General features: G+C 66.0%; 55 protein-coding genes (2 of these 55 only partly in view). 31 read left to right on the top strand and 24 right to left on the bottom strand.

Annotated features, from left to right (window positions below; translation table 11 throughout):
- Together ACODTA_RS06480 and ACODTA_RS06485 are read right to left on the bottom strand one after the other, a co-directional pair.
- Positions 1 to 1,181, bottom strand: the 5' portion of a protein-coding gene (locus ACODTA_RS06480; protein ID WP_489064988.1) for a M14 family zinc carboxypeptidase. 229 nt of this gene lie to the left of the window's left edge; the window shows 1,181 of its 1,410 coding nt (coding positions 1-1,181); it begins with the start codon at positions 1,179 to 1,181; its stop codon lies beyond the left edge, outside the window.
- A gap of 13 nt (positions 1,182 to 1,194) precedes the next feature.
- Complete coding sequence (locus tag ACODTA_RS06485; RefSeq protein ID WP_489064990.1) at positions 1,195 to 3,504, bottom strand: TonB-dependent receptor; 2,310 nt, start codon at positions 3,502 to 3,504, stop codon at positions 1,195 to 1,197.
- A gap of 247 nt (positions 3,505 to 3,751) precedes the next feature.
- On the opposite strand from ACODTA_RS06485, the gene ACODTA_RS06490 reads away from it, so the two are divergent.
- Together ACODTA_RS06490 and ACODTA_RS06495 are read left to right on the top strand one after the other, a co-directional pair.
- Positions 3,752 to 4,057, top strand: coding sequence for an ArsR/SmtB family transcription factor (locus ACODTA_RS06490; protein WP_489064991.1), 306 nt, complete (start codon positions 3,752 to 3,754; stop codon positions 4,055 to 4,057).
- On the top strand, positions 4,054 to 4,446 hold the full coding sequence (locus ACODTA_RS06495) for a VOC family protein (protein ID WP_489064992.1): 393 nt from the start codon (positions 4,054 to 4,056) through the stop codon (positions 4,444 to 4,446). Before ACODTA_RS06490 ends, ACODTA_RS06495 begins: the two co-directional genes overlap by 4 nt.
- Before the next feature lie 9 nt (positions 4,447 to 4,455).
- Here the strand turns inward: ACODTA_RS06495 and ACODTA_RS06500 are convergent, their stop codons facing one another.
- Positions 4,456 to 5,526: a hypothetical protein gene (locus ACODTA_RS06500; RefSeq protein WP_489064993.1), complete on the bottom strand. Its 1,071-nt coding sequence runs from the start codon at positions 5,524 to 5,526 to the stop codon at positions 4,456 to 4,458.
- Positions 5,527 to 5,548: 22 nt separating this feature from the next.
- Positions 5,549 to 6,115, bottom strand: coding sequence for a hypothetical protein (locus ACODTA_RS06505; RefSeq protein ID WP_489064994.1), 567 nt, complete (start codon positions 6,113 to 6,115; stop codon positions 5,549 to 5,551).
- 188 nt (positions 6,116 to 6,303) lie between these two features.
- Here ACODTA_RS06505 and ACODTA_RS06510 point away from each other — a divergent pair, with 188 nt between their 5' ends.
- On the top strand, positions 6,304 to 6,687 hold the full coding sequence (locus ACODTA_RS06510) for a VOC family protein (protein ID WP_489064995.1): 384 nt from the start codon (positions 6,304 to 6,306) through the stop codon (positions 6,685 to 6,687).
- A gap of 20 nt (positions 6,688 to 6,707) precedes the next feature.
- On the opposite strand, the gene ACODTA_RS06515 is transcribed toward ACODTA_RS06510, so the two are convergent.
- The 3 genes from ACODTA_RS06515 to ACODTA_RS06525 are packed head-to-tail and all read right to left on the bottom strand — an operon-like array spanning position 6,708 to position 8,045.
- Complete coding sequence (locus ACODTA_RS06515; RefSeq protein WP_489064996.1) at positions 6,708 to 7,319, bottom strand: ATP-dependent Clp protease proteolytic subunit; 612 nt, start codon at positions 7,317 to 7,319, stop codon at positions 6,708 to 6,710.
- 46 nt (positions 7,320 to 7,365) lie between these two features.
- Positions 7,366 to 7,734, bottom strand: a complete 369-nt coding sequence (locus ACODTA_RS06520) for an SRPBCC family protein (protein WP_489064997.1) — start codon at positions 7,732 to 7,734, stop codon at positions 7,366 to 7,368.
- Positions 7,734 to 8,045 carry an ArsR/SmtB family transcription factor gene (locus ACODTA_RS06525; protein WP_489064998.1) on the bottom strand — a complete coding sequence of 104 codons (312 nt, stop codon included), beginning with the start codon at positions 8,043 to 8,045 and terminating at the stop codon, positions 7,734 to 7,736. The genes ACODTA_RS06520 and ACODTA_RS06525 overlap by 1 nt, the downstream gene beginning before the upstream one ends.
- A 105-nt stretch (positions 8,046 to 8,150) precedes the next feature.
- Here ACODTA_RS06525 and ACODTA_RS06530 point away from each other — a divergent pair, with 105 nt between their 5' ends.
- Both ACODTA_RS06530 and ACODTA_RS06535 read left to right on the top strand, forming a co-directional pair.
- A complete protein-coding gene (locus ACODTA_RS06530) occupies positions 8,151 to 8,363 on the top strand; it encodes a DUF4287 domain-containing protein (RefSeq protein WP_489064999.1) in 213 nt (70 codons plus the stop codon).
- Positions 8,364 to 8,659: 296 nt separating this feature from the next.
- Positions 8,660 to 9,388, top strand: coding sequence for a hypothetical protein (locus ACODTA_RS06535; protein WP_489065000.1), 729 nt, complete (start codon positions 8,660 to 8,662; stop codon positions 9,386 to 9,388).
- On the opposite strand, the gene ACODTA_RS06540 is transcribed toward ACODTA_RS06535, so the two are convergent.
- Together ACODTA_RS06540 and ACODTA_RS06545 are read right to left on the bottom strand one after the other, a co-directional pair.
- Positions 9,354 to 10,004, bottom strand: coding sequence for a GNAT family N-acetyltransferase (locus ACODTA_RS06540; RefSeq protein ID WP_489065001.1), 651 nt, complete (start codon positions 10,002 to 10,004; stop codon positions 9,354 to 9,356). The two genes, ACODTA_RS06535 and ACODTA_RS06540, sit on opposite strands and share 35 nt — an antisense overlap.
- Before the next feature lie 79 nt (positions 10,005 to 10,083).
- The gene (locus ACODTA_RS06545) at positions 10,084 to 10,668 is read right to left on the bottom strand and encodes a TetR family transcriptional regulator (protein WP_489065002.1); all 585 of its coding nucleotides are present in this window, start codon (positions 10,666 to 10,668) and stop codon (positions 10,084 to 10,086) included.
- Between the two features lie 54 nt (positions 10,669 to 10,722).
- On the opposite strand from ACODTA_RS06545, the gene ACODTA_RS06550 reads away from it, so the two are divergent.
- Complete coding sequence (locus ACODTA_RS06550; RefSeq protein WP_489065003.1) at positions 10,723 to 11,994, top strand: MFS transporter; 1,272 nt, start codon at positions 10,723 to 10,725, stop codon at positions 11,992 to 11,994.
- Positions 11,995 to 12,209: 215 nt separating this feature from the next.
- Positions 12,210 to 12,752 carry a putative immunity protein gene (locus tag ACODTA_RS06555; RefSeq protein WP_489065004.1) on the top strand — a complete coding sequence of 181 codons (543 nt, stop codon included), beginning with the start codon at positions 12,210 to 12,212 and terminating at the stop codon, positions 12,750 to 12,752.
- A 105-nt stretch (positions 12,753 to 12,857) separates the two neighbouring features.
- On the opposite strand, the gene ACODTA_RS06560 is transcribed toward ACODTA_RS06555, so the two are convergent.
- The gene (locus tag ACODTA_RS06560; protein ID WP_489065005.1) at positions 12,858 to 13,325 is read right to left on the bottom strand and encodes a GNAT family N-acetyltransferase; all 468 of its coding nucleotides are present in this window, start codon (positions 13,323 to 13,325) and stop codon (positions 12,858 to 12,860) included.
- Positions 13,326 to 13,633: 308 nt separating this feature from the next.
- On the opposite strand from ACODTA_RS06560, the gene ACODTA_RS06565 reads away from it, so the two are divergent.
- From ACODTA_RS06565 to ACODTA_RS06575, 3 genes are read left to right on the top strand one after another with little or no spacing between them, the layout of a single operon-like run.
- Positions 13,634 to 15,925, top strand: coding sequence for a TonB-dependent receptor (locus ACODTA_RS06565; RefSeq protein ID WP_489065007.1), 2,292 nt, complete (start codon positions 13,634 to 13,636; stop codon positions 15,923 to 15,925).
- Between the two features lie 6 nt (positions 15,926 to 15,931).
- Positions 15,932 to 17,401: an amidohydrolase gene (locus ACODTA_RS06570; RefSeq protein ID WP_489065008.1), complete on the top strand. Its 1,470-nt coding sequence runs from the start codon at positions 15,932 to 15,934 to the stop codon at positions 17,399 to 17,401.
- Positions 17,402 to 17,412: 11 nt separating this feature from the next.
- Positions 17,413 to 18,150 (top strand): VOC family protein, encoded by a 738-nt coding sequence (locus ACODTA_RS06575; RefSeq protein ID WP_489065009.1) that lies wholly within the window; start codon positions 17,413 to 17,415, stop codon positions 18,148 to 18,150.
- Positions 18,151 to 18,196: 46 nt separating this feature from the next.
- Here ACODTA_RS06575 and ACODTA_RS06580 read toward each other — a convergent pair whose 3' ends face one another.
- The 3 genes from ACODTA_RS06580 to ACODTA_RS06590 all read right to left on the bottom strand — a co-directional run bounded on the left by ACODTA_RS06580 (position 18,197) and on the right by ACODTA_RS06590 (position 19,663).
- Entirely contained in the window at positions 18,197 to 18,694 is a 498-nt protein-coding gene (locus ACODTA_RS06580; protein ID WP_489065010.1) for an FKBP-type peptidyl-prolyl cis-trans isomerase, read from the bottom strand.
- 135 nt (positions 18,695 to 18,829) lie between these two features.
- The gene (locus ACODTA_RS06585) at positions 18,830 to 19,210 is read right to left on the bottom strand and encodes a hypothetical protein (RefSeq protein WP_489065011.1); all 381 of its coding nucleotides are present in this window, start codon (positions 19,208 to 19,210) and stop codon (positions 18,830 to 18,832) included.
- 138 nt (positions 19,211 to 19,348) lie between these two features.
- On the bottom strand, positions 19,349 to 19,663 hold the full coding sequence (locus ACODTA_RS06590; RefSeq protein WP_489065012.1) for a hypothetical protein: 315 nt from the start codon (positions 19,661 to 19,663) through the stop codon (positions 19,349 to 19,351).
- On the opposite strand from ACODTA_RS06590, the gene ACODTA_RS06595 reads away from it, so the two are divergent.
- Positions 19,662 to 20,009 carry a hypothetical protein gene (locus ACODTA_RS06595; RefSeq protein ID WP_489065013.1) on the top strand — a complete coding sequence of 116 codons (348 nt, stop codon included), beginning with the start codon at positions 19,662 to 19,664 and terminating at the stop codon, positions 20,007 to 20,009. The two genes, ACODTA_RS06590 and ACODTA_RS06595, sit on opposite strands and share 2 nt — an antisense overlap.
- Before the next feature lie 122 nt (positions 20,010 to 20,131).
- On the opposite strand, the gene ACODTA_RS06600 is transcribed toward ACODTA_RS06595, so the two are convergent.
- Positions 20,132 to 22,087: a serine hydrolase domain-containing protein gene (locus ACODTA_RS06600; protein WP_489065014.1), complete on the bottom strand. Its 1,956-nt coding sequence runs from the start codon at positions 22,085 to 22,087 to the stop codon at positions 20,132 to 20,134.
- Positions 22,088 to 22,300: 213 nt separating this feature from the next.
- On the bottom strand, positions 22,301 to 25,081 hold the full coding sequence (locus tag ACODTA_RS06605; protein ID WP_489065015.1) for a TonB-dependent receptor domain-containing protein: 2,781 nt from the start codon (positions 25,079 to 25,081) through the stop codon (positions 22,301 to 22,303).
- 247 nt (positions 25,082 to 25,328) lie between these two features.
- On the opposite strand from ACODTA_RS06605, the gene ACODTA_RS06610 reads away from it, so the two are divergent.
- Positions 25,329 to 27,344 carry a M13-type metalloendopeptidase gene (locus tag ACODTA_RS06610; protein ID WP_489065016.1) on the top strand — a complete coding sequence of 672 codons (2,016 nt, stop codon included), beginning with the start codon at positions 25,329 to 25,331 and terminating at the stop codon, positions 27,342 to 27,344.
- An 18-nt stretch (positions 27,345 to 27,362) separates the two neighbouring features.
- Here ACODTA_RS06610 and ACODTA_RS06615 read toward each other — a convergent pair whose 3' ends face one another.
- Positions 27,363 to 28,055 (bottom strand): GntR family transcriptional regulator, encoded by a 693-nt coding sequence (locus ACODTA_RS06615; RefSeq protein WP_489065017.1) that lies wholly within the window; start codon positions 28,053 to 28,055, stop codon positions 27,363 to 27,365.
- Positions 28,056 to 28,225: 170 nt separating this feature from the next.
- On the opposite strand from ACODTA_RS06615, the gene ACODTA_RS06620 reads away from it, so the two are divergent.
- From ACODTA_RS06620 to ACODTA_RS06635, 4 genes are all read left to right on the top strand, one after another.
- Positions 28,226 to 28,690 carry an MliC family protein gene (locus ACODTA_RS06620; RefSeq protein WP_489065018.1) on the top strand — a complete coding sequence of 155 codons (465 nt, stop codon included), beginning with the start codon at positions 28,226 to 28,228 and terminating at the stop codon, positions 28,688 to 28,690.
- Between the two features lie 102 nt (positions 28,691 to 28,792).
- Positions 28,793 to 29,494, top strand: a complete 702-nt coding sequence (locus ACODTA_RS06625) for a helix-turn-helix domain-containing protein (protein WP_489065019.1) — start codon at positions 28,793 to 28,795, stop codon at positions 29,492 to 29,494.
- Between the two features lie 252 nt (positions 29,495 to 29,746).
- Entirely contained in the window at positions 29,747 to 31,750 is a 2,004-nt protein-coding gene (locus tag ACODTA_RS06630; RefSeq protein WP_489065020.1) for a serine hydrolase domain-containing protein, read from the top strand.
- Positions 31,751 to 32,132: 382 nt separating this feature from the next.
- On the top strand, positions 32,133 to 33,386 hold the full coding sequence (locus ACODTA_RS06635) for an SLC13 family permease (RefSeq protein WP_489065021.1): 1,254 nt from the start codon (positions 32,133 to 32,135) through the stop codon (positions 33,384 to 33,386).
- A 143-nt stretch (positions 33,387 to 33,529) separates the two neighbouring features.
- Here the strand turns inward: ACODTA_RS06635 and ACODTA_RS06640 are convergent, their stop codons facing one another.
- A complete protein-coding gene (locus tag ACODTA_RS06640) occupies positions 33,530 to 34,390 on the bottom strand; it encodes a DMT family transporter (protein WP_489065022.1) in 861 nt (286 codons plus the stop codon).
- 157 nt (positions 34,391 to 34,547) lie between these two features.
- On the opposite strand from ACODTA_RS06640, the gene ACODTA_RS06645 reads away from it, so the two are divergent.
- Positions 34,548 to 35,906: an aminotransferase-like domain-containing protein gene (locus ACODTA_RS06645; RefSeq protein WP_489065023.1), complete on the top strand. Its 1,359-nt coding sequence runs from the start codon at positions 34,548 to 34,550 to the stop codon at positions 35,904 to 35,906.
- Between the two features lie 125 nt (positions 35,907 to 36,031).
- On the opposite strand, the gene ACODTA_RS06650 is transcribed toward ACODTA_RS06645, so the two are convergent.
- Together ACODTA_RS06650 and ACODTA_RS06655 are read right to left on the bottom strand one after the other, a co-directional pair.
- Positions 36,032 to 37,711 (bottom strand): serine hydrolase domain-containing protein, encoded by a 1,680-nt coding sequence (locus ACODTA_RS06650; RefSeq protein ID WP_489065024.1) that lies wholly within the window; start codon positions 37,709 to 37,711, stop codon positions 36,032 to 36,034.
- Between the two features lie 177 nt (positions 37,712 to 37,888).
- Positions 37,889 to 39,343: a serine hydrolase gene (locus ACODTA_RS06655; RefSeq protein WP_489065025.1), complete on the bottom strand. Its 1,455-nt coding sequence runs from the start codon at positions 39,341 to 39,343 to the stop codon at positions 37,889 to 37,891.
- Here ACODTA_RS06655 and ACODTA_RS06660 point away from each other — a divergent pair.
- Both ACODTA_RS06660 and ACODTA_RS06665 read left to right on the top strand, forming a co-directional pair.
- The gene (locus ACODTA_RS06660) at positions 39,318 to 39,650 is read left to right on the top strand and encodes a hypothetical protein (RefSeq protein WP_489065026.1); all 333 of its coding nucleotides are present in this window, start codon (positions 39,318 to 39,320) and stop codon (positions 39,648 to 39,650) included. The two genes, ACODTA_RS06655 and ACODTA_RS06660, sit on opposite strands and share 26 nt — an antisense overlap.
- Positions 39,647 to 40,708 carry a DUF1176 domain-containing protein gene (locus ACODTA_RS06665; RefSeq protein WP_489065027.1) on the top strand — a complete coding sequence of 354 codons (1,062 nt, stop codon included), beginning with the start codon at positions 39,647 to 39,649 and terminating at the stop codon, positions 40,706 to 40,708. Before ACODTA_RS06660 ends, ACODTA_RS06665 begins: the two co-directional genes overlap by 4 nt.
- 7 nt (positions 40,709 to 40,715) lie before the next feature.
- Here the strand turns inward: ACODTA_RS06665 and ACODTA_RS06670 are convergent, their stop codons facing one another.
- Both ACODTA_RS06670 and ACODTA_RS06675 read right to left on the bottom strand, forming a co-directional pair.
- A complete protein-coding gene (locus tag ACODTA_RS06670) occupies positions 40,716 to 41,036 on the bottom strand; it encodes a hypothetical protein (protein ID WP_489065028.1) in 321 nt (106 codons plus the stop codon).
- Between the two features lie 21 nt (positions 41,037 to 41,057).
- Complete coding sequence (locus ACODTA_RS06675) at positions 41,058 to 41,858, bottom strand: cupin domain-containing protein (RefSeq protein ID WP_489065029.1); 801 nt, start codon at positions 41,856 to 41,858, stop codon at positions 41,058 to 41,060.
- Positions 41,859 to 42,029: 171 nt separating this feature from the next.
- Between ACODTA_RS06675 and ACODTA_RS06680 the strand changes: the two genes are divergently transcribed.
- The 4 genes from ACODTA_RS06680 (at position 42,030) to ACODTA_RS06695 (ending at position 43,979) form a co-directional block, all read left to right on the top strand.
- Positions 42,030 to 42,212 carry a hypothetical protein gene (locus ACODTA_RS06680; RefSeq protein WP_489065030.1) on the top strand — a complete coding sequence of 61 codons (183 nt, stop codon included), beginning with the start codon at positions 42,030 to 42,032 and terminating at the stop codon, positions 42,210 to 42,212.
- A gap of 75 nt (positions 42,213 to 42,287) precedes the next feature.
- Positions 42,288 to 43,163: a VWA domain-containing protein gene (locus ACODTA_RS06685; protein WP_489065031.1), complete on the top strand. Its 876-nt coding sequence runs from the start codon at positions 42,288 to 42,290 to the stop codon at positions 43,161 to 43,163.
- Positions 43,118 to 43,417: a hypothetical protein gene (locus ACODTA_RS06690; RefSeq protein WP_489065032.1), complete on the top strand. Its 300-nt coding sequence runs from the start codon at positions 43,118 to 43,120 to the stop codon at positions 43,415 to 43,417. Before ACODTA_RS06685 ends, ACODTA_RS06690 begins: the two co-directional genes overlap by 46 nt.
- Positions 43,418 to 43,466: 49 nt before the next feature.
- Entirely contained in the window at positions 43,467 to 43,979 is a 513-nt protein-coding gene (locus tag ACODTA_RS06695; RefSeq protein ID WP_489065033.1) for a GNAT family N-acetyltransferase, read from the top strand.
- Positions 43,980 to 44,009: 30 nt separating this feature from the next.
- Here the strand turns inward: ACODTA_RS06695 and ACODTA_RS06700 are convergent, their stop codons facing one another.
- Together ACODTA_RS06700 and ACODTA_RS06705 are read right to left on the bottom strand one after the other, a co-directional pair.
- Positions 44,010 to 46,121, bottom strand: a complete 2,112-nt coding sequence (locus tag ACODTA_RS06700; RefSeq protein ID WP_489065034.1) for a hypothetical protein — start codon at positions 46,119 to 46,121, stop codon at positions 44,010 to 44,012.
- Positions 46,114 to 46,509, bottom strand: a complete 396-nt coding sequence (locus ACODTA_RS06705; RefSeq protein ID WP_489065035.1) for a PAN/Apple domain-containing protein — start codon at positions 46,507 to 46,509, stop codon at positions 46,114 to 46,116. The genes ACODTA_RS06700 and ACODTA_RS06705 overlap by 8 nt, the downstream gene beginning before the upstream one ends.
- 193 nt (positions 46,510 to 46,702) lie before the next feature.
- Here ACODTA_RS06705 and ACODTA_RS06710 point away from each other — a divergent pair, with 193 nt between their 5' ends.
- The 3 genes from ACODTA_RS06710 to ACODTA_RS06720 all read left to right on the top strand — a co-directional run bounded on the left by ACODTA_RS06710 (position 46,703) and on the right by ACODTA_RS06720 (position 48,251).
- On the top strand, positions 46,703 to 47,158 hold the full coding sequence (locus ACODTA_RS06710; RefSeq protein ID WP_489065037.1) for a hypothetical protein: 456 nt from the start codon (positions 46,703 to 46,705) through the stop codon (positions 47,156 to 47,158).
- Positions 47,159 to 47,193: 35 nt separating this feature from the next.
- Positions 47,194 to 47,640, top strand: coding sequence for a hypothetical protein (locus ACODTA_RS06715; RefSeq protein ID WP_489065038.1), 447 nt, complete (start codon positions 47,194 to 47,196; stop codon positions 47,638 to 47,640).
- Between the two features lie 89 nt (positions 47,641 to 47,729).
- Positions 47,730 to 48,251, top strand: a complete 522-nt coding sequence (locus tag ACODTA_RS06720; protein ID WP_489065039.1) for an ECF-type sigma factor — start codon at positions 47,730 to 47,732, stop codon at positions 48,249 to 48,251.
- Positions 48,252 to 48,282: 31 nt separating this feature from the next.
- Here ACODTA_RS06720 and ACODTA_RS06725 read toward each other — a convergent pair whose 3' ends face one another.
- Entirely contained in the window at positions 48,283 to 50,685 is a 2,403-nt protein-coding gene (locus tag ACODTA_RS06725) for a serine/threonine-protein kinase (RefSeq protein WP_489065040.1), read from the bottom strand.
- Between the two features lie 327 nt (positions 50,686 to 51,012).
- Here ACODTA_RS06725 and ACODTA_RS06730 point away from each other — a divergent pair, with 327 nt between their 5' ends.
- The 5 genes from ACODTA_RS06730 to ACODTA_RS06750 form a co-directional block, all read left to right on the top strand.
- Positions 51,013 to 52,059 carry an aspartate-semialdehyde dehydrogenase gene (locus ACODTA_RS06730; RefSeq protein WP_489065041.1) on the top strand — a complete coding sequence of 349 codons (1,047 nt, stop codon included), beginning with the start codon at positions 51,013 to 51,015 and terminating at the stop codon, positions 52,057 to 52,059.
- Positions 52,060 to 52,168: 109 nt separating this feature from the next.
- Positions 52,169 to 52,798, top strand: coding sequence for a glutathione S-transferase family protein (locus ACODTA_RS06735; RefSeq protein WP_489065042.1), 630 nt, complete (start codon positions 52,169 to 52,171; stop codon positions 52,796 to 52,798).
- Positions 52,799 to 52,841: 43 nt separating this feature from the next.
- Positions 52,842 to 53,993, top strand: coding sequence for an AAA family ATPase (locus ACODTA_RS06740; protein ID WP_489065043.1), 1,152 nt, complete (start codon positions 52,842 to 52,844; stop codon positions 53,991 to 53,993).
- 142 nt (positions 53,994 to 54,135) lie between these two features.
- Positions 54,136 to 54,948, top strand: a complete 813-nt coding sequence (locus ACODTA_RS06745) for a hypothetical protein (protein ID WP_489065044.1) — start codon at positions 54,136 to 54,138, stop codon at positions 54,946 to 54,948.
- Positions 54,949 to 55,062: 114 nt separating this feature from the next.
- Positions 55,063 to 55,169: the 5' end (the start) of a hypothetical protein gene (locus ACODTA_RS06750; RefSeq protein ID WP_489065045.1), read on the top strand. Its footprint extends 388 nt past the window's final position; the window shows 107 of its 495 coding nt (coding positions 1-107); the start codon lies at positions 55,063 to 55,065; its stop codon lies off the right edge, out of view.

Here is a 55,169-nt window from a genome sequence, read left to right on the forward strand (position 1 = left end):
AGGCTTACCGGCGCGTGCTCCCCCGCCCCCGTGCGCAATTGCGCGGCCAGCGTGATGCGCTGCTCGGCGGTGAGCACGGCCGCTTCGGCAAGTGATTCAGCGAGCGCGCGGCTTTCGGCGTCTGCGTGGGGCCGCGCGATCAGCGGCGCGGCCGTGTCGAGCAAGCGACCATTCTCCTCGAGCTGGGCAAGCTGCATGCGATGGACATCGGCCATCATATGGCCCGACGGTCGCGTGCTGCGCTGGCGGGGATCCTCCCACAATGGCACTTCGCAGGTCGTGCTGAACGTGCCGTAGCGTTCCGCCGCGAATTCAGCGCTCGACCGCCCCGCATTCCACAGCCGCGCAACCATCCCGCCCTCCCGCAAGATGCGCGCGATATAGGGTTCGACCTCAAAATAGGAGAAGACGCCGGGCGCGAAGCGGGTCAGATCGGCATCGGGCTCGCCCAGGTCGTTGAGCATGATGCCCCGGGTTTCGGGCTGGCGAGACAGGCGCGCGGCCAGCGTCGGACGATCCTTGCTGAGCAGATAGAAGGCGCCGCCGCTGTCGTTGCCGTGCAATGAGGATTGCAGATCGGGCCGCGCGATCTCCATCGCGCGCTGCCAGCATGACGCTTCCGGCGTGACCGCGTCGAAGCGATAGCTCGGCATGGCGAGGGGAAAGCCATATTCGGGCTGGCGAGCGAAAGCCGGGCGATAGAAATGCCCGATATAGCGCTCCAGCGTGCGTTCCCCCGAAAACCAGCCGCGGTTGAGCGCCAGCCCGTCGACATCGATCGCGGGGATGAAATGCCAGCGCCAACGTGATCCATCACGGGAACGGCGCTCGCGAAAGGAGCGGTCGTGCGCCAGCCGCCGGATCAGCGCGACCACCGTCAGGCAGCCGATCGGCTCGTTGGGATGCGGCGCGCCGACGATCAGCGCGGAGCGTTCTCCGCTGCCGATGCTGATCAGGTCGATCGGGCGGCCCTGGCCGCTGTGTCCGAGCCGCTGGACCTGCGCAGCCTTGCCCAGTGCCGCGAGATCGGGGCGAATGAGCGTGGCCAGCCCTTCGCCATCGAAGAAATGCGGCCCCGCGCCTTGTCTTGCCCGTGCCCATAGGGACGGCGGCACCAGCCATGCCGCCCCCGCCGAAGCGGCGGTGGCGAGCATAGTCCGGCGGCCGATCATGATCGTCATGGCCCTGCCGACGTCAGAAGCTGGACCGCAGGCGGAGGCCCAGCGTGCGCGGCGTGCCGATCGACCAAGTCCGCCCGTCCGATCCGAAATAGCGCGTCTGGTTGGTGCCGTAGATCGGCAGGACATTCGCGATGTTGTCGGCGAAGACGACGACTTCCCAGCCCCTGTTCGCGATGCCGATCTGCGCGTTGATCAGCGTATAGTCCCTGAGCGACGTGATCCGATCCGGCCCCGCGCCCGGCAGGCCGAACTGCGTCTGCCGGCGATCGGTGAAGGAGAGATCGCTACGGACGACCAGATCCCAGTCGCCCGCGAGCGGCGTGCGATAATCCTGCTGCACCGCGAAGGTCCAGGCGGGCACGAACTGGAGTTGTTCGCCGACATCGCCGCCGCTGAACGGATCGCCCTTGTCCAGCCGGGCATCGGTATAGCCGACGCTCATCGAGACGCTCAGGCCGCGCGTCGGCGCCAGCCGCGCTTCGAGTTCGAAGCCCTTGCTGGTCGCGCGGCCGGCATTGACGTCGAAGATGCTCGCGCAGGTCGGCAACACCAGGCTTTGCTGGATGTCGCGATATTTGATGACGAAGCCGGTCAGGCTGGCGGAGAAGCGGCCGTCGCGGCTCGACTGGCGGATGCCCGCTTCGTAGCTGTCGAGCTTTTCGGGCTTGGTGAAGGGCGGGATCGTCGCGGGATCGATGCCCAGCGCGTCGAAATCGGGCCCGCAGATCGGCCCCGGCAGCACGCGGCCGACGCCGGGCCGGAAGCCACCGGCATAACGGGCATAAGCGAAGGTCGTCGGCGCGATCTTGTACGATGCGCTGGCGGAAAAGAGCGCGCCGCTGTCCTTCGCGATGGCATCCACGCCGACGGGGAACAGCGAGCCCGGCGTATCGACGATGTGGCGCGGATTCCTGCGATCATAATAGCGCACGCCCGCCTTCACCTCCGCGCGTTCGTCGGTCGACCGCCAGCGGAGATTGGCGAAGCCCGCCAGCTCCTCCACCTTTTCGCGGCCGGTGAAGCCCGCATCGACCAGCGCATCGGGATCGCCGCCCATCGCCTCGCTATATTCGGGGATCGGCGCGTCGAAGCCCAGCCGCTGGTAGCTGCGGGTGCTGCTGCGGAGATAGAATGCGCCGACGAGCAGTTGCACCGGGAAATCCCAGTCCGATGCGAAGCGGACTTCCTGGGTGAACTGACGAAGCGTGTTGCCCGTCAGGTTCGGCGACAACAACGCGGTGTTGGGATTGTCGAGGAACGATCCGTTCACCTCCGGATCGAAACCGGGATAGGCGAAGCCGGTGATCGCGGGATCGAGATTGTAGATGTCGCGTACGTCGAGCCGGCGGCGAATCTGCTGGTGGACATAGCCGGTGGCCGAGGTGAGCGTGCCGATGCCGACATCCAGATTGGCGGTGAGGTTGGCGATCCAGGCCTTGTCCGATCCGGATTCGGGGAAGAAGCGGCTGGTGAGCCGCGCGCGCGGCGTGCCTTGGGTCAGCCGGTCGTTGAGATCGGATTCCGCGAGCCCGCCGTTCTCGCGCTGGTTGTACAGTACGGATGCACGGATCTCGAGCGCGTCGGACGGGGTCCAGAGCGCCGCGACGCGGCCGGTGAAACGCTCGGTATCGTTGACGTTGCGGCGGATCGTGCCGTCATGGGGATCGACATTGTCGATGAAGCCGCCGCGGCGGTCGTAAGCCGCGCTGGCGCGGATCGCGGCGTCGCTGCCCAGCGGCAGGTTGATCACGCCGGTCGCGCCGTAATTGCGCGCGCCGCCGGAAATGGTTGAGCCGCTCAGTTCGCCCCGCCCACTGACGCCCGACGGATCAGGGCGCGCCTCGACATAGCGGATCAGCCCACCCGCCGCCGATGCGCCGTAGAGATCGCCCTGCGGCCCCTTGAGCACCTCCACCCGCTCCAGATCGTAAAGCTGGGGATCGACCGAATTGGGGATCAGGATATCGTCGAGATAGGTGACGACGGTGGGCTGGGTGCCGCCCGAAGGCGCGACGCCGCGCAGCACGATGTTGCGATCGCCGATCCCGGTTTCGGGCGCGATCGACAGCGACGGCACCAGTCGGACGATATCCTGGAGCGACCGCAGCGACCGCGATTCCAGCGCGTCACCGCCGATCGCCTGAACGCTGGCGGCGATGGTCCGCAGCGGCTCGGCGCGCTTCTGCGCGGTGACGACGATCTCGCCGGGGATTTCGTCGTTCGCACTGTCCTGCGCGGTTTCCTGTCCCGCCCATGCCGGCGCCACCGCCAACACAGAAAGCGCCGCGCCCGCGCACAAGAGATGCATTTTCCGAATCGCCATGGCTCCACCCTTTCGATGTTATCGATTTATAGAGACTGACTAGTCGGTTTTCTAATATAGCGCAAGCGGGTGCGATATGAGAGCCCCCACGCCCCCACCCGTTTGCTTCGAGCGAAGATGAGAAACCGCGGCAACCCTTCTCGACTAGGGTTCTCGACAAGCTCGAACCTGCGCTCGAAGCCAACGGAGAGTGGTGTCGATCTGCCCTGTCATTGACATGCAATAATCTTATTGCATATTTATCCACGTGACCGAGGACGAACTCGATCGCGTCTTCAAGGCGCTCGGCGATCCGACGCGGCGGCGGATCGTCGATCGGCTGCGCGACCGGCCGGACCAGTCATTGTTCGAGATCTGCGCGCTTTCGTTCGCGGAGGATGGAACCGCCCTTTCCCGCCAGGCGATCACCCAACATCTCGACATGCTGGAAAGGGCGGGGCTTGTCCGGGTGCGATGGTCGGGGCGGACCAAGCTCCATTCGCTCGACCCCGGCCCGCTGCGCGAGGCCGCCGAACTGTGGCTTCGCAAACATCTTGATGGAGAGGAACGATGAGAATCTACGTGACGAGCGTGCTGGTCGACGATCAGGCCAAGGCGCTGGATTTTTATACGAACAAGCTGGGCTTCCAGGTGAAGCACGATATCCCGATGGGCGCGCATCGCTGGCTGACGCTGGTTTCGCCCGAGAATCCGGACGGCACCGAACTGCTTCTGGAACCGAGCGAACATCCCGCCGCGAAACCCTGGAAAGCCGCGCTGCTGGAAGACGGTATCCCGGCGACATCGTTCATGGTCGACGACCTGAATGCCGAATATGCGCGGCTCGTCTCGCTTGGCGTCTCGTTCACGCGCGAGCCGATCGATGCCGGCACCGTCTGGATGGCGGTGCTGGACGACACCTGCGGCAACCTGATCCAGATCATCCAGATGAAAACGAGTTGAGCGGATCGGTCAACGCGTTCCGGTCTGGCCAATCCGCCACTTGAGCAACCGCACGAACGGTTCGGGATCGTCGAGCCGGAAGGCGACGGAGCTCACCGGCCCGCGCCGCACCGGCATCGGGCGGTTAAGCCGGATGAGGATATTGGGCCAGGCGAACAGCGCCGCATTGAGCGTTGCGGGCGCATTCACGTCGCTGCCCGCAAAGCCGGTTTCGATCGTCGCGATCGCATCGAGCGGGATCACCTGGTCGACCGCAAGGCCGGTCCGCACCCGCACGCCCTCCCCCGTCATCAATAGCGGCCTGAAACGGAACGATTTGATGAGTGCGATCAGGTAGACCAGTCCGGCAGCGCTGAGCACCGAGACGATCAGCGCCGCCCTGGGGCTCCAGAGCCCCAGCAACAGATGGCAGACGCCCAGTTCGATCAGCGACAGGACGAGCAACGTCGCGCACATCGGCTCGAGATGCTTGTGATATGCGAAGGCGCGGCTGCCGGCGGGAATATCCGCAGGCCCGCCCCAGCGGAACAGCGCGATATGGATGATCGACAATGTGGCAACGGCGGCATGCACGACCGGGCCCGGCAGGAACGCCGAAGCCGCGCCTGCCCATTTCCGCTGCACCGCATCGCCAGCCGATCGCCATTCGCGCCGCGCACGCATCGCGGCCCATGCGATATGGATCGACAAAACCGCCACCATGCCTGCGGCAACAATTGGCATCGCCGTCAATGCCTGCCGGATCGTGGCGGGGGCGCCAAGCCACACGATGACGCTGGCAGCCGCAAGAACGGCGGGCACCGCGTGCCACCCGGGATTGCGGCCCGGCGCGCGCGCGATGACCGCCAGCATCAGCGTATCGGACACGATCCAGAGGAACAGCAGCAACGCGATCCTGGGATAGGCGGCCGCAAGCGAAGTCCGCGCGGCCAGGGTCGCCAGCGCGACGATCACGAACGGCGCGGCCCGCATGGCGAACCCGCCGAACGCTGAGTTATCGAATGCCCGGACGTTCATCTCGAGATTCCACCGATGGCGAAGGATGTGCCGGACATAGCCGGGCAGCGCGGGAGGCGCCATCGCGAGATCGCGTCTTTTCAGCTTAGTCGGCGATTCCCCGGACCAATTGGACTGCCAGCGCCTTCGCCTTGTCGGCCGGCGCTGTGCCGATCGTGAGGACGACGAAGCGCTTCTCGTCGAGGAAGACGTTCATCTGGTTGATCCCCGGCACGAAGAACGCCGCCTTGCCCAGGTCCGGCACGTCCTCGACGGGTTTGCTGCTGAAGGCGCGCATCGCGGACACCGTCGCCTGCCTCGCCTGCGCTATCGCCTCGGGCGTATTGTCGTCGATCGGTGAACGCCGGGTCATCAGCCGCGCCTCTCCGCCCCCTTTGAGCACATAAGTGCATTCGGATGTGGCCGCGTCCATCGCGCTCGGCTGGTGGACGAGGCCGAGCCGCATCTCGCTCACATCGTCCCCGAGCGCGGCGCCCAGCTTCGCCTTGTCGAGCAGCGCGCAGGCGTTCGTCGCATCCCAGCCCGACGACAACGTCGTAGCTCCGCCCACATCCTTTGCGTCATTGCCGCCCGCATCCTTGTCCGCCGGCTGCTCACCGCCGCATCCCGCAAGCACCGCCGTCGCGGCCAGGCAGATGATCGTCTTCCTCATGGCAATCTCCCATTGCGTGGCGAAACCCGCGCTCGCGCCGCACGCGGGGACGGGCTTCCCAATGAGAAACGGCAAAGGCATGGAATTGCGGACACGGCCTGCGGGATTATTTTCTCGCCCGCATTTTGTTCTTGATATGTTCCAGATCACACCATAGCTTTCGCCGTCCCCCTTGATGGAGAGAAACGATGGGTGCCTATGCCACGGTCGGCGCGATCAATGCCGATGTCTCGAACGGCTTCTACGATGCGGCGCTGGCGGAGATCGGATGGAGCAGCCATGTAGCATTCCCCGGCTGGCGTGCCTATTCGGAAGGTGGAACCGGTGAGGGCTTCGTCCTGTGGGTCTGCCAGCCTTTCGACGGAGAGGCGGCAACGCCGGGTAACGGCGCCATGATCGGCTTCATGGCGGCATCCACGACGGAGGTCGACGCTTTCTACAATGTGGCGATCGCCAATGGCGGCAGCGATGACGGCGCGCCAGGCTCGCGTCCGCATTATGGGCCGAACTGGTATGCGGCCTATTTGCGCGATCCCGGCGGCAACAAGATCGCGGTGGTCCATAACGGGTAAGCCAGGATCGTGCGCCCGGATCAATTTTCCGCCGGAAGCTCGCGGTCGGTCATGATCCGGTCGATAAGCCCCCAGTCCAGCGCCTCCTCCGCGGTCATGAAACGGTCGCGCTCCATGGCACGCTCGAATTCGTCATAGCTGCGGCCGCAATGTTCGGCATAAAGCCTGGTCATCCGGTGCCTGGTCCGTCTGATCTCCTCGGCATGGATCAGCATGTCCGACGCCTGCCCTTGGAAACCGCCCGACGGCTGGTGGATGAGGATGCTGGCATTGGGCAGCGCCACGCGTTCGCCAGGCTGGCCTGCCATCAGCAGGAACGACCCCATCGATCGCGCCGTGCCCATGCAGAGCGTGTGCACCGGCGCACGCACGTAACGCATGGTATCGTACATGGCGAGACCACTGGTGATCACGCCGCCGGGTGAGTTGATGTAGAGCTGGATCGGTTTCTTGGGGTTTTCTGCTTCCAGAAACAGCAATTGCGCGCAAACGAGCGCGGACATGGTGTCGTTCACCTCTCCGTTCAGGAAGATGATCCGCTCGCGCAGCAGCCGTGAATAAATGTCGAAGGATCGTTCGCCTCGGCTGGACTGCTCGACGACCATGGGAACAAGCTGCATCGCTTCGCGCATGCGCGAATTCCTTTCCTTCAAACGGGATGATGTCTGGGCCGAAGTGTCAGGCGGCGAGCATCATGCGGACGCCGTCATTGTTCGCCCTTGGCGGATCGCGATGAAGCCGCCTGTCCGTCACGCCATGGACGATACTGAGCCTCGTGCCACCAATCGCATTCGGCATGATCCGGAACGTCACCTCGCTTTCGAGGAAAGGCGGCTCATGCTCACGCATGCGATAGCGTACTTCCTCGCCAGGCGAGGATGAGAGGGGCTCGGCTTCGGCGAGATCGCCCCTGGGCAGCCATTTGTCGCGAAAGGCCGGCAGGCTGATCGCACGCCAGACCTTTTCGGGCGGCGCATCAAGATCATAGTCGAACACCAGCGGGTCCGCCCGTTCCCCGCGCTTCCGGTCCCCGTCCGTCTCGCTCATCACTCCATGTCCTCCAGAACGGTTTTCAGGGCATCGACGCGCGCGGGCCAATAATCGCGATATTTCGCCAGCCATTGGGCGACCAGCGCAAGCCCGTCGGGGTCGATCCGATAGTTGACGAAACGGCCCTGCCGCTCCTCCCGCACCAGCCGCGCCCGGCGCAGCACCGACAGATGCTGAGACATCGCCGGCTGGCTGATCGCCATGCCCTGCCGGAGTGCGCTGGCGTTCATGCCACCCGCCGCCAGCTTCTGGAAAATGGCGTGGCGTGTGGGATCGGCCAGCGCCCTGAAGATCTCGGTCTCGATCATGGCAACATATAAGTACACACTTATATGATTCGCAAGCGTCCAGTTGCCTCAACCGCATGCCGCGAGATGCTTGACCGCGACACGATCGACACTTCAAGTCGCGCGATGACCGACGAACCGATCAAGGTTCCCGCCTCCTATTTCCCATCCATCGAGAAGAAATATGGCCGTCCGATCGCCGAATGGACGGCGCTGGTGCAAGGCTGTTTGCCGGCCAAGCACATGGACCTTGTCGCGATGCTCGAGCAGGATCATGGCATGGGACATGGCCATGCCAACGCGATCGTTGCCTATGTGCTGGCAAAGGAAAAGGCATAGGAGAATCCCGCCTAACCAGTCGCCCGCTCAGGCGCCCCAGATCTGGGCCAGCAGGTGCTGGAAATTGCCTGAGGATCGCCTTGACAGCGGCCCTGAAATAGTTGCGGCGCCACAACCGGCCATTTTTCCGCGCTCACAAGGCGAGACGAAGATGGTGGCGCGCAAGGCAATGAAGCTGGGACAGAGCGCCAGAAATCCCGACGATCGGTAGTGGATATCGCGCTCCGACCAGATCGTAACCCGATATTATTGCCCCAGCCGCTATCGAACGCCACGGTGGGAAAAATGGGGCGATCATGATCAAAGGCAATCCGGCAGGCGGCGGTTTTGGACGGCGTCGCGATCCGCTGATGGGTGTGCCGGCGGCCCCGCGACCATCACCATTGCCCGAAGAGCCCGATGTACGAGAGGTCGAAGCGTCCGTCACACGGATCTCATGGCTCCAGTTGGCGGGCTATATGCCCTCGCTGCTGCTGGTGATCATCACGCTGGAAGCGACGATCTCGAACACGTCTGTGATCACCCCGGTCAACGCCACATTCCTCCAGGTTATGCGCGGCATCGGGTTTGTCACGGGGATCATATTGGCGGTGCTGATCATCATCAGGCCCCATGTGCCGATGGGCATCTTCAAGAAGCTGCTCCTGTTCCTCTTGACGCCGTTCCTGATCGGGTTCGCGGCGGGCGAGGCTGCATGGCGGGTCACCGACTGGATCGAGTTCGGCTTCTCGACAGCGCCCTTCGCCGAGGCCAGCTATCCGATCACGGGCGTGAATCATGCCAGGCGCGGCCGCCGTGACTCGGTCGAGATCGACCCCTTCGATCTCAAGATCGGCACCGGCATCGCCATACCCGCCGCCCAGTTCGATGCGATTTGGCTCGATTATAGGGATTATTGCATCACGGTGCTGCAACGCCGCTCCGCATCGGGCGCGGTGCAGATCCTCAATGACGGGGTTTTTACGCTGGATGAGCCGAAACCAGCCATTCTCACCCGCTGCCGATCTCGGGAATCGAAGCGGTGAGATAGATGGAGAGCGTCCGCCACCCCATGGTCAGGTACAGCGCGCGGCCGTCCGCCGTGGCCACGAGCAGTTCGGGCGCATCCGGGTTCCGCTTCGCGTCGCGCAGCGCCGCCATGACGGCATTGCCCACACCCTTTCGGCGATGATCGGGCGCGGTCATGATCCGGTCATAGACGAATGCCCGATCCGTCTCCGCAGCATAGCCGCTGGCGACCTGCTCCCCGTCTTCGTCGTCCACCCGCACAGCGACGACCGCGCCGTCGCGTTCGATTCTGACGACATATCCCGGCGCGATCGGCCGTTCCGGCTGTTCGGCGCCGGTGGCGATCATGAAATAGGCGGGATCGTGAATCCGCCAGCGCCGTGGCAGCGCCTTGCGAAACGCCTCCGCGCTGCCGCACATCTTCAGGGCGTGGCGGGGTTCCTCGATGCTGCGCGCAAGCTCGGCAAGCCCCGGGCAGATATCCGGAAACACCCAGCGCTTGACCTCCGCCTCGGAATTGGTGTCGACACGATAGCCACCGTGATCGGCGACAGGCGCCGGCAGCCCACGCGCGACCGAACGAGCGGCCAGCCAGGCATGTAGCATCGCCGGATCGATTGCCGTGTCGCCCATGCGCTCTGCCCCCTCTCCCTCTATCGCAGGTTCATAATCCTTCCACCGCGGAATCGGACAGATTAAAAAAGGAGCGACATCATTTCGCGCGCACCAGCCCCGCAACGGTGATCGCCAGCCCACGCCGGGCCTCGGCATCGAGATTGGCGATCTTGTAGATCTGATGGGACAGCCGGCCGAGCACATAGGTATGGATGAGCATCGCAGCCTCGGCAGCGTCGGTGCCGTTGACCAGTTCCACCCTGTCATCGCGATGCAGGTCCTCGATGATCTCGCGGATGCGGTTTTCCCAGAGCTCGGTATTGGCGATCAGCGCGGCGCGCACCGCGTCGTTGGAGGCACCAATCGTCACCGCCTCCATTTCCAGCCGGCTGTCGACATAGCTGAGGCCGCGCAGCATCAGGTCGAAGATCACATCCTCCAGTTCGGCCAGCGACGATGCCGCGATCTCGCGATAGGTGTCGCCGCGCTGGCCGATCAACGCCAGCATGATCGCTTCCTTGCTCGGAAAATGCGTGTAAAGCGCGCCCTTGCTGATCCCGGCTTCCGCGCAGATGTCGTCGACAGAGGCCCCGCCGAAACCCTGTTTCTCGAACTGGCGCATCGCCGCGTCCACGATATGCTGGCGCCGCTGGCGCATCGTTTTCTCGTCGAGCTTCGGCATGGCTTCCCCGTTCGGTAGATTGCCCGGGTATAGGGAACCGACTAGTCAGTCTCAATGGCCTGTTCGCCCCCTGCCCCGTCCATCGGCGAAGCGCAATGGCCCGCCGACGCGGTGGTCCGGCTAGTGATACTCTGCACGGTGCTGGCATCGGCCTGGACTGCGCGATCGCTGTTCAATCCGCTCCAGGATCTGGCCAAAGGCGATCTGTCGCTCGACGATGTCCAGATCGGGCTGGTTCAGGGCGCCGCGATGTCGATCCCCTCCGCGCTGCTCGCGATCGGGCTCGGCCGGCTGATCGATACGCGCAACCGCATCCATATCCTGATCATGCTCGCGCTACTGACCATGCTCGGATCGTTGGCGACGGGATTCTCTACCTCGTTCGAAACCCTGTTCGCCGCACGCGCACTCGCGGGGCTGGGGCTGCTTCAGGAGACCGTGGTGATCTCGCTTGTCGCGGATCTGTTTCCGCCCGAACGGCGCGGCCGTGCCAATATCATGATCGTGATCGGCGAATATGGCGGATCGGCGCTGGGCTTCGCGCTGGCGGGCTGGCTAATGCCATTGACGGACGTGATGTGGAGCAGTGATGGCGGTTGGCGCGCTATCCAGATCGGCTTCGGCCTGCTCGGCCTGCTGGCCGCCATTCCACTGTTGTGGCTGCGCGAGCCGGCACGACACGAATGCGGTGCGGCGGCGGGCGCGGGATTTAGCGAGGGCTGGTCCACGCTGATGCGAATGGGCGCGCTGCTATGGCCGCTGCTGATCGCGCAGATCGCGATGATCGCCGCCAACAATGCGGCATCGGTCTGGTCGGTTTCCGTCTTCATCCGCGATTTCGGGCTGACGCCGGCTTCTGGCGGCAGGCTGGCCGCCGGCGCGACATTCGTGCCGCCGCTGCTGGGCGCGGCGATCGCAGGCGTGGCCGCAGACCGGCTGCGCGTGCGCGGCGGCGGAGCCATGCTTGTCGCGGTCGCGGCGGCGGCAGTGGCGATCCCGGCCGCGCTGTTTCCGCTCGCCGCGACACCCGCGCTTTCCGCCGCGCTGCTCGCGCTGCTGATGATGGCGCACGCCGCCGCCGGGCTGGGCGGCGCCACAGTGGGCGTGCTCGCCATTCCCAACGAGCTGCGCGGCCTGTGGTTCGGCATCTCCAACGCGCTGACCGCGCTGATCAGCTTTGCGCTGACGCCCGTGCTGATCGGCTGGCTGGGAGAAAGCGCGGGCGGTGCGCATGCGCTGGCGACCGTGCTGGCGACGATCCTGCTCGTCGCCAGCACGGTCGCGCTCGGCGGCTTCGCGCTGGCATGGCGGGCACTGCGCGGATGAGCGCATCCCCATATTGAATCAGAAGGCCAGGTCCACCGCCAGGCCGATGGTGCGCGGCTGCGCCGGCATTGGAGAGTGCGGACGCGCCATTGACGATCACGCCGAGCTGAATGTCCTTCCAGTCCATTTAGAAGGCCGATCATGCGTCCGCCGCCTTTGCGATCCGGCCGGATCGGTGCAGAAGCCGTCGAGATACAAGAGGGTCGGGTGAGGGCATGGCCGAGGCGTTCGTTCTGGAGGTGGAGGATCTGCGCGCCGCCGCCGCTTATGCCGCGGCATGCGCCGGCGCTGTGCTCGCGATCTTCGAACAGGCGCGGCCGGGCGATCCGCGCCCGCGCGAGGCGATCGACGCAGCGCTGGTCTTCGCTGCGGGCGGCAAACGCGTGAAGGCGTTGCGCGACACGGCCTGGGCGGCGATGCGGGCCGCGCAGGACGCAGATGGCGGCGCGCCCGAGCAGGCCGCGAGATCGGCTATGTCCGCCGCCTACGCTGCCTGGCTCCATCCGCTGCCCAGGTCCACGCAGGTCAGCCATATGCTGGGCGCGGCAGCGCATGCCGCGCGAGCGGCCGAACTGGCGGCAGGCGATCCCGATGCCGGCGCCGACCATATCGAACGCGCGGCGCTACGCGCATCCCCGGCGCTCGTTCAATTGCTGCGCCGCTATCCGGCGGCACCGCCCGGCGGCGGACGGGTTGGCGAATTGCTCCGCCTGCTGGACGGCCGGCTTCGCGAGATCCGCCCGGACGAAACGGGCTGAACCCGGAGTTGATACGGTTCGGACTGAACCGGATAAAATCCAGATATTCTTTTGTTTGCCGTGATTTCCGAGCCGGCAGGTGAGTTACCTGCCTAAAAAATCACTCTATTCCACCGCGCAACGCCAGCAGATCAGCGGACCATCCTCCTCGTCCACCCGCTCACCGCTCCGAACAAAGCCGTTGCGTTCCAGCACCGCCTGCGATGCGAGATTGTCGATGCCGGTTTCGGCGGTGAGCGCGGACACATCGGCCCTGCTCCGCGCCCAGACGACGATCTCGCCGATCGCGGCGCTCGCCAACCCACGCCGCTGGCGGCTGGGCGCGACGCCATAGCCGATATCGACGACGCCGCCTTCAGGCACCCGGGTGATCGAGCACAGCCCCGCCACCTCGCCATCCGCGACGATCAGCCAGGATGCGGGCGCGAAAGTCTGGCGGACCTGCGCGGCGACCCCGGCCAGCATCCCGATCACCACGTCGGGCGCGATCGCGCTATCGGCGAGCGCAAGGTCGCGCGGCCCACGACCGTCCAGCAATGCCGCATAATCCTCAGCAACGGCTTCAACGATCACGCATTCCTCCAGGCACCATGCCGCGACCTTCCGATGCGACCATGGCCGCCTATATCGTCGACCGAATAAGCGAAAGAGGGACAGCCGCATGCCGGCCGGGCTTTTCGCTGTCACGATACCGATCATGGATTGGTTTTCGGATGCGCGCCTCCCAGCCCCGCCAGACTCGTACACCGCAATAGCCGCCCTTCTCCAGAGCGAAGAAATAGTTGCCCATTTTTCCGGAACCATGCCGACCGGTACGCTTGACCGATAATGTCTATTGATTAGGTAGACATATCCCGAATCCAAGTCAGGCAATCAAGACCATGAAAACAAACAATAAATTCGTTCACCTCCTGTTTTTCGTATCACCCATCGCACTTGCGGTAGCCCCTGCGAACGCCAGCGGGATTGACGCCGAGAACGCAGATCCAGGCAGCGAAACCGCCGATCCGGCCGGTCAGGACAGCGGCTATACCGACATTGTCGTGACCGCGCAGAAGCGCGAGACGCGGCTTCAGGAAACCCCGGCGAGCATCCAGGCGATCACTGGATCGACGCTCGAAAACGCGGCCGTCTTTGGTCTCAACGATCTGACCAAGATCGCCCCCGGCCTCGTCGTCACCGATGCCGGCCCCGGCCAGCGCCGGGTTTCGCTACGCGGCATTCGCTCGTCGGGCGAACCGCAGGTCGCGATCTATTATGACGAGGCGCCGCTGGCCGGCGCGCCCGGCACGACCAGCGATTCCGGCGGCAACCAGGGTGATCTGCAATTGTTCGACGTCAATCGCGTGGAGGTGCTGCGCGGGCCGCAAGGTACGCTTTATGGCGCCAGTTCGATGGGCGGCACCATCCGGATCATCTATGCCAAGCCGAGCGACCGGTTCGAGGCCGGCGTCGATCTGGTCGGTTCGACCACGCGCCATGCCGGAGAGAATTACCAGGCCAATGCGATGGTCAACGTGCCGATCATCGGTGATCGGCTGGCGGTGCGGGCCGTCTATTTCAGGCGCGATAATGCCGGCTGGATCGACAACCCCGTGCTCGGCCAGGAAAAGACGAACCGCGAGGAGACCGAGGGCGTACGCCTGCTGCTGCGTGCCAAGCCGACCGATTGGCTGACACTCGATCTGGGCTTCCATTATTATAACGCGACCGGCGCCAATCCGGTCTGGGCGCCGGGGCTGGGCGAATTCGTCGGCGCGAACCGCGTCAATCTGGATTTCCACGACAAGAACCGGCTCTATACCGGCACTGCCAAGGCCGATCTCGGCTTTGCCGATCTCGTGCTGACCGGCGCATATCAGGACCGGGACAGCCTGTTCATCCGCGATCCCTATTATCTGCTGGCGGGCGCCCCCAACAACCAGACCTTCTGCCGCCGCCACTTCACCGCAGCGGTCTGCGCGACGCCGCAGGGCATCCAGGATTTCAACGCCTATGTCGCGAGCGTCACGCCGGTCGCCTATGTCTCGCCGCAGACGATGAAGAACGGCACCGCCGAAGTCCGCCTGCAATCCAAGGATGACGGTTTCCTGAGCTGGACGGTGGGCGCCTATTGGTCGCGCCGTAGTTCCTGGGTCGGATCGAACGGCGTGCTCGTCGATGCGCATGGCGACCTGCGCGAGAACGAGCCCCTGGTCTATACCCGCCAGGTACGCGATCGCCTGCGCCAGCTCGCCGGGTTCGGTGAGGTCTCGCTCCGGCCGTTCGACGGGCTCACTGTCACCGGTGGCATCCGCTATTACGACTATCAGCGTGTCGTGGCGGGAGACACCCAGAAGGGCTTCGACCTGATCAATTTCGCCGTCCAGCCCTGGACGGTGCGTGAAACCCGCGAAGACGGCCTGCTCTACAAGGCCAATATCGCCTGGCAGGCATCGCCCAGGCTGCTCGTCTATGCGCAGGCGGCCTCGGGCTTCCGTCCCGGCGGCGCCAACCAGGTCCTCGGCCTGCCCAGTTCGTTCACACCCTATGAATCGGACAAGCTCTGGACATATGAGACGGGCGCGAAGGCGACGCTGCTGAACGGCCAGTTCCTGTTCAACGTCACCGGTTACATCACCGACTGGAAGAACCTGCAGGTCAGCGGCACCAGCGGCACCTTCGCCTTCCTCACCAATGCCGGCGACGCGCGGGTGAAGGGCGTCGAGGTGGAGGCCATAGCGGTGCCGACACGCGGCCTCCAGGTTTCAGCCAATATCAACCTGCTCTCCGCCAAGCTCACGACCGACCAGATCAACGATCTCGTTATCGCCAGCGGCCGCAAGGGCGATCGCGTGCCGCAGACGCCGAACATCAGCTACACCGTCGCCGGCCAGTATGAATGGGATGTCGGGGGGCTGAAGGCGCTGGTGCGCGGCGACCTCAACTATGTGGGCCGTTCCTACGCGGATTTCCGCCCGACCTCCACCGCCTATCGCCGGCTGGGCGATTATGCCGCCGTCGGCGCACGCGCGGGCGTCGGTACCGATCAGTGGGGCGCCTATCTGTTCGTCTCCAACCTGTTCGACGTTCGCGGACGGACGACGGCGGGCAACGTGCTGGGCGGCACGATCGAGCAGATCACCACGATCTCGCCACGCACCATCGGCCTCAATGTGAAATTCGGGATCTGAGCAATCATGGCATTCGCACCGAAACTGGGCGTGGCGCTGCTGCTGGCGAGCGCCGCCGGCCCTGCGCTCGCCGACACGCCCGCCCTGCCCGACGCGGCGGCGCAGGAACGCGCGGCAACGATCCTGCCGATCGCCGCCGCCCTGGAACCGCGCCTCAATGCCGTGTCACGCGAGGTCTGGGGCCTGTCTGAAATCGGCTTCAAGGAAGTGAAGAGCAGCGCAAGGCTGCAACAGGAACTGAAGGCGGCGGGTTTCCGGATCACGCCCGGCGCCGGCGGCATGCCCACCGCCTTCATCGCGGAGGCGGGATCGGGCGGCCCCGTCATCGCGCTACTGGCCGAATATGACGCGTTGCCCGGTCTCGCCCAGGCCGCCGTGCCGCATGAAAGCCCGATCGCGGGTCAGGTCGCGGGTCAGGCCTGCGGGCATAACCTGCTGGGCGCGGCATCGGTGACGGCAGCGATCGCGATCAAGGGCTGGCTGGAAAGGAACAAGGTGCCGGGCACCATCCGGCTCTATGGCACCCCCGCCGAGGAAGGTGGCTTCTCCAAGGTCTATCTGGTCCGCGACGGCTATTTCAAGGATGTCGACCTGACCCTGACCTGGCATCCGGGCGACCGGAATGGCGCGACGCCCGGGCGTTCGCTCGCGATGATCTCCGGCAAGTTTCGCTTCCAGGGTGTGGCATCGCATGCCGCCGCCGCGCCGGAACGCGGGCGCTCCGCTCTCGACGGCGTGGAGGTGATGAACGTCGCTGCCAATTTCCTGCGCGAACATGTACCGTCGGACGCGCGCATCCAATATGTGATCGCCAATGGCGGCGGCCAGCCCAATATCGTCCCGGCCAGCGCGGAGAGCTTCTATTTCGTCCGCCATCACGATGCGGCTGTGGTCAAGGACATCTGGGGCCGTATCCAGAAGGCGGCGGAGGGCGCGGCGCTCGCGACAGGCACCAGCGTCAAGGTCGAGCTGATCTCGGGTGCATACGACACGCTCCCCAATCTGACGCTCAACCGCATCGTCCACCGCGCGCTCACGCGCGTCGGCGGCTATGCCTATACGCCGGCGGACGCGGCGTTCGCGAAACAGATCCTGACCACCTATCCCGATCGCGGGATCAGCGAGAGCGACCCTTCGGCGATCGAGCCGCTCGGTCCAGAGCGCAAGGGATCGGCATCCTCCGATGTCGGCGACGTAAGCTGGGTGACGCCGACCGCATCGCTTTCCACCGCCACCTTCGTGCGCGGCACATCACCGCATAGCTGGCAGGCGGCAGCGACCAGCGGCACCCCGATCGGCGAAAAAGGCGCGCTCGTCGCCGCCAAGACGATGGCGCTGACCGCCGCCGAGCTTTTCCTGGCGCCCGACGCGATCACGGCCGCCAGAGCCGAGTTCGAACAGCGCCGGGGGCCCGGCTTCAAATACGTCTCGCTCGCCGGTGATCGCAAGCCGGCGCTCGACTACACCGATCGATAAGGAGCTTCACAATGCACGACTTTTCACGCCGCGACCTGTCCCGCCTCGCCGGGATCGGCCTGGGCGCCAGCCTGCTGGGCGGCGCATCGCTCGCCAGTGCCGCGAAGCGCGCGCCGGCGAAGACCGGCCTCGCCCTCGATCATATCGTCTGGGCGGTGCCGGATCTGGATGCCGCCGTCCGCCAGATCACCGATCTCACCGGGATCGAGCCGGTTTCCGGTGGCAAGGCGCCGGGCCGCGAACAGCCGCATAATGCGCTGCTGAGCTTTGGCGGCGGATCCTATTTCGAGATATTCTCGCCGGCGCGCGCGGGCGGCGGTGGGCGCTGGGGCGACGCGATCGGCGACGGCAAGCCCCGGATCGTCAGCTATGCGCTGCGCGCCACGGACCGCTTCGAGAAACTGCGCGCGGCGATCACCGCGCATGGCCACAGCTTCACCGGCCCGCGCGCGATGGGCCGCGTGCGCCCCGACGGCGGCGCGGTGAATTGGGAATTGCTCAACGTGGCGGGCACGCCGTTCGACGACACCCTGCCCTTCTTCATCGACTGGCTGGCCTCCAAGCCGCATCCGTCGGAGAGCTCGCCCAAGGGCGCTACGATCGCGTCTTTCGTTGTCGCCCATCCGCAAGCGGATCAACTGGCGGAGGTGTTCCGTGGCCTGGGCATCGACACGCCCGTCGTGCGCGCGGCAAGGCACGCGATCCACCTCCAGCTCAACACGCCGGCGGGCAAGGTCTGGCTCACCTGATGCAAAACGCCGGTCGATGCGCGCCGCGCCATCGACCGGCCTGTCCTCATTCCGACCCGACGATGCCCAGCAATTCGATGGTGAAGACCAGGGTCGCGCCGCCGGGAATCGGGCCGCGCCCGATCGGGCCATAAGCCAGGTTCTGCGGGATCGCGAATTCGAATGTGTCGCCGACGCTCATCAAGGGCACACCTTCCTGCCAGCCACGGATCAAGCCCCGCAGCGGAAAGGTCGCGGGTTCACCGCGCGCGATCGAGCTGTCGAATTCGGCGCCGTCGATCAGCCGTCCGGCATAATGGATCGTCACCACGTCGGCGACGGTCGGGCGCGGGCCCGATCCGTCACCCTTCACCCGGCGATAGCGGATGCCGCTCGCCGTCGCCCGCCAGCCTTCCAATGCCGGCAAGGTCAGCAGATAAAGCATCTGTCGGTTGTGATAGGCAGCATCCTGGCTCGGCCCCGCGGGCTGAGCAGGTTGCGCGGCCACCGGCGCGGCGCAGGCCAGCAAAATTGCCACCACCGGCGCGATCCGTGCGAAACCCATCATAACCTCCCTTTTTTGCCGTCGCGCCGCGCCGAGCCGACATCGAACATGATGCGCGAACGCGCGAAGTCCGCACATGACGCGTGCGGGCGTTGGTGGCCGGTAGGCTGTCGGCACGTGATAGGCAATGACAGTTCATTGAACCTGAAACCCGCCGAATTGGACGATGGTGCATATTCGAACTATCGTCACGCAATGATCATGCAGATCGGCGATACGAACGGGCTTGGTTTCGAGATCGCGCTCGAAGCGGCACCGAACGGTCCATTCCGTGAAATCCGCTTGACACTCCATCTGGCCGGCAAGTCGATTCCCTACGACAACGACTTTGCCTATGCCGACGATGTGGCGTTCGTTCTGCTCGATCGCGCGCGTCCGGATACCAGGCTGATCGCAAGTATCGCGACATGTGACCGAAGGGCACTGACCGAAGATATACTGGACATCATCTGCAATCGCCCCGACATCTGCGAGATCGAAATCGCAGGCAGATCTTATATCCCCGCCGATTTCCATATCGACTTGATCGTGCCGATCTTTGCCTGCCTATTCGAAGGATTCACGGACGAATATCTGTGCGTTCTACACAACGACGACCGCTACCAGGAACTGATATTCCCAAGAGGGCACGTCGCCGCGATGATCAAGGCCGCGCTAATCCAACCGCGAGATACGCGACAGGAACGAGCGGCGCATGCCATGTTCGGCGACGGAGCGGAGCATCCTGCGTTCGGCATCCGTCAATCCCGACGTATCCGCCGCACCGTCTTCACCGTGAAGCGGCGAATAATTGCAAGAAGGCCCATAGCCAAGATTGACCGCCGGCGCGTATCCACACGATATTCGAGCATATTCAAGACCCACTCGGGAATAGCCTCGGGTCTCGATCACCCTGATAGCATGGCAGAGTCCAGAACCGAGGATGCCCATGCCGAAACGATTCCCAATTGCGCTCATTGCCGCCGCCATGCTCATCTCCGTCGTGCCCTTGCCCGCCTGCGCCGAGCCGGCGTCCGATCTCCCGGAAGCGCTGCGACAATGCGCCATCGGCCATGCGCTCGGCCTGGCGGCGAAGCAGGTGGGCGACAGCCCCGAACGCATCGCCGAGACGGCGCTCCAGCTCTGCTACCAGGAGAATATGGAAGCCCAGAACGCCTTCCGCGCAGAACGGATGCGTCAGGACCCGCCGATTGATGCAGATGAACTGGTGGCTCAATGGGATGTGCGCCGCGTCGCATTACGCGCTTCGCTGGTGGCCGCCATCAAGGCTTGTCGCACCGCTTCGGCGGATCCCGGACGATGCGCGCCGTCCTGACAGCACACGCCGTTTTTCAGCCGCTCGCGGTCAGATTATCCAGTGCGGCGCGTCCGGATATCCCAGCGGCCAGGCGCCGAGAAATTCGAACGCGAACGCCAGCAGGACGGCGATGCGCGGTTTCAGCGCACCTCCGTATACACATATTCATGCTGACTATCCCGCACGGTGAGCGTGCGTGCGCCATCCTTGGTGCCGATCACCGCGTCTACGCCGATCGCGCCGCCGCCGGCCGAGACAATCGAGACTGTGCCGTCGGCATTCTTGCGTGTCGCCACCGGCCCTTCGATGAAGCCCGCCTTCATCCATTTCGTGCCGCCCCGATCGCTGAAGGCGATCTTGCCGTCGATCTGGCTGCGATAGTTCGCGGCGAGCCCCGCCAGCACCGCGGGATCGCCGGGCACGGTCAGCTTCGCACGCCGCGCCTGGGCCTGGGCCTTGATGCGCGCGGCGACGGAAGCGACGTCGCCCGCCGCCTCGGGCTCGCCGTCATAGACCACTTCGAGCAGGCGACGGAGGAACGGAGCGATCATCGAGGCGCCAGGATCGGCATTGGTCAGGATGACCGCACCGATCCCCGCATCCGGCAGCACGAAAAAGCTGCTGTGATAGCCCTGCAACGTGCCGCCATGGGTGACGACGGTCACGCCGGAGACGATGCGCTCCATCAGTCCCATGCCGTACCAGCCATTCTCGCCGATCGACACGCCATGCTTGCGGCGTTCGAGCAGGTTGGCCTCGCTCACGATCCGCTTGCCATCGGGCGTCAACCCCTTGGACAGTTCAAGCTGTGCATAACGGGCCATGTCCGCGGCGCTCGACCAGGCGCCACCCGCAGGGCGATGGGGCACGATCAGGTGATTGAAGGTGTTGGGAATCTCGACCATCCGGCCGTCGACATCCAGGCCATGGGGCCGCGCCCAGTCACCCTTTTCAGCAGCGGCATTGTCGAAGGTCGTATCGCGCATGCCGAGCGGGCCGAAGATGCGCGTCTGCATCGCCTTGTCGAAGGCCGCGCCCAGCTCCATCTTCGGATAAGCGAGACTGCCGCCCAGATAACCGGCGGCCGACGCCATCAGATTATTATACTGGAAAAGCTCGCCGAACTTGCTGGTCGGCTGGGTCTCGGCGAGCTGCCGGAACGTATCCGATGCGGGGGCGCCGGCATCGGCCAGGATGAATGCGTAATCCTTGCGCGGCAGGCCGGTGCAGGCACACACCAGATGGCGGACGAACACCGACTTGGTCACTTCATCGCTGCCCAGGCGGAACGACGGATAGAGATCGGTGACATGCTGGTCCCAACGCAGCTTGCCTTCGTCGGCGAGGACCGAAAGCAGCAACGTCGCCATGCCCTTGGTGTTCGATGCGACCATGAACTTGGTGTGCGCATCCACCGGCTCGGTCGAGCCCAGTTGCCGCACGCCGACGCCGCCCTCCCAGACGACCTTGCCCTGATCGATCAGCGCGATACCGACGCCGGGCACTTCAAGCTGCTTCGCAGATGCCGCGACGAAATCGCGCAGCGCCTGGATACGATCGGGCGTCAGCCGATGCGCCGTTTTTCCGGCGAAACTCTCCGGCGCATAGCCGGCGGGTCGCAGGCTGGCCTGAACGATCGACAGGGCGGCGGAACGCTTGTTCGCCGTCGATTCCGCACCGTCCGAGATCATCACGGTCCACGCCGTGCCCTTGCGCAATGCCAGCGCCGAGGCGACGGCGCGTTCGCTGGGTGAAGTTTCGTAGGAAATGCCGACGCGCTCGTCCCAGCCATCGCCGCGCGCGACCGGACTCACCAGTCGGACCGCGCGCGCCACTTCCGGCTTGTAAAGCGACCATGCCCTGGTGACAGCCGCCTGCGCATCCGCCGCGCTCCCGACTTCGACCACGGCGATATTCAAATTGGCTTCGGGCGCGGAGAGGACCGTCACCGGCCCCTTCACCGTCGCGACCCAGTCGCGCGGTTGCGTGTAGCTCATCCCGGACGCTGTCTTGCTCGGCGTATCCGATCCGGCGGGTGCCTGGGCGAGCAAGGGCATGGGCAGGCACATCAGTGCCAAAGCGAGCGCGAATTTCACGGCGAACCTCTCAATCGATCGTTGAAACCGACCACAACGCCAAGGCTAGGCCGAGTCGAAACTCACCCACCCACCAAATATGGCCTGATAGGAAATAATCGTCTTAATCAGAGAAATGTCAATGCGCGTCGGCGGGACGCGGACATGAGAAGGCCGGCGGAGCGGCCGTGCCGAAGCACGTCCGCCGCCACCGGCGTTCTCCATTGTCGATCGTCAGAAGTTCGCGCGAACGCCGACGTAGAATTTGCGGCCGATCACGTCGTAGATCGACGCGTTGGTCGCGGAGTTGGAGATGAAGTCGACCGGTGCGATCGGCGGCTTGCGATCGAACAGATTGTCGACGCCGGCATAGATTTCGGCGTTCTTGCCGACCAGGCCGTCCAGCTTGTACTTCACCGACATGTCGACATAGACGACCGCGCCGATGTTGTTGTCTTCCTTGGACAGGTCTTCGGGACCGAAGGTCACGTCGTAAACACCGCCATTGATGTAGCGCGCCTGCAGGAAGGTGCCCCAGCGATCGGTCTCGTAATTGGCCGAGAGCGTCGCCTTGAAATCGGGCATGCCGCCAGCGTTGCGCCCGCCCACTTCGCCCGCCACGTCAAGCGGCACGCCACCCGAGGGTGCGATCTTCTTGTGGATCAGATAGCTGGCGACGGCGCCCAGGTTCAGCCTGCCGGCACCCAGTTCCATGCCATAACGCGCCTCGAAATCCAGGCCCTGCAGCTTGTAGGTGCCCAGGTTCAGGTTCTGCTGCTTCACTTCCTCCAGCGTCTGGCCTGGGCCGAAGGTGATCAGCGAGCAGATATCCTGTTCGCCGGCATAGCAGCGATTGACGATATCCTGCGGCGCCAGCGAACCGATCGCGCCCTTCAGATTGATATCCCACCAGTCGAGCGAGGCGCGGAAGCTGCCCGCCGTCAGCACGGCGCCGAACGTCTTGGTCAGCGCGCGTTCTTCCTTCAGGTTGGGATTTCCCGCCAGCGGCACCTTGACGAGCGAGGTGCTGGTGCCACCCACGAACGGGTTGCTGAGGTTGGTGAACAGCAGCACCGTCTCCACGAAGGATTCACCGATGCTGGGCGCGCGGATGTCGCGCGAGATCGTGCCACGGAAGCGCAGGAAGCTTACCGGCTCGAACGTCAGACCGGCCTTCCACGTCACCACATTGCCCATCGTCGAATAATGGGTGTAGCGCGCGGCGCCGTTGAAATCGAGCTTCTGCGCGCCGTCGAGCAGCGGCACCGCGATTTCGGCGAAGCCTTCGGTCACGTCATACTTGCCGTCGAGCGGCTGCGCGTTGACGATCAGGAACTCCTCGTTCGCGTTGGGCGCGTTGACGGTGCGGTGCAGCTTCTGGCTGCGATGCTCGCCGCCCACGGTCGCAAGGATCGGCCCTGCCCAGCCGTTGAACAGCTCGCCGCCGATTTCAGCCGCGAACACCGATTGCTCGATGCGTGTGTTGGAGATGCCGGTTTCGGTGATGTAATCGATCGCCGCCTGGCTGGGCGAACCCTTGCCAAACAGGTTGATCGGCACGCAGGCCGGGTCATTGTCCGTCGGATCGGCATTCACGTTGACGCGGCACGAGATCGTGTTGCCCACCTTCACCGCATCCGCCGCGCGGATCAGGTTGTTCACGATCATGTTGTTATATTGCTTGTTGCTGAAATCGGTGCGGCCATACTGGCCGGAGACTTCCCAGTTCCATTTCGAACCGATGCTGCCCTTCAGCCCGCCGACGAAGCGCATGCTCTCGGTCAGCGAAGCGGAGGTGATCGGCGGGAATTCCTCGAAAGTGCGGAACAGCACCACCGGCGCGCCCATCGCCGCGACATTGGCGGGCAGATAGGGATTGTCGGGCGTGATCGTCACATCGCCGAAGGTGAAGGCGTTGACGAGCGCGCCGCGCGACTTGGAACGCGCGAAGCTCGCCTCCGCGAACAGGTTCACGCCGTCGGCCACGTCGTAATTGACCGCGCCGAGCACGTTGAAGCGCTGCGTGGGCACCACCAGCGCGGTCTGGTCCGCCAGCCGCGATCCGCTGCCGCCGATCATCAGCGATCCGCCGATATCGCCCAGCGCGCGCGGACGCGCCGTGCCATCGGGGAAGAATTCCAGATTGTCGTTGGGCAGGCCCAGGCCGATCGTCACGCCATTGGGGCTGCCCAGATAGAGCACCGCATTGTCGCGGAACACATAAGCGGGCTTGCCGTCATTGGGGCCGGTATCGGCGGCGTTGGTGACGATCGCCGGGCTGCGGCGCTGCCATTTGCGCGCGGACGCCTTGGGAATGCCTTTGTTGTCGTCATAATCGGCGGCGAGCAGGAAGTGCCCGCGGCCGCCGGCGAACGCGCCGCCCCATGCGGCGGAGAGGCGCAGATTGTCGGCATCGCCCTTGTCGGAAATGCCATATTGCGCATTGAGCTTCAGTCCTTCCAGCCGCTCGTCATAGATCAGGTTGATCACGCCGGAGACTGCGTCCGAACCGTAAGCGGCCGATGCGCCGCCGGTCACCACATCGACGCGCTGGATCGCGAGCGAGGGAACGACGTTCAGATCGACATTCTCGAATTCGTCGAAGGGCGTGGCGCGGCGGCCGTTGATCAGCACCAGGTTGCGATTGGTGCCCAGGCCACGCAGGTCGACCACGTTCACGCCGTTCTGGCGGCTGTTCAGGTTGGTCGAAGCCGGGGTGAGCGTGCCTGTGAAGGCCGGGATTTCGTTCAGCACATTGGCGATGTTGGTCGTGCCGCGCTGGTCGATCAGTTCGGTGCCGATCGCGAGGACGGGCGTGGGCGCCTCGAAATTGCCCTTGATGCGCGATCCGGTGATCGTGATCAGGCCTTCATCCTCGGCCGCGTCAACGCCGTCGGGGGCATCAGCCGCTTGGGCCGGCGATTGGTCCGCAGGGGCCGTCTGCGCAAGGGCGGGAACCGCCATCACCCAGAGTGCGACACCAGCCAAGCTCTTCAAATTACGCGTGAAAGACATGGTAATCCCCTCTTTGCCCCGGCGCGTTCATTCGCATTGTCGGGGCGCCGATGCGTGCGATAGTACATTTATAATCGGGATTAAAGCAGCCTTATTTGAAATTTTGGCAGCATTAATTTCCGATCCGGCCCTTTTAGAGCTGATTCCGGATGTCGCCGCTCATGCCCTTTAGCTCCGAGTTTCCATTGCCACTTTATGATTACATCTGTAGTCAAACATCGCAGATGCGCTGATGGATGCGGAAATAATGGCAGATGCAACGCTTTCGACACGCCGAGATGCCCTGCTGGGGCTAGGGGCCCTATCGACCAGCCTCACCTTCAGCCCGGCAACGGCGTGGACGGGCATCGTCACCGCCCGCCCTGCGCCGGGAGATGATTTCTACCTTCATGTCAACGCTGCGGCGATCGATGCCATGGTCATTCCGCCGGGCAAATGGGACCTGGGCCAGTTCGATGCATTAAGCGCACGGGTCGCGGAACAGATTGCGGCGCTTGTCAGGGCGGCCGCGCAACATGCGGCGCCCAGATCGCCGGAAGAAGAACGGGTGGTCACCGTCTGGCGCTCACTGCTCGACGAAGCCGGGATCGAGCGTGGCAGCCTGCAAGCGCTGCGTAAAAGCCTCGCTCCGATCCTTGCAGCGCCCACGCACGATGCGCTTGCCGTGCTGATGGCCGATCCACGCTCACCCTCGCCGTTCGCCTTCAACGTCTTCCCCGCACAGGGCGAGTGGATCGCTCATCTGGACACGCAGAATCACGAACAGCCCTTCCTGGGGCTGCCGGCCTCGGCCTATTCCTCCATGGATGCGCCTTCGATCGCCATGCGCCATGCCTATGCCGGCGGTATCGCGACCTTGCTCAAGCTCGCCGGCGTCGAAGACGGGGCAAAGCGCGCAGCGGACATATTGACGATCGAGACGGGGTTGGTCGCGCGGCAATGGCCGCTGGAGCGGCTGCGCGATCGCCGCGCCAACCTGCATATCATGACGGTTGCGGAGCTTGAGACGTTCGCCCCCGGCCTGCCATGGCGCGCGATGCTGCGTGCGCGCGGACTGGAAGGGATCGCACGCCTGAATCTCGGCACCGACGGTGCAGTAGCGGCCATGTCACGGTTCTTCGCTGAAACGCCGCTGGACGGATGGCGCAGTTGGCTGGCGTTCAGCCGGATCCGCAACGCCGCCGCGGTGCTGCCAGCATCGATCCGCGCGGCGCAGCACCGGCTCTCCCTGATACCGAGCGGACGCGAGCCGCCGACGCCCGCACGCGAGACCGAAGCGATCCGCTTCCTGACGCGCCGCATGCCTATGGAGTTGGGTCGACTCTATGTGGAGGCGCATGTCGCGGAACGAACGCGCGGCGAAATGACCGCCATGCTCGGCTATCTCAAACGCGCGATGAGAGAAAGACTGCGCGCGGCAAGCTGGCTGGATACCGGATCGAAGACCGAAGCCCTGGCCAAGCTTGACGCGATGGGGCTCAAAGCCGGCTATCCCCGAACATGGCCCGGCTGGGACGGCCCCGCGCTCAGCAACGGGGATGCGGTTGGAAATCTCGACACATTATTGCGACACGGCTGGACACAGCAACTGACGCGCCTGACCAGCGGTGGCGACGAAGCCTGGTACCAGGCCCCGCAATTCGTCAACGCCAGCTATAGCGTATTGCTCAACACGATCGAGGTTCCGGCCGCAATCCTTCAGCCCCCCTTCTTCGACGCCGATCGCCATCCCGCCGCCAATTTCGGCGCGATCGGCGCGATCGTCGGCCATGAGATGGGGCACGGGTTCGATGATCAGGGCCTGCTCTACGACAGCAAGGGGATGCTGCGCGACTGGATGTCGCCGGCGGCGCAGGCCGCATTCGCGGAACGCGCCGAACGACTGGTCGACCAATATGAGGGATTCGCACCACTGCCCGGCCTGAAGCTCGACGGGCGCCGCACATTGGGCGAGAATATCGCGGACCTGTCGGGGGTATCGCTGGCGCTCCGCGCCTGGCAGCTTTATCGCGCGGATCACCCCGGCAGCGCCCCCGACGAGCGGGCGGCGCTGCGCACCTTCTTCACGAACTGGGCGAAAACCTGGTGCTACAAGGCGCCCGACGATGCGATCCGTCATATCGTCGCCAACAGCTATCATGTGCCTGCCCCCTACCGCGTGAACGGCGTGGTGCGCAATCTGGACGCCTGGTACGACGCATTCGCCATCGGCCCGGGCGATGCGCTTTTTCTTCCGCCAAACGAGCGCGTCCGGCTCTGGTGAGCGGGCGCGTTCACACTTCTAAAAGTTCAGGCTGTGCTCGTTGAGTTTGCCATGCGTGAAGATGGCGTTGAGCAGCCGGTCCTCGCACGCGGTGATCATCATTACCGCATGGCGGCGGATTTCATCGGTCTGGTTCTCCTTCACCAGATCGAGCAGGCTCCGATGCTGTTCCCAGGGAAAGGGCATGGATCCGGTGAGCTTGATGTAGATCCAGTAGATCCGCATCGTGGTTTCCTCGAGCTGCCGGATCCAGCTTATAAGCAGCGGATACTGTGTCTGCTGTGCGATGTAGACGTTGAAATCGCGATTGGCCTTCAGGATCCGCAATGCGTCCGCATCGGTGGTGATCGGTCCGTCGTGGAAGATCGCGTCATTCTTGCGCTTGAACTCAGCTTCTTCGATCTGGGGCGAGATCATCGAGAGAATGCTGGGCTCCACCATCTTCCGGATCGTGAAATTCTCCTTCACATCCTTCAGCGTCAGTGATCCGATGCGCGTGATCCTTGGCGAAGGCGAGACCATGAATTGCTGCGCGGTCATCTGCTCCATCGCGTTGCGCGCGGCGGTGCGGCTGATATCGAACATGCGCGTCAGGATATTCTCGGACACTTTCTGGCCGGGCGGAAGGCGCTGCGTCACGATCGCGTCCATGATCCGGTCGTAGACCTCGAGCGTATCCCTCTCGGCCAGCCCCTCACTTTCGCTCGTCATCCTGATCCCGCCTCCCCGTTCAGACACTACAGTCACGAATGGACAAATCAAATGCGGTCGCTTCGACCGGAAACCGGGACCAAAGGGGATCGTCGCGGTTGCCCGCGTCCCACGCCAAGCGCTAATCTGGCAGACGACATCCGCGGAGACCGATCGCGAAGGAGAAGGACATGTCGAAACTCGCCACGACAATCGTCGCGATCGCGCTGACCGCCGCCCTGCCAGCGTGCGACAAGGCACACGCACCCGCGACCACCGACAATTCAACCGAAGCCGGTACGAACAGCACGAATGTCACGGAAACATCAGACGACGCGGCCGCGACAACAGGCGAAATGCCGGCGACAATCACCGCGACCTATGATTGCAAGCCGGCGATGACGGTTTCGGTTGTCTACGACAATGGCGACGCGGAAACGCCCAAGGCGCGCGTATCGATTGACGGTGCCAGCTACGACATGACGATAGCGCGCTCTGCATCAGGCGCGCGCTACGTCACGGAAAAGGGCCGTGCGCCGGGCAAGACGCTGATATGGTGGAACAAGGGCAATGACGGCACGCTTTTCGAAGGAAAGGCTGGCGCGCCAGAAACCGCCGCCGAAACCATGATCGCGACCTGCACCGGCAAGGGCTGACAGTCGATAAGCTGAAGGCGCAGCGCTACAATATTGCAACGCGAAATGCGCCGGCCTACCTGTCATATGGGCTGCAATTGGCTGGAAGGAACAAGAAACATAATGAACGACCAGACGTCGGTGCTGAGCGAATGTCTGAAAAGGTTGCGCGCCCGTCGAGGATGGTCGATCGCGGAGACCGCGCGCCGCGCCGGCCTGTCCGCGTCGATGCTGTGGAAAGTCGAGAACGGCCAGACGACACTAACGCACCGAAAGCTCATGCAGCTTGCCGAGGGGCTGGCGGTACCGATCAGCGACCTCTTCACCCCCGTCGAACCGCAGATCAGCAAGAACGGACGGCGCGTCGTCAATCGCCGGGGCGCTGCGCCCACCGTCGATTTCGGCGGCAATCTCCATCATTTCCTGGCGACCGAGATCGCTAACAAACATTATTACCCTTGTCTGGTCGAAGTGAACGCCAAGGGCGACGGCTCCGATGCCGAGAAACATGGCGGCGAGGAATTCGTCTTCGTGATCGACGGCAAGGTCGAGATGCATTGCGAAGGCTATGAGCCCGTCGTGCTCGCGGCCGGCGACAGCGCCTATTTCGACGCCGCGCTCAAGCATCGCTACATCAGCCATGATGGACCGGCGCGCTTGCTGTGCATCTATTCCCATCTCGAACCGGCGCAGCACGAACATGCCGTCGGCACCGAAGCGCATTCGCGCGCGATGCGCGTGCTGCAGGGCGATCCCGTCGTCATGGAACTTTCCCGCACCGCGCTGGCGCCACGGCCTGTGCCGTCCCGGCCGGCAAGGCGCTGACAGGTCCGACTTTACGGATTGCGATTCCGGCCATTTTTCCCTCATCAGGATTATGATTTTTAATATATGAAATAATCGTGATTGAACGTCCCGATCAGGTGTGTCACACATCTATAACACCAGGTGACACCGCGCGGGCGACTCGTGCGATGTCGCGCGCCGGACAGTTTCCGCATCCGGCGGAGGCGTTTCCGGCCGTGGCGCCGGATGGTCCGGATCACCGGGCACATTGGGAATGGGGAGGAGTTTTTGATGAGAAGAGGTTTGATCCTGGGAGGGTTGCTGGCGGCCGCCGTCGCGGCATGGCCGGCCGTCTCGCAGCAGACGGTGCCGGCCGTGGCGCCGACGCCCAGCGCGGCCGCGCCAGCCCTGAGCGCGCCGGCGGCGACCGCGCCGGCTTCGCCGGTCCAGCTCCCCACGGGCACGCCTGAGCTGACCGCCGCCGACGTCGGCGCCTGGCTCGACGGCAATATCCCGGCCGCGCTCAAGCAGGGCAAGATCGCGGGCGCGACCGTCGTCGTCGTCAAGGACGGGCAGATCATCGCCAAGAAAGGCTATGGTTATGCCGACATGGCGACCAAGAAGCCGATGGATCCCGATCGCACGACCATGCGCATCGGATCGACATCCAAGCTCTTCACCTGGACGGCGGTGATGCAGCTTGTCGAACAGGGCAAGATCGATCTGAACGCCGACGTCAACAAGTATCTGGACTTCAAGATCACCCCGCGCGGCAACCGCGCGATCACGATGAACGACCTGATGACGCATCGCGGCGGCTTCGAGGAAGGGCTGAAGGACGTTCTGGAGACCGATCCCAAGCGGCTCAAGACCAACGAGGCCTATCTCAAGGAGAACCAGCGCCCGATGCTCTTCCCCGCCGGGGAAGTGCCGGCCTATTCCAACTATGGCACCTCGCTCGCCGGCTATATCGTCCAGCGCGTATCGGGCATGCCGTTCGACGATTATGTCGAGCGCAATATCCTGGGCCCGCTCCAGATGGCGCATACCAGCTTCCGCCAGCCGCTGCCCGCCAGTCTCGCGGGTGACGCGTCCAAGGGCTATACGCAGAGCAACCGCGCGCCCGACAAGTTCGAGCTCATCACCACCGCGCCCGCCGGCAGCGTGAGCGCGACTGGTGCGGACATGGCCAATTTCATGATCGCGCATCTGCAGAATGGCCGTTTCGGCGACACGCAGATCCTGAAGCCAGAAACCGCGCAGTTGATGCATACGTCCACGATCAAGCTGCCCGATGGTTTCGACACCATGGCGCACGGCTTTTTCCGCGGCCATCGCAACGGCCAGCTCTTCATCGGCCATGGCGGCGACACCATCGTCTTCCACACCGACATGAACCTGCTGCCCGAAAAGAATGTCGGCATCTTCGTCAGCTTCAACAGCCGCGGCGAGAATGGCGCGGTCTATGGCGCGCGCGAGCGCCTGTTCGACATGTTCATGGATCGCTACTATCCGGCGTCCGAGCAAAAGGATCCGCCCGCCATCGCCTCCGCCGCCAAGGATGCGCAGACGCTGGCCGGGCGTTACGAAAGCTCACGCCGCGTGGAATCAGGCTTTATCAGCCTGTTCTACCTGATCCAGCAGGACCAGGTGACCGCCAACGAAGACGGCACGATCAGCCTGGCGTCGGTCGAGGACAAGAAGTTCCGCGAAGTCGCTCCCAATTTGTGGCGCGAGATCGGCGGCACCCGCCAATTGCTGGTGAGCCAGACCGGCGGGCGGCTGACGATCGCCGACAGCACCAACCCGACATCGGTGATGCAGAAGGCGCCGTTCCTGCGCAACGCCATGCTCAACACCATGATCATCGTACTGTCGCTGCTGACACTTCTGGCGACGCTGATCCTGTGGCCGGTCGCCGCCTGGCTGCGCCGCAAGCACCAGTTGCCCGCCACCGTAACCGGCCGGCCTGCGCTGGCGCAACGGCTGACGCGCGTGGCGGCGGGCGCCGACCTCGCCTATCTCGCCTGCTGGTACACGGTGCTGTCGCCGCTGCTCGAAACCCGGCTCGACGTCTATAATAGCGGGCTCGACGGCTGGCTGCGCACGCTCCAGTTCGCGGGCATCGTGCCGATCGCCGGCGCCGCGATCGGACTGTGGAACCTGTGGCTCACCGCGCGTTCCGATCGCGGTTGGGGCGACAAAACCCGCGCCGTCCTCGTCGCCGCAGCGCTGCTCGGTTTCCTGTGGTTCGCCACGATGGGCGGGCTGATCAGCTTCAACACCAACTATTGACGAGACACCCGCGGGGGCGGGCAATGCCCCGTCGATCGTTCCGGCGCACAGCCGGGCGATCGGCGGGGCGATTTCTTTCAGGGCATGCCGCGTCGATCGCCTCCATTCTGGAGCAATTTCCGGTTTCGGCACCGATCCGGACTGCCTATCCGGCCCCTGCCCTTTTCCAAGGGCCTGTGCAGTTGCGTACGCGTTCCCGGGCGCGTGAGAGAAAGTTGGACAGCCTCTCTCCGCGTCTCCGCGCTTCCGCCGAACCGGATGGTTCACGCGGAGGGTCGCTACCCGTCATCCCAGATTTACCTTTGCTTTCAGGCCATGTGCTTGCAGGTTGCGGCGCGAGCGACGCCGCGTCGTCGCTGGAGGAATGAAGGCGGGAGGGGGAATGCCGGTTCACGTCATTTCGGTCGGCGTGCTGGCGGCGGTGTTCGCCGTCGCCACGCTGCGCCCGATCAACATGGGGCTGCTGGCGCTGGCCGCCGCCTTCGCGGTGGGCGGGCTGCTCGCCGATGCGTCGGCCAAGGATGTGCTGGCGGGCTTTCCGGCGGACCTGTTCGTCACCCTGGTCGGCATCACCTTCCTGTTCGCGATCGCCGAGCGCAACGGCGCGATCGACTGGATGGTGCATGCGCTGGCGCGGCTGACCGGCGAGCGCGCGGTGATGATGCCCTGGGTGGTGTTCGCCGCCGCCGCCGCGCTCACCGCCTTCGGCGCATTGGGGCCCGCCGCGGTCGCCATCGTCGCGCCGGTCGCGCTGCGCTTCGCCGCGCGCCACCGGATCAGTCCGCTGATGATGGGGCTGATGGTCATCCATGGCGCGCAGGCGGGCGCCTTTTCGCCGACATCCATCTATGGCGGCATCACCAACGGCGTCGTTGCGCAAGCCGGCATCGATCCGGCGCCGACCGCCCTGTTCCTCGCCAGCTTCGCCTTCAACGCCGCCGTCGCGATCGCGGTGTTTCTCGTGCTCGGCGGATACCGGCTGCTGCGCGATCCGCCCGAGCCGCTGGAGGCGGACGCGCATGAAACCGCCGATCCGACGGGCGCGATGCGCCGCGAACGCGTGCTCACGCTGGTCGTGCTGGCGATCGTCGCGGTGATCGCGATCGGCTTCGACGCCAGTATCGGCGTGCTCGCCATGGGCGCCGCCGCCTTGCTCGCGATCGCGGCGCCGCACTCGCAAAAGGGCGCGGTGGACCGGGTCGCCTGGTCCACCGTGCTGCTGATCTGCGGCGTCGTCACCTATGTCGCGCTGCTCCAGAAACTCGGCACGGTGACGGTGGCGGGCGATGCGATCGCGGCGATCGGCATGCCGCTGATCGGCGCGCTGCTGCTCTGCTATCTGGGCGGCGTCGTCTCCGCCTTCGCCTCCTCCACGGCGCTGCTCGGCATCGTCGTGCCGCTCGCCCTGCCCTTTCTCGCCGCCAGCCAGATGAATCCGATCGGCACCGTCATCGCGATCGCGATCTCGACCACGATCGTCGATACCTCGCCCTTCTCCACCAACGGCGCGCTCGTCGTCGCCAATGCGACGCCCGAACGCCGCGACGGGCTGTTCCGGCAATTGCTGCTCTACAGCGCGGCGATCACGCTGGCCGGACCATTGCTTGCCTGGGCGATCTTCGTTCTGCCGTCATAGGGGAGGCGCCTGCGCGCAACATATCGCCGTTCGGACGGAGCCTGTCGAAGTCCCGTTCTTCTTCGGCAGTGTGCTGAAGAAAGGGCAAAACTTCGACAGGCTCAGTCCGAACGGAATTTCGGGATTTGCGGACCATGAACCGCTCATGCGAAACGCCGCGCACCCGCAACACACAGCACGACGATCACGGTCGATGCGATCATCGTCCAGCCGACCGGCTCGCGCAGCAGCAGCGCCGCCAGCACGAGGCCAAAAAAGGGCTGGAGAAGCTGGAGCTGGCCGACGCCCGCGATGCCGCCCAGCGCCAGGCCGCGATACCAGAAGATGAAGCCGACCAGCATCGAGAAGACCGAGACATAGCCGAGCCCCAGCCAGGCCGGTGCGCCGACATCCGCGAAACCCGCCGGCGCGGTGACGAGCGCGAGGATCGCCATCGGCGGCAGCGCCAGCAGCAGCGCCCAACTGATCACCTGCCATCCGCCCAGCCGGCGTGAGAGCACGCCGCCTTCGGCATAGCCCAGCCCACACAGCAGGATCGCCGCGATCATCAGCAGGTCTCCGACCATGGAGCCGCCATCGCTGCGATACAGCGCGAACCCCGCCACCGCCGCCGCGCCGATCGTCGAGAACAGCCAGAAGGCGGGCCTGGGCCGCTCGCCCCCGCGCAGCACGCCGAAGATCGCGGTGGAGAGCGGCAACAGGCCGACGAACACGATCGAATGCGCCGCGTTGATATGCTGGAGCGCCAGCGCGGTCAGCAGCGGAAAGCCCAGCACGACACCGACCGAGACGATGGCGAGCGGCACGATATCGGCATGGGACGGCCGGGCCTGACGCAGCCCGAACAGGAAGGCCGCGCCGAGCAGCGCCGCGATCGCCGCGCGCGCGGAGGTGAGGAACAGGGGCGAGAAATCCGCCACCGCGACACGCGTCGCCGGCAGCGATCCGCTGAAGATGATGACGCCGAGCAATCCGCTGCCCCAGCCGGCCGTGTTACGTTCCATAATCCCTCGCTTTCGGAACGCTGGCGGCTAACCGATCGCGGGTGGCATAGACAGAAACAATGCAGTACAAAATGAACAAACTGTATGGATACTTCTGCCCATACGGATTCGAGAATGATCGATGGACACCCAGCCGCCGACGCGCACGGAAGCCCTGATGAACACGGTGCGCGCGAAGCTCGCCAGCCGCGCGCTGGGCGCGGGCGACAGGCTGCCGTCGGTGCGCCGCTTCGCCGAGACGATGCGCGTCTCCCCCTCCACCGTCGTCGAGGCCTATGACCGGCTGGCGGCCGAGGGGCTGATTCACGCCCGGCGCGGATCGGGCTTCTATGTGACGGGATCGCACCTGCCGCCGATGGCGCTGGGCGAGATGGGGGAACGACGCGACCGCGACATCGATCCGCTCTGGGTGTCGCGGGAATCGCTCGATGCCGATCCGTCGGCTCTGAAGCCCGGCTGCGGCTGGCTGCCGGCGGACTGGATGCCGCAGGCGCCGATGCGCCGCGCCCTGCGCGCGCTTGCCCGTGTCGAGGACAATATCCTCTCCGATTACGGCAGCACGCGCGGATCGGCGGCGCTGCGCCGGCTGCTGCTCGGGCGCTTCGCCGAACAGGGGATCGAGGCCGATTCCGCCCAGTTGATGCTGACCGGATCGGGCACCCAGGCGATCGACCTGATCTGCCGTTTCCTGCTACGCCCCGGCGATACCGTGCTGGTGGACGATCCCTGCTATTTCAATTTCCAGGCGCTGCTGCGCGCGCACCAAGCCCGGATCGTCGGCATTCCCTACACCCCGATGGGGCCGGACGTGACAGCGTTCGAGGCGGCGGCCGCGGCGGAACGCCCGCGCCTCTACATCACCAATTCCGCGCTCCACAATCCGACGGGCGCCACGCTCTCCCCCCAGACCGCGCACCGGCTGCTGACGATCGCGGCGGCGCATGACGTGACGGTGGTGGAGGACGATATCTTCGCCGATTTCGAGCCATCGCCTTCCCCCCGCCTCGCCGCGCTCGACGGGCTGGACCGCGTCGTTCGCGTCGGCAGCTTTTCGAAAACGCTCTCCGCCGCGATGCGCTGCGGCTATATCGCGGCGCGCGCCGACTGGATCGAGGGGCTGGTCGACCTTCAGGTCGCCACCAGCTTCGGCGGGCCGAGCCCGATCGCGACCGAGATGATCGCGCATGTGCTGGCGGGCGGCTTCTATCGCAAGCATATGGACGAGCTGCGCCGCCGCCTGACCCATGCCAGGGGCGAGGCCGCGACACGGCTCGCCCGGCTGAGCATCACCCCCTGGATCGATCCGCGCGGCGGTTTCTATCTCTGGTGCCGCCTGCCTGACGGCCATGAGTCCGCGATCATCGCGCGCCGCGCGATGGCGAAGGGCGTAGTGCTCGCCCCCGGCAATGTCTTCAGCCCGTCCGGAAGCGCGGGCGGCTTCATGCGCTTCAACGTGACCCAGATGGACGATCCGCGCATCGACGACGTGCTGCGCCGCGCGATGGGCGGCGGCTGACACCGGATCCCATGCCGTTCGCTTCGAGCAGCGTCGAGCCTGTCGAGACGCGACCGTCGAGACGCTCGCCGGCCGTCACCTGAAGCGGGTTCTCGGCAAGCTCGAACCGAACGGAAACCGGGTCCTCAAAGCCCCGTATCGTGGAACCGCCCGTAACGCGAACCGGACAAGCTCAATATCTGCGGGCGGCCGCCGATCGGATTGAGGAACCAGACGCGCTCGCACGACGCTTCCGGATCCTTGTAGCGCCAGCTGCCGTCCGCCGCCGCGACCAGTTCCTCATTGCCCAGGAACAGCCGATCACCGATCGCGAAGACCCTGGGGCGATTGCCCCAGGAACTCGGGCTGTAATAGCTGCCGACCAGCCCCGCCAGACGCGGGCTCGGCGGCTGGGCGGCGGGCGCCGCGCCGCGCCCGAACAGCCTGCCGCCCAGCCGCAGCGTCTCGCCTTCCAGCACCAGGCTATAGGGTGCCAGCGCGGGATGATCGGTGACGAAACCATCCTCCCCGCCGCTCCGCAACCGCGCCTCGCGTCCGCCGCTGGTCACGAACAGCGCGCCGCCGCGCTCGACGATCGTCAGCGCCGCGCCATCGGCGCTCCGCCACTGGCCGGCCAGCCGCGCGCCGTTCTTCACGGGCGGCGTGGCCTTGGGCGTGCGGACGGGCGGCAAGGGCTGGCCCGCGCTCGCCGCGCGCAGCAGCGCCATCGCATATTCGGTGATCTCGGTCGGCCGATAGCCGCCCGCGCCGCCGACATTGACGCTGGCATAGCAGCCGACGCCCGCTTCCTGGTCGAGCGTGAAGGCCGAGCTGAAGCCGTGCACGCCGCCGGTGTGGCGGAAGCAGGGGCGCCCGTCGACGGCCAGCGTGATCAGCCCGTTGCCGTAGCGCGCACCGGCCGGCGAGGAATCGATCGTCGGCTTGCGGTAACGTTCGGCCAGCGCATCGGAGAAGAGCGGCGCGCCCTTGCCCCTGGCGACGCCCTGCAGGAACTGCAGGAAGCGCACCATGTCGGGGCCGCTGGCGGCGACCGATCCCGCCGCGTGCGAGAAATCGAACCAGCGCGCCTGCGCCAGCCGCACCCTGGGCAGCCACGGCATGTCGTCGCGGAAACGGACATGGCCGCTGGCATAGGCGGCGCGATCGGAAATGCGGAAGGCGGGCACCGCCGTCTTCATGCCCAAGGGCTTCAGCACCAGCGCGTTCATCGCGGCCGGATAGCTCATGCCCGAAGCCCGCTCGATCACCGCGCCGAGCAGCGCATAGCCGAGATTGCAATAGGAATAGCGCGATCCCGGCGCGAAGCCCGTCCAGAGCCGCCCGCCCGGGATATCGATCTGCATCGGATCCTCGAGCAGATTGGGGATGCCCGAACTGTGATCGAGCAACTGGGTGAGCGTGAGCGTTTCGGGCGGCAGCGGATAATCGGGCAGCAGGTCCTGCACGCGCGCATCCAGGTTCAGCTTGCCCTGGTCCGCCAGCACGAACAGCGCCATGGCGGTGAGCGATTTGGAGATCGAGCCGATCTGGAACAGATGCTCGGGCGTGGTGGGCACGCGCCGGTCGAGATCGGCAAGCCCGGCGGCGAAGACCGCCTGCGCGCCGCCGGGTCCGATCAGGGCGACGCTCATGCCAGGAAAGCCCTTGTCGGCCAGATCGGCATCGGCGAACGCCTTCAGCCGCTGGACGACCTGGCCAAGCGGCCCGCCGGCAGCCGCCTTCGTGGCCGCCGCCAGCGGCGGCGCCACCGCGATCATCGTCGCCGCCGAGGCGACCCCCAGCATATCCCGCCGCGTCACATCCATTCGAACTCTCCCTCGCGATCCGTGGCATTCATCCAAGCTGTTCTCCGCCGTCACCCCAGCGAAAGCTGGGGTCCATACGATGCCCGTTCCTGACGGCCGACCGCGTATGGATTCCAGCTTTCGCTGGAATGACGATGGAGATTAAGCATTTGCAAACAAACCTTATAGGCCCGTGCCTTATTTCGCCGGCTTCTCCACCTTGGTGAAATCCAGATCGTGGAAATCGAAGCTGAAATCGGTCGCGGGCGACACCGCCTGCATCTTCATGCCCGTCACCTTGCCGTCATAGCCCTGTTCGAAGCGAACGTAGGAATCGGCCTCCAGGCTGCGATCCTTCCAGCGGGCGATGAAGATATTGCCGCTATAGGGCAGCAGTGGCCCTTCCAGGTCCTTGGTCCGGCTGAACTTGAGCAGCAGCCCGTCACCCTCGCGCCGCACGGTCGCGTCGCCGCGCCACGGATCGTTATAGGTGCCGACATAGGTGTCGAGCGGCAGCGAGGGCGGCCCGGCGCTCGCCAGCACCTTCGCGGCGGCATCCTCCACCGCGCGGGCGCCGTCGTTGCGCGCCCTGGTCTGCTCGGCGGCCATCTCCACCCAGTCGCGCGCCGGCGCCTTCAGATAGGCGTCGAGGATCTGGTTGCCGACCGAGCTCATCGCAGCGCCCGATTGCTGGTTGGTGAAGACCAGCACGCCCAGCTTGAGTTCGGGGACCATCGCCACCCAGGTGACGGTGCCCGCCACGCCGCCGGTGTGCGCGACCTTCTTGTATCCGAACACGTCCTCCAGCCCCCAGCCCAGGCCATAGCCCGAGAAATGCGTGCGCATCGTCTGGGTCGAACGCGGATTGACCGGAAGCGGCGTATTGACCGTCCACATCTCCGCGCCGCGCTCGGCGCTGAACAGCTGTTTGCCCGACGGGCTCTTGCCCGCCTCCAGCTGCGTCATCAGCCATTTGGACATGCCGTTGATGCTGCAGTTGATCGTGCCCGCCGGTCCGATCGCATCGATGTTCATCACCGGGATCGCGCTCAGCCTGCCCTCGACCACGATGTGCGGCGAAGCGAGATTGCTGCGGTCGCGGATCCGGCCATAGGTCGACGAACAGGGCTGCATGCCGAGCGGGTTCAGGATCCGTGTCTCGACGAACTCGTCCCATGTCTTGCCGGTCACCGCCGGGATGATCTGGCCCGCGACCATATAGAGCGTGTTGTCGTAATCGAAGCGCGAGCGGAAGCTGGAAACGGGCTTCAGGTAGCGCAGGCCGTGGATGATCTCGTCGCGCGTGATGTCGCTTTCGGGAAAGACCATCAGGTCGCCAGCACCCAGCCCCAGGCCGCTGCGATGCGTCAGCAGGTCGCGGATCGTGAATTCGCGCGTCACATAGGGATCGTACATGCGGAACTGGGGCAGATGGTCGATCACCTTGTCGTCCCAGCCGATCTTGCCCTCGTCGACCAGGATCGAGAGCGCGGCGGCGGTGAACGCCTTGGTGTTCGATCCGATCTGGAACAGCGTGTCGGTATCGACCCTGGCGGACTTGCCCTGCTCGCGCACGCCATAGCCCTTGGAATAGATCAGCTTGCCGTCCTTGACGATGCCGACGGCCATGCCGGGCACTTCGAATGCCTTCATCGCGCGCGCCACGGTGTCGTCGATCTTCGCGGGCGAGATCGGCATGGCGGCAGAGGCCGCGGCCTTGCGCGGCTGTGCGGCCACGGGCATGGTTGCCGATGCCGCAGCGAGTGCGAGCGCAAGGGCGATGGATGTGCGTCGAGCGAAAGATGTCACGGCTAGCCTCCCGATGGCCCGGGATGCGTCAGCCGCCCCCGATGGCCCGTTCTTCGATTTCAATGCGGCGCCCCCAGCAGCGCCCGGGATCATTATTGAAAATCCTGTCCTGATTCATCAAAAAAACATCCTCAAAAGGCCAGACCAATGAATATCTTCGTCCATATGGGATCGGCGCTGATGCTAGCCGCAATTCCGGCATCGTCATGGGGTGCGCCTGCAGCCCCCGTCCAATCCTATGACGAGTACCGATCCTGGCTGGTCGCATGCGACAACGGCCTGTCCTGCATCGCCAAGGGATTCGACGACGGCTCGTCGCGCGCCGAGCTGACGATCGAGCGCGAAGCCGGGCCGAACGGCGCCGCGACCGCGACGATCGCCACGGAATCGGCCTTCACCGCCAGGGATCTCGCGATCGACGGCAAGCCGCTCGCGCTCGACATGTCGGCCTGGACGCTCACGACCGAGGATGGCGACGGCACGACGCTGACCACCGACGACCCCGCCGCGATCCGCGCGCTGGTCGCGCGGCTGCGCGACGGCGCCATCTTGCGCGCGGGCGGCGCGGAGATCCCGCTCGACTGCATCACCGCCGCCCTGCTGCGCATGGACGACCGGCAGGGCCGCGTGGGCGGCGTGACCGCGCTGATCCGGCCGGGCCCGCGCCCGGCAGGCGACGTCCCTGCCCCGCCGGCCATCCCCAGGATCGCCAGGCGCCCGATCGCCGCACGCCTGTCCGCGGGCGAAGCCGACCGGCTGATCGCCAGGGTGCGCACCGAACAGGCGGCCCTGTTCGAAAAGGAGGGGTGCCAGGAGATGCCCGGGGCGATGACGGCCGAGGCGAACGCGCTGAACGACATGCAGGCGATCGCCTTCGTCCCCTGCATCATGGGCGCCTATCAGGGATCGTCGCTGGCCTTCATCGTCCCGCGCGGCAGGGGCGCATCCCGCCAGTTGATCCTGCCGACACCCTATCTCGGCGCGGATGCGGAGGGGGAAACCCTCTCCTATTTCACCGAAGCCTGGTTCGATGCGGAAGGCGGCACGGTATCGACCGCCGCCAAGGGGCGCGGCCTGGCCGATTGCGGCATATCGGCAAGCTGGATCTGGGACGGCGCGGCCTTCCGGCTCACCTCGCTCGACCTGCAACGCAATTGTGGCGGCCGCTATCCCGGCGACTGGCCCAGCCTGTTCCGATCGGTGCAGTAGATCATCGTCACGAGAGCCGCGTCAGCAGCGCATCGGAGAAATAGCCGATATCGTCATCGGGCCTTTGCGCTGCGACCTTCCCCGCCAGGACTATGCCCTGTCGATCCAGCTCGGAAACCACGAGCGCATCAGCGTAACCGGCGAAATGGGCGCTTTCGTATCGAGCGAGCCAATCGACGAATTCCGCCGTCAGCTCGCTCGAAAGACCCAATGTTTCAAGTCCAACATAGCCCCCCTCCAACCGATCCCTGATCCCGGTTCCGGACAGCATTCCATCAACCAACAACGCTCGCCTCGACATGGCTTCTCCCGACGAAGCATTATTCATGGCACGCACCGCGAAACAACCTCACATCTTCGCCGTATACCGCGCCGATGCCGCCTCGAACGACATGATCGGCGCACGGATCGTGCCGTCGGCCAGCCGCCGGCCGCCCAGCGGGTCGATCGCCTGGATCTCGTAGTCCGGCGACCCGGCATCGAGGCCGGAGATCACCACGTCGAAGGTCCGCGCCGGGCCGCCATCGGGCACGAACCAGTGGATATTGTCGCGATCGGGCGACATGGCGGAAAGCGTGCCGGCGCGCGCGCGGAAATCGCGCGTCGGGCGGATCACCATCGCGCCGGGCGTGTCGCGGACCCGATCGAAATTGCGGACGCGGAAGGCGCCGGCAACCACCAGGTGCGCGGAGGCCATATGGCGATGCCCGTGCGGGGTGATCACATTGTGCGGCGCGAAATCGAACAGCGCCGCGCCATAGGCCAGCTTGCGCGGCGCGCCATCGGCGTCGAGGAAACGGACATGGCGCTTTTGCGGATCGTTGGTGGGCGGCATCGCCGCCGCCGTCACGCGCGCCTGATCCAGGCTCGCCATCAGTTCGGCGACATCGATCTCGCCGGCCAGCCCCACGACCGCGTCCATCCATGCCCGTGGCGAGAGCGTGCCGCGCTTGAGTGCGCGCGCGATCTCGTCCTGGCGATCGATCCAGTCGCGCGCCGCCATGCGCCGGCCGGGCCGCGCGGCCGCCAGTTCGGCGGCCAGCACATAGCCGGCAAAGGCCGCGATCATCGCGGTCAACTGCCCGCGCCGCGTCAATCCCAGATCCTCCGCCGATGCCGGTGCCGCCTGATCCCAGTCCGATACCGTCATCGCCCACCCCCAGTTTATCTGTACCCATTCATGCTACGCCCAGCATGAAGCCGCGCACAAAGGAGATGATCTGGCACCAGACCCCAATTTTTCTAATGTCTTGACCCTCTTTGCATTCTCTATCTTTGTGATAATGTTTCATACGGTTTCCCAGCGTGAAGGATGCCGTTTATGTCGAATGTCCCCTCCGTTCGTCGCCTTTCCCTTCTTCCCCTGCTCGCCATCCCGCTCTGGCTCACCGGCTGCGGCAAGCCCGAACCGCGATCCGCCGACAGCCGCGACGCCGTTGTCGACTATGCCGCCGTCGAAGACGCCGCCGAGGCCCCGCGCGTCACCGCGCGCAGGAGCGAGTGAAATGTCGCCGGCCTCGTCAAGGGCAAGACCGAGACCCTGACGACCGAGCCCGTCGAACCCGCCGCGCCGCCGCCCGTGCCGCCTCGCCCGCAGCCGCCCGCGCAATCGGGGCTGCTCACCGCCGGCGATCATGACGACCTGCTCAATCCCGAACTCTACGCCGATTATGCCGAGCGTTTCCTGCAGGAAAGCGGACAGCGCGACCTGCCGTTCGTCGACACGCGCAAGCGCGTCGCGGTGAAGGTGGTCGATGCCGGCGGCCGTCCGGTTCCCTTCGCGCGTGTCGACGTGCAGCGCGGCGGATCGCCGCTGCGGCTCGTGGCCGCCGCCGACGGCACCGCATCCTTCTATCCCGCCTTCGATCGCGTACCGGCACGCACCACCGTCCGCGTCGCCTCCGCCGCGGGCAATGCCGCGCGCGCGCTCGATCTGGGTGGCCGGGGAGCACGCAGCATCGCCATCGCGCTGCCCGGCACCGCGCCCGCCGTCTCCGCGATGGACCTGGCGCTGGTGATCGACACCTCCGGCAGCATGGGCGACGAGATGGCCTATCTCCAGGCGGAGATCGACTCGATCGTCGCGCGGCTGAAGCGCGAGGCGGGCAATCTCGACCTGCGCATCTCGGTGATCGTCTATCGCGACGAAGGCGACGACTATGTCGTGCGTTCGACCCCGCTCACCGCCGATATCCGCAGCGTGCGCGCCACGCTGGCGCGGCAGGAGGCGGGCGGCGGCGGCGACATGCCGGAAGCGGTGGCCCAGGCGATGGCGGCGGCCGAGCGGATGGAATGGCGGCCGGGCGCGGCCAAGGCGATCCTGCTCGTCGCCGATGCCCCCCGCATGAAGAGGATTTCGGCCCCACCCTCGCCTCCACCGAAAGGCTGCGCGCACGCGGCGTCCAGATCGTGCCAGTGGCTGCAAGCGGCGTGGAGGAGAGCGCCGAATATGTGATGCGGACGATGGCGGCGCTCACCCAGGGCCGCTACATCTTCCTCACCGACGACAGCGGCGTCGGCAACCCCCATGCCGAACCCAATCTCGCCTGCTACGCCGTCACCCGGCTCGACCAGTTGATCGGCCGCGTCCTCGCCGGCATCGCCGAGGGCCGCCGCATCGAGCCGCAGCCGGGCGAAGTGATCCGCATAGTCGGCAATTACGACCGCGGCCGCTGCCTGGGCGCGGGGGTGACGCCGCGACAGGGGTAATGATCCAACCCGATCGACTCCACGGCCGTCCATCGGCACAAGGCGTCGCATGCTGCTGAACGACAGGCTCGAAACATCCCAGCTGATCATCCGGCCGTTCACGCCGGAGGATGCCGAGCCGCTGGTCGCACTTTTCGCCGATCCGCGCGTCCACCGTCATGTCGACGACGGCCAGCCGCTCAGCGAGGAAATGGCGCGGCTCTGGGTCGTCCGCTCGGGCGAGAATCTCGTGCGGCATGGCTATGGCACCGGAGCGGTCGTGCTGCGCGAAACGGGGAAGCTGATCGGCTGGGCGGGATTCGCGCGGCCGGGCGACGGCAGCAAGGAACTGATCTATGGCCTCGCGCCCGCGCATTGGCGCCGGGGCCTCGGCACCGAATTGCTCGACGCACTGATCGCGTTCGGCCGGACGCGTAGGATCGATCCGCTGCGAGCGACGGTGGCGCCGGCGAATACCGGATCGGTCCGGCTGCTGGAGAAAGCCGGCTTCACGCTCACCGAGCGTGGTTATGACGGCGATGCCGATAGCGATCTCTATCTGCGCCGGCTGTCGCCGGAATAACACCGCACACGGACATGCACGATGGTCGCGTCAGGCCGGCGGCACCACCACGGGATCACCGTCATATTCGATCCGCGTCATCACACCCTCCACCTCGAAACCGACCGGCTCGCCCGCGCGATCGAAAAAGATGGCGGCGTCGGGCTGCGAAGGATGGACGAAGCGGATGCACCCGCTGCCGCCCGACGGACAGGATGCCGGGCTTTCCGACGCGCGCTGCCGCGAGCGCGCGACATCCCGGCGCATCAGCTTCAGTCCCTCGACCAGGATCAGCGGTCCCTGGCTGAACGCGTTGAGCTGAAGGCTTTCCTTCATCGCAAGCGGCTGGCTGAAAAACGGCATGGTCGCGGCGTGGCCTCCCCCCATTGCGGTGTAGGGCACGCGAACCCATCTGCCGCTTTCCGGATCGAGGCCGACCATGCCCCTGGCATCCATATAGGCCGGCGCCTGGCCTTCATCGCCCTCCACCCGCGTCGCCTTCGCATCGTCGTCATAGGTCATCCGGCCATCCGGTCCGATGATGACGATGTTGCAGCGCGATTTGACCGTCAGTTTCGCGAAGGGCGCCCACACATCGCCCTTCACCCCGCGCGCCTTCACCATCAGCGTGTCCGGTCCCGGCCCCGCAGGCGCGGCATAATCGCCGCCGGTGAACCGGCCACGCTGCGCCTTGAACTCGGGCGTCGGGTTCGTGCCCAGCGGATTGCTTTCAAGATCGATCCTGACCGGATAGATTTTGCCGACGCTCGCGCAACCCGGCCCGCGCAGATGCACATGGCGGGTAAGCAGGTTGAAACGCGCGCGCGCGGCCCCGGTCTCGGCCGGCGCCGCGCCGTCGATATTGGTGGCGCGCGGGAAATAGCCGATATCCTGGCCCTCGGGCAGGATCAGCCGGGTGAAGGGTTTGCGATCCACCCATTGATCCGCCACCGCCAGGCCGACACGCTCGTCGCCTTCCTCCTTGTCGATCAGGAGTTCGAACCAGACCAGCCGGCTGCCCGGCACTTCGCGGTCCTCGGCGGGCTGGAGATGCTTGCCCCGCACGATCGTGTAGAATCCGCTTGCGGCGAGCCCGGCGATCTCCACCGGATCGGTGCGGACCTCCACCGCTTCCTCGGGCGAATTCGCCTCGAATTCGGGGAATTCGAAGCCCGGAACATCGTCAGGCATATATCGGCCGGGATCGGTCACCTGGGCGATCACCCTGCCATAATCCTCGCGCAGCCGCCCGCCCGCCGCCCGCAATTGGCCGTCAAGCCAGGTGATCGACTCCTCATAACCCTCGCTCGGGATGACCTGCGCCGATGCGTGCAGATCGAACAGGAATTTCATCGGCGCGCCAGCATTCCGGTCGCGCGCGAGCAGAGACCAGAATTCGCCCCGGTCATAGCCCCCGTCGGCGGTGCGGTTGAGCGCGCGCGCATAGCTGGTGTCGCGCGCGCGCCCGAGCGTGCCCAGGCGCTGAAGCTGATAGAGATGGCCCGCCGCCTCCGCCGTCCCTTCATGGATCCACTTCACCGACATGTCGGTGGTCACTCTCGACAGTGCGTAATAGCTTTTGTGGAAGGGCGATGTCGCCTGATAGGCATGGAACAGTTCGTGCGCGCTGAACTGCATCAGCGCCCGCCATCCCGAATAGCCTTCGCGCGTGATCAATTGCGGCGGCCGCGGATCGCCGGCAGCCGGCTGGAACAGGGGGCCGGGCCGCGTCTCGACGCGTGGCCCCGCCTCGCCCATCTCGCGCTGGGTGAAGCTGATCTGGCCGCTATCCCTGGAATAGCCACCGACCGTGCCCGCCATCACGCCACCTTTCGACCGGTCGTAATCGACATAGAACACGACGAACTTGCCGGTGGCCGGATCGGGTTTCAGGCCCGGCGCGGCGGGCCAGCCGCGAAGACCGTCCATCATCAGTTTCGCGCGCGCCATCTCGTCCAGATGCGGCCGGATGACGGGCGCGACCACCGCGCAGTCGGCGGTGGGCACCAGGGTTCCGATCTTGCCGCATCGGCCCACCCATTCGCCGACGACGACATCCCCCTCCGCCGGCGTTCCGCCCTGCCCGGCGGCGACCGGAACGGCCGCCGCCAGCACGATCAGCGAAACGATGCGTGCGGCCCCACGCCCTGCCCGGTCAGTCATCGTGGCGATGCGCCGCACGCCCGCCACCGCTGACGGTGGACATGGTCTTCACGCCCGAAACGCAGCATTCGGAGGTGGAGGGTTCGGGGACACCCCCTTTCAGGAAACATTCGCCATGCGGCTGGCGGCCGGGCGCGACATAGGTGAACGCCTTGCAATAGCGATCCGCCTCGCACGTCGCCATGCACTGCTGCCAGCCCGAACCGGGCCGGTCATAGACGATCTCGCGATAGTCGCCGCCGAACAGATCGGTATTGTGCATCGTCTGCCAGCTCACCCCCGGCTTGCCGCCCGGCCCCGGCCTGGATTGCCCGACCGCCGATACGCCCGCCACCCCGCACAAGCCAGCCGCGGCCACCGCCGCCATCACCCGATATTTCCATGTCATCGATCGTTGCTCCGAACCGCCAGCGGCACCGCGCGCGCTTGCGAAGGACAGAACAGCAAGCGATCGCGAAAGCGGACATGCCGCGAAAAATGCGGCGGCAATGTCCGCTTTTCCGGACGGATCCTGTTCTTTCCCTTCGAGCGGGGCGATCAGTGCGATCGTCGGCCCGCGACACCATGTCGGGAGGATTGCAATGCGTTTCGGAATTGTGGCGGCGGCGGCTCTGCTCGCCGGCTGCGGTGGGAACACGTCGGAGGAAGAAAGCCCGGCGAGCCGGCCGGAGGTGCAGCTTGCCGGCCTGGGGACCAGCGAGGTCGCCCCGCCCGCCAATCTGCCCCCCTTCGCGCCGCTCTATCCCGGCGCGCGGGTGACGACGACGACGCTCGACGCTCAGGCCCCCGGCAAGGGCATGATCGCGCTGGCCGTTCCCAATACCGACAGCGCGGCGATCATCGCCTTCTACAAGAGCAAGGGCGAGGCGGCGGGGCTGAAGGCCGGCATGGAGACGGTAAGCGGCCCGGCGCGCATCATGATCATGAACGAGGGCGGCGCAACCGCCGGCAATGAAGGCCGTGGCATGCAGGTGACGGCGGCCCCGGACGATGAAGGCGGATCGATCGTCACCCTTGTCTACACCGACGGCCAATAGCGTCGTCCGCGATACCGAACCGCAAAGGAGCCATGATGCGTAACGCCCTTCTTTCTCCCGCTATGGCCGCCGGCCTGCTGCTTGCCGGCTGTTCAGGCGACGATCCGTCGATGAACGCCGCCGACAATGCCACGACGCCCCCGAATTCCGCCGCATCTTCACCCGCCGCTTCCTCAGCCGCCGCCAGCGTCAGTCTGGCCGATGTCGAATTCGCCTATCGCTGTCGTGGCCTGCTTTCGGCGGCGTCGGCATCGTCGCGGATCCTGCCCGCCGGGGAAGCGCCGCCCGAACTGGCGCGGGTCACGATGAAGGCGGTCGCGTGGTGGACCGGCGAAGCCGCGCGCCGGGACGATGCCGCCGGCATCGGCGCCGACAGGCGGGGCGAACTGATGAGCGGTACGACGCGCGTGTTCGTGTCGCGCGCCAGGCTGGAAGAATCGCTGCCCGCCATCCGCGATTGCCTAGCGCAAATGCCCGGCTGACGCCGGCGCGCGGTACATCGGGCGGATTCATCCGCCCGATGCGTCACGCTTTGGGTGGAAAGCGGGGGACGTATCCGCATAATGGCGCAATGCCCGCCGATTCCCCCGACGCACTTGCCGAAACGCTTTATCCCCAGCTTCGGCGGATCGCCCGCGACCTGCACTGGCGCTACGGAGCGGGGGAAACGATGCGATCGACCGCACTGGTCAACGAATGTTTCCTGAAACTGCGCGGCACCCACGGCTTCGCCGACGAACGGCATTTCCTGCGCACCGCCGCGCGCGCCATGCGCCAGATCCTGATCAATCACGCCCAGGCGCGCCTGGCCGCCAAGCGCGGCGGCGGCGGCGCGCTGGCCGTGTTCGAGGATGACCTGCCCGATATCTATTGGGAGAGTGATGAACGGCTGCTGGCGCTCGACAATGCGCTCGAACGACTGGCCACCTTTGCCCCGCGCCTTGCCGAAATCGTCGAATACCGGTTTTTCGGCGGCTATTCGGAACGCGAGATCGGCGACATGCTCGACATCACCGAACGCACCGTCCGCCGCGACTGGACCAAGGCCAAGGCGCTGATGCTGATCGAGATGGAAAGCGCTGAAGCCGCCTGAACTGCGCGCGCCGCAACGAACGCTCGCCCCCTCAATCGAGATAGCGTCGGCGTACCTGCCCTGCCCCCTCAGCCAACCGCCCGGCGGCCGAGCCTAGCGTGGGCAGCATGGCATCGAAGCGCGCCAGTGTCGCCTTCGCCGCCGATCTCTCGCCCGCCGCCCCTTCGGCCCGTGCCAGCGCCAGCAGCGCCATGGCGACGCCGGGCGGCGGGGCCTTGCCAGCTTCGGCGGCGGCGATCGCGGCGCGCGCGGTCGCCAGCGGCGCGCCCCGCCCCGCCGCGATCTCCGCTTCCGAAAGCCCGGCAAGTGCTGCGACATGATGCATCGATCCCGCACCCGCGAATGCCTCCGCCATCGGCACGGCTTCGGTGAGCGCGATCAGCGCGGCATCGGCCTTGCCGGTCTGGAGCAGCACCTTGCCGTGATTGGCGATCAGCGCGGCGGTCGCCGCCGACGCACCGAACAATTTCCGACGGATCGCGACGGCCTCGGCGAACAGCGGTTCGGCGCGTTCGGGCCGGCCCGCCAGCGCCTCAATCGCCGCCAGATTATTGGCGGTGTTGAGCGCGTCGGGGGTTTCGACCAGCCCGGTCCGCCGCCAGACGGCGCGCGCGGCTTCGAACGCCCTGCCCGCTTCCGCCAGATCGCCCAGCCCCTGCAACGATACGCCCAGATTATTGTGGAACACCCCGGTCTGGCGATTGTCCGCACCGTGCATCGCCAGATGATCGGCCAGCGCGGTGCGCAGCAGCGCCGCAGCCGCCTTGGCATCGTTCGCGCGCAGCACTTGCGCCTCGACCAGCCGGCTGTCGATCAGCCGCGCGCGCCATTTCGCGGAATCCGTCGTCCAGAAGGCCTGGGCGGCGGCAAGCTGCGGCCGCGCGGCATCCAGATCGCCCATGCGGACCAGCGCCTGCGCCAGATCGTAGCGCGCGGCGGCGAGCGTCTCGGGCGACACCGAGCCCGCCCTGGCCGTCACCACCGGCAGCAGCGCCGCCTTCGCCGCCGCATAATCGCCCAGATAGAAATGAAGTTCGCCAAGCGCATGCAGCACCGGCGCCGCGCCACCGGGCAGGCCGGCATATTGCGAAACGATCCGCTGCGTCGCGCGATCGAGCACCTCGCGCGCGCCCGCCTGGGCACCCGCCATCTCGCCGCTTTCGGCAAGCAGGAGGTAAAGCGACTGGCGCACCGCTTCGCTGCGCGCTTCCTCCGACAGCGCCGCATCGCGCGCGGCGATCGCCTCGCGCTTCTGGATCAACGTCGCGGCCAGCCCGCCGGTCAGCGCCAGCACGATCGCCGCCGCCGCCGCGATCGGCCAGCGCGCGCGCCAGGCGGCACGGCGCAGCCGGTAGCCACGCTCGCCCGCGCGCGCCATCACCGCGCGCCCGTCCATCACGCGGCGAAGCTCCTCGGCAAGGGCGTCTAGCGTCGGATAGCGCGCGGCTGGCTCCTTGCGCAGCGCGCGGGCGAGCACGGCGTCCAGATCGGAAACCAGCCGCGCCGGCGCATCGGCCAGCACCGGCGCCACCGCGCGCAGTTCGGCCAATCGCCTGGGGTCGCGTTCGAGCACGCGGCCGATGCCGAGCGCGACGGGAACGCCCTCCAGGTCGATCGGCGGCCGGCCTGTCACCAGTTCGTAGAGCAGCGCCGCCGCGCCATAGACGTCGCAGGGCGGCCCCGCCGGCTCGCCGGTCAGCAGTTCCGGCGCGGCATAGGGGGCCGAAAGCGGCAATACGCCCTCCGTCCGGTCGCTCAGCGCGAGCTGCTTGGCGATGCCGAAATCGATCACCCGCGCGCGGCCACCCGCATCGATCAGCACATTGCCGGGCTTCAGATCACGATGCAGCACCAGCATGCGATGCGCCTGCGCCACCGCCTCTGCGACCTCGATCGCCAGCGCGATCCGCCGGCCGAGCGAAAGGCGATGCGTGTCGCACCAACGGTCGATCGGCCCGCCATCGACGCGTTCCATCACCATCCAGGGGCGGCCGTCCGCCTCTATGCCGCCATCGAATATCCGGGCGATGCCGGGATGATCGAGATCGGCGAGAAGCTGGCGCTCCGTCTCGAAGCGCACCCGGTCGATCCTGCCATCGGCATGGCCCAGCTTGAGCGCGCCGCGCTGTTCGAAACCGCCGATCGCGCGCGCGACTGCATAGACCGTTCCCATGCCCCCGCGCGCGATGACGCCGTCGATCCGCCATGCGCCGAAACGCCGGCCGGCGGGGATGATGTCTGCCACGGCTTCGGCGGGGCCGGCATGTTCCAGGAAGCGATCGTCCTTCATCCGCGCCAGAATGCCCTTGGCACGCTCCAGCAGCGCGGGATCGTCGGCCAGCCGGCCGGCCAGAAAGGCGTCGCGCGCATCCTCGGCAAGCTCCATCGCCTCGTCGATCAGCGTCGAGAGACGCGCCCATTCGCTTGCCTGCATTGTCCGTCCCGGAATCGCCTGCGATCGCACAGACTTGGCGGATCGCGCGCGCGGGCTCAACCGCTCCCGCTTCATATGCGTAAAGAAATGGCCGGCGCCGCTTTCCTGTTTACACACGCCCCCACCCCCGCTAACGGGGCCGCGATGTCCAGCACGATGATTAAATCGATTAGCACTAAGCCGACCCGCACGCGCGGGGCGGTCCTTGGTGTGCTGACGGTTTGACGTAAGGCACAACAGGACAGAGCCCCGCGAAGCGCGGGGCGGTCTTGAAATCCACAAGCCAGCACGATCCCGCGCCTCCGCACCAACAGGAGACGTACGATCATGACTCAATCCCACGCACTGCCCGCCCGGCCCAATGTCGGTATCGTCGGCGCCACCGGCCTGGTCGGCGGCATGATGCTGAGCCTGCTGGCCGAGCGCGACTTTCCGCTCGCCTCGCTGCGGCTGTTCGCATCCGCGCGTTCGGCGGGCAACCGCGTGCCCTTCCGCGACGGCGAGGTTGTCGTCGAGGATGCCGCGACCGCCGATTATGCGGGGCTGGATATCGTCTTCTTCTCGGCGGGCGGATCGACCTCGCGCGCGTTGGCGCCCAAGGTCGCGGCGGCGGGCGCGATCGTGATCGACAACAGTTCCGCCTGGCGCGCCGATCCGGAGGTTCCGCTGGTGGTGGCGGAGGTCAATCCGGAGGCGCTGCGCACCATTCCCAAGGGCATCGTCGCCAATCCCAATTGCACGACGATGGCGGCGATGCCCGTGCTCAAGCCGCTCCACGCGGCGGCGGGGCTGAAGCGGCTGGTCGCCAGCACCTATCAGGCTGTGTCGGGCGGCGGCATGGAGGGCGTGGAGGTGCTGCGCAAGCAGATCGCCGTCGGCGCCGCCGATTGCGCCGCGCTCGCGATGAACGGCGATGCCGTCGATCTTGGCCAGCCCGAGAAGTGGGCGGTGCCGATCGGCTTCAACGTCGTGCCGCTCAATTATGTGCTGGAGGAAGACGGCTATACCGAGGAAGAGCTGAAGCTGCGCGACGAAAGCCGCAAGATCCTCGACCTGCCGGCGCTCACCGTCTCCGCCACCTGCGTGCGCGTGCCCGTCTTCACCGGCCATGCGCTGTCGATGAACGTCGAGTTCGATCGCGCCATCTCGGTCGAGGCCGCGCTCGCCCTGCTCGGCGTCGCCCCCGGCGTGGTGGTGACCGACGTGCCCAACCCGCTCGACGCGACCGGCAAGGATCCGGTGTTCGTCGGCCGCGTGCGTCGCGATCCCACCGTCGAGCACGGCCTGGTCCTGTTCGTGGCGGGCGACAATCTGCGCAAGGGCGCCGCGCTCAACGCGGTGCAGATCGCCGAAGTGCTGCTCGCGCAGAAGTGATGCCTCCCTCTCCTCCCCATCGCAGATGGGGAGGAGAGATTCCCCCCGCTCCCAGGTTGAACGCTCCCGCCGGCTGGGCCACAGAGTTCACCCCACCGGAGGCCCGCCGATGCAGCTTTACCATTGTCGCGATTCCCGTTCGCTCCGGCCGCTCTGGGCGCTCGAGGAAGCCGGGCTTTCCTATGAACTGGAAAAGATGCCCTTCCCGCCGCGCTATTGCGTGGAGGGCTATCTGGACATCAATCCGCTCGGCACCGTGCCCGCGCTGCGCGTCGGCGATGCGGTGATGACCGAATCCGCCGCGATGTGCCAGTTGATCGGCGAGATGGCGCAGGACGCGTCGCTGCGCCTCTCCCCCGCCGAGCCCGATTATCCGCTTTACCTCAACTGGCTGCACCGCAGCGACGCGACGCTCACCTTCCCGCTCACCCTGGTGCTGCGTTATTCGCGGCTGGAACCGGAGGAACGGCGCAGCGCGCAGGTGGCCGAGGATTACCGCCTCTGGTTCCTGAAGCGCGCGCAGAGCGTCGAACGCGCGCTGGAAAACGCCGGGCATCTGTGCGGCGGCCGCTTCACCATGGCCGATATCGCGGTGGGCTACGCCTTGTACCTAGCCGACCGGCTGGGCGTCTCCGCCGATTTCGAACCGCGCACGCGCGACTATCTGGCGCGCCTGACCGCGCGGCCGGCGTTCCTGCGCGCCGCCGAACTGCAAAGCGACATGGCGCTGGTGGTGTGAGAGTCCGTTTGGAAATGCGCCTACGGCGCATTGCCGCACCGGCGTGATCACGCGCCTGGCCGTCGCCGGCTATCGCTCGCTGCGCGATATCGTGCTGGAGATGGGGCAGTTGACGCTGATCACCGGCGCCAATGGCAGCGGCAAATCCAGCCTCTACCGCGCGCTGCGCCTGCTCGCCGAGACCGCGCAGGGCCGGCTGATCGCCACGCTCGCGGCCGAAGGCGGATTGTCCTCCACATTATGGGCGGGGCCGGAACGGTTCAGCCGCGAGATGCTGAGCGGCGAACGCCCCGTGCAGGGCACGGTGCGTTCGGCGCCGGTCGCGCTCAAGCTCGGTTTTTCGGGCGAGGATTTCGGCTATGCCATCGAACTGGGCCTGCCCGAGCCCATGTATCCCTTTCAGCGCGATCCGGAGATCAAGCTGGAATCGATGTGGACCGGCGAACTGCCCGGCCGGCTCAGCCTGTTCGCCGAACGGCGCGGGCCGGCGGTGAAGCTGCGCCGGGCCGACAGCGGCGAATGGCGCGATGCGCTGGGCAATCTGCTGCCCTTCGATTCGATGGTGACGCATTGCGCCGATCCGCAGGACGGGCTGGAATTGCTGTTGATGCGCGAGCGGATGCGCAACTGGCGCTTCTACGACAGCCTGCGCACCGATGCCGAAGCGCCGGCGCGCCGCCCGCAGGTGATGACCTATACGCCGGTGCTGGCGAGCGACGGCGCCGATCTGGCGGCCGCGATCGCGACGATCCTGGCGGTGGGCGATGCCGATGCCCTGCGCGACGCGGTGGAGGATGCCTTTCCCGGATCGCGCATCGCGGTGCAGGGCAGCGATTACGGCGTGGTCGAGATGCGCCAGCCCGGGCTGCTGAGGCCGCTCGACACCAAGGAATTGTCGGACGGGACGCTCCGCTATCTGCTGCTGGTGGCGGCGCTGCTCTCCCCCCGCCCGCCCGAGATCATGATCCTCAACGAGCCCGAGGCGAGCCTTCACCCCTCGCTGCTCGACGCGCTCGCCCGGCTGCTCGCCCATGCCTCGCGCCGCTGCCAGATCATCCTGGTGTCGCACAGCGAAAGGCTGATCCACGGCCTGCGCACCGAACATGCGATGTGCGAGATCGCACTCGCCAAGCGGCTCGGCGAAACGCATGCGGAGAGCCCGGAGGCCCCGCGCTGGATCTGGCCGACACGCTGAACGCGCGCCTGTGACCGACCGCACAGCGCCGGGCGCGGCCGGCGCGTAGACAAGCCGCATTGCCCCATGGCTCGACTGGCCTGGCTCCTGTACATTTATCGGGCCGCGTATCCCGGCAAGTCTCGAACAGGGAGGTGTTCCCGTGAGATTGTCCGCATTCGCGCTTCTGCTGCTGTCCGCCTTCACGCTGATCGCCCTGCCCGCGCCCGCCCTGGCGGATCGCACGCCCGTCGAAACCCATGCCGACCGCTGGCTCGACCAGCGCGACGGCGAGGAGACCTATTCCGAATGGGCGGCGCGCAACCTGACCCCCGATATCGTCGAGCGGCTGATCGGCCCGGCCGCGACGGGCACGAAGAAACAGATCGCCGATCGCGTCTCCGCCGGGGTCGCGCAGTTGCGCGGCCAGCGGATGAGCAAATGCGCCAGGGCCGCCGTCGATCTGGCGCATAGCCAGACTTTGGTGATGGACCGCCGCGATATCATGGTGGGTTCGGGCCAGATGCTGTGGGGCGCGCTTTCCGGCGCGGCCGGCGGCGCCGGCGCGGCCGAGACGCTGACCGGCTTTTTCGGGCGCGAACTGGCCGACAAGATCCTGGGATCGGTGAAGCAGAACGCGATGGACCGCGCCAGGGACGACATCCGCGATTTCTTCAAGCGCGACGGCGTCGAGACCGACCAGGCGAACGACGCGCGCGGCCCGTGCAAGACCTTCTACCGGATGGTGTGGGACAAGGGGCAGGAACGCTACGACTCCATCATCGTCGGCGATTGCGGCTGCGCACAGACGGCGGACGGCGTGCGGCTGGCGCGCTGGTCGGTCCAGGGATCGGGCAGCGTGATCCCCTCGCTCCACTACAGCGAGGCGCAGGGCATCTCGATCCGCTTCGATGTCGGCCCGGCGACACTTCGGGTAACGGCGGCCTGTTGCGATGCGCAAGGCGGGGAAACCTGACTGCGCTTTCCCGACACCGGCGAAAGCGGCGATGCCTGGGTGGGTGCCGAATGGCGCAACACGCCCGGCAGCGGGCGGACCGCGACGCCCGGCGGTGGTGGCGGCACCCCGCGCATGCGCCCGGTCGCCGAGCCCGAACCGCCGACCACCGCCACCGTCCCCCTGCCCCCGCGCGCCGATGGCGAGTTGATGACGATGCCGGAGGATCAGTTCAACACGCT

The organism is Sphingomonas sp. FG14 (assembly GCF_057809675.1).

Excerpts from the sequence above, each read along its gene's own strand:
- ACODTA_RS06695 (WP_489065033.1), top strand. The coding sequence starts at position 43,467 with ATGCTGCTGAACGACAGGCTCGAAACATCCCAGCTGATCATCCGGCCG.
- ACODTA_RS06535 (WP_489065000.1), top strand. The coding sequence starts at position 8,660 with ATGATCAAAGGCAATCCGGCAGGCGGCGGTTTTGGACGGCGTCGCGAT.
- ACODTA_RS06520 (WP_489064997.1), bottom strand. The coding sequence starts at position 7,734 with ATGAGCGAGACGGACGGGGACCGGAAGCGCGGGGAACGGGCGGACCCG.
- ACODTA_RS06720 (WP_489065039.1), top strand. The coding sequence starts at position 47,730 with ATGCCCGCCGATTCCCCCGACGCACTTGCCGAAACGCTTTATCCCCAG.
- ACODTA_RS06595 (WP_489065013.1), top strand. The coding sequence starts at position 19,662 with ATGCTCATCTCCGTCGTGCCCTTGCCCGCCTGCGCCGAGCCGGCGTCC.
- ACODTA_RS06575 (WP_489065009.1), top strand. The coding sequence starts at position 17,413 with ATGCACGACTTTTCACGCCGCGACCTGTCCCGCCTCGCCGGGATCGGC.
- ACODTA_RS06555 (WP_489065004.1), top strand. The coding sequence starts at position 12,210 with ATGGCCGAGGCGTTCGTTCTGGAGGTGGAGGATCTGCGCGCCGCCGCC.
- ACODTA_RS06730 (WP_489065041.1), top strand. The coding sequence starts at position 51,013 with ATGACTCAATCCCACGCACTGCCCGCCCGGCCCAATGTCGGTATCGTC.
- ACODTA_RS06545 (WP_489065002.1), bottom strand. The coding sequence starts at position 10,668 with ATGCCGAAGCTCGACGAGAAAACGATGCGCCAGCGGCGCCAGCATATC.
- ACODTA_RS06515 (WP_489064996.1), bottom strand. The coding sequence starts at position 7,319 with ATGCGCGAAGCGATGCAGCTTGTTCCCATGGTCGTCGAGCAGTCCAGC.
- ACODTA_RS06495 (WP_489064992.1), top strand. The coding sequence starts at position 4,054 with ATGAGAATCTACGTGACGAGCGTGCTGGTCGACGATCAGGCCAAGGCG.
- ACODTA_RS06680 (WP_489065030.1), top strand. The coding sequence starts at position 42,030 with ATGTCGAATGTCCCCTCCGTTCGTCGCCTTTCCCTTCTTCCCCTGCTC.
- ACODTA_RS06675 (WP_489065029.1), bottom strand. The coding sequence starts at position 41,858 with ATGACGGTATCGGACTGGGATCAGGCGGCACCGGCATCGGCGGAGGAT.
- ACODTA_RS06635 (WP_489065021.1), top strand. The coding sequence starts at position 32,133 with ATGCCGGTTCACGTCATTTCGGTCGGCGTGCTGGCGGCGGTGTTCGCC.
- ACODTA_RS06550 (WP_489065003.1), top strand. The coding sequence starts at position 10,723 with ATGGCCTGTTCGCCCCCTGCCCCGTCCATCGGCGAAGCGCAATGGCCC.
- ACODTA_RS06580 (WP_489065010.1), bottom strand. The coding sequence starts at position 18,694 with ATGGGTTTCGCACGGATCGCGCCGGTGGTGGCAATTTTGCTGGCCTGC.
- ACODTA_RS06505 (WP_489064994.1), bottom strand. The coding sequence starts at position 6,115 with ATGAGGAAGACGATCATCTGCCTGGCCGCGACGGCGGTGCTTGCGGGA.
- ACODTA_RS06585 (WP_489065011.1), bottom strand. The coding sequence starts at position 19,210 with ATGGAAATCGGCGGGGATATAAGATCTGCCTGCGATTTCGATCTCGCA.
- ACODTA_RS06620 (WP_489065018.1), top strand. The coding sequence starts at position 28,226 with ATGTCGAAACTCGCCACGACAATCGTCGCGATCGCGCTGACCGCCGCC.
- ACODTA_RS06735 (WP_489065042.1), top strand. The coding sequence starts at position 52,169 with ATGCAGCTTTACCATTGTCGCGATTCCCGTTCGCTCCGGCCGCTCTGG.
- ACODTA_RS06610 (WP_489065016.1), top strand. The coding sequence starts at position 25,329 with ATGGCAGATGCAACGCTTTCGACACGCCGAGATGCCCTGCTGGGGCTA.
- ACODTA_RS06705 (WP_489065035.1), bottom strand. The coding sequence starts at position 46,509 with ATGACATGGAAATATCGGGTGATGGCGGCGGTGGCCGCGGCTGGCTTG.
- ACODTA_RS06665 (WP_489065027.1), top strand. The coding sequence starts at position 39,647 with ATGAATATCTTCGTCCATATGGGATCGGCGCTGATGCTAGCCGCAATT.
- ACODTA_RS06655 (WP_489065025.1), bottom strand. The coding sequence starts at position 39,343 with ATGAAGGCATTCGAAGTGCCCGGCATGGCCGTCGGCATCGTCAAGGAC.
- ACODTA_RS06530 (WP_489064999.1), top strand. The coding sequence starts at position 8,151 with ATGACCGACGAACCGATCAAGGTTCCCGCCTCCTATTTCCCATCCATC.
- ACODTA_RS06725 (WP_489065040.1), bottom strand. The coding sequence starts at position 50,685 with ATGCAGGCAAGCGAATGGGCGCGTCTCTCGACGCTGATCGACGAGGCG.
- ACODTA_RS06540 (WP_489065001.1), bottom strand. The coding sequence starts at position 10,004 with ATGGGCGACACGGCAATCGATCCGGCGATGCTACATGCCTGGCTGGCC.
- ACODTA_RS06670 (WP_489065028.1), bottom strand. The coding sequence starts at position 41,036 with ATGAATAATGCTTCGTCGGGAGAAGCCATGTCGAGGCGAGCGTTGTTG.
- ACODTA_RS06615 (WP_489065017.1), bottom strand. The coding sequence starts at position 28,055 with ATGACGAGCGAAAGTGAGGGGCTGGCCGAGAGGGATACGCTCGAGGTC.
- ACODTA_RS06590 (WP_489065012.1), bottom strand. The coding sequence starts at position 19,663 with ATGGCGGCGGCAATGAGCGCAATTGGGAATCGTTTCGGCATGGGCATC.
- ACODTA_RS06645 (WP_489065023.1), top strand. The coding sequence starts at position 34,548 with ATGAACACGGTGCGCGCGAAGCTCGCCAGCCGCGCGCTGGGCGCGGGC.
- ACODTA_RS06625 (WP_489065019.1), top strand. The coding sequence starts at position 28,793 with ATGAACGACCAGACGTCGGTGCTGAGCGAATGTCTGAAAAGGTTGCGC.
- ACODTA_RS06500 (WP_489064993.1), bottom strand. The coding sequence starts at position 5,526 with ATGGCGCCTCCCGCGCTGCCCGGCTATGTCCGGCACATCCTTCGCCAT.
- ACODTA_RS06485 (WP_489064990.1), bottom strand. The coding sequence starts at position 3,504 with ATGGCGATTCGGAAAATGCATCTCTTGTGCGCGGGCGCGGCGCTTTCT.
- ACODTA_RS06650 (WP_489065024.1), bottom strand. The coding sequence starts at position 37,711 with ATGGATGTGACGCGGCGGGATATGCTGGGGGTCGCCTCGGCGGCGACG.
- ACODTA_RS06605 (WP_489065015.1), bottom strand. The coding sequence starts at position 25,081 with ATGTCTTTCACGCGTAATTTGAAGAGCTTGGCTGGTGTCGCACTCTGG.
- ACODTA_RS06710 (WP_489065037.1), top strand. The coding sequence starts at position 46,703 with ATGCGTTTCGGAATTGTGGCGGCGGCGGCTCTGCTCGCCGGCTGCGGT.
- ACODTA_RS06715 (WP_489065038.1), top strand. The coding sequence starts at position 47,194 with ATGCGTAACGCCCTTCTTTCTCCCGCTATGGCCGCCGGCCTGCTGCTT.
- ACODTA_RS06565 (WP_489065007.1), top strand. The coding sequence starts at position 13,634 with ATGAAAACAAACAATAAATTCGTTCACCTCCTGTTTTTCGTATCACCC.
- ACODTA_RS06660 (WP_489065026.1), top strand. The coding sequence starts at position 39,318 with ATGCCGGGCACTTCGAATGCCTTCATCGCGCGCGCCACGGTGTCGTCG.
- ACODTA_RS06640 (WP_489065022.1), bottom strand. The coding sequence starts at position 34,390 with ATGGAACGTAACACGGCCGGCTGGGGCAGCGGATTGCTCGGCGTCATC.
- ACODTA_RS06700 (WP_489065034.1), bottom strand. The coding sequence starts at position 46,121 with ATGACTGACCGGGCAGGGCGTGGGGCCGCACGCATCGTTTCGCTGATC.
- ACODTA_RS06510 (WP_489064995.1), top strand. The coding sequence starts at position 6,304 with ATGGGTGCCTATGCCACGGTCGGCGCGATCAATGCCGATGTCTCGAAC.
- ACODTA_RS06525 (WP_489064998.1), bottom strand. The coding sequence starts at position 8,045 with ATGATCGAGACCGAGATCTTCAGGGCGCTGGCCGATCCCACACGCCAC.
- ACODTA_RS06570 (WP_489065008.1), top strand. The coding sequence starts at position 15,932 with ATGGCATTCGCACCGAAACTGGGCGTGGCGCTGCTGCTGGCGAGCGCC.
- ACODTA_RS06630 (WP_489065020.1), top strand. The coding sequence starts at position 29,747 with ATGAGAAGAGGTTTGATCCTGGGAGGGTTGCTGGCGGCCGCCGTCGCG.